The organism is Sandarakinorhabdus sp., assembly GCF_051860625.1.
Taxonomy (GTDB): Bacteria; Pseudomonadota; Alphaproteobacteria; order Sphingomonadales; family Sphingomonadaceae; genus Sandarakinorhabdus.
Genome location: NZ_JBHYDQ010000012.1, coordinates 56394 through 110586 on the forward strand (window position 1 = coordinate 56394; position 54193 = coordinate 110586).

Here is a 54193-nt window from a genome sequence, read left to right on the forward strand (position 1 = left end):
GCCGGCCGCTGCTGCACTGCCGGTGGCAGAACTGGTGATCGGTGGCGTCCTGCTGCTTGGCCTGACCGTTGCCTTGCCGCCGCTGGCACCGCTCGTCGCCGCCCTGCTGCTGCTGGTCTTCGCTGGCGCAATGGCGATCAACATCCAGCGCGGCCGCCGCCACATTGATTGCGGTTGTGGCCATGCCGGGCTGCGCCAGCAACTGGGCTGGGGTCAAGTTGCGCGCAATGTCGTGCTGGCCGCCGCGCTGCTACCGCTGGTTTCGGTCGGCAGCGCGCCGCTGTTAGCTGGGACTGATTTGGCGGTGGCGGTGGCCGCCGGCATCGCGCTCTATCTGTTGCTGTTGCTGTTCACCACGCTGAACGCCGTGGCCGGGCTAGCCCCCGGCAGGGCGCGCGGCTGATCTTCAAGAGGTCCCGAACCCCATGTCCACCCTGTTGATCATCAACGAAGCGTTGCAATGGATTGTGCTGATTGCGCTGGGCGTTGCCGGCCTCGCGCTCGCCCGTCAGGTCGGCGTGCTGCATGTTCGCGTCGCGCCGGCTGGTGCGCTCGATGCCAATCGCGGCCCGGCGGTGGGTGATGTCGCGCCAGCGCTCAGCGTCACCACGCTGGATGGCCGGCCCTACACGGTGGGCGGCGACGCTACGTCTGGCTTGCGGCTGCTGATGTTCGTCTCTGCGCAATGCCCGATGTGCAAATCGCTGATCCCGGTCGCCAAGAGCTTTGCCGCGGCGGAACGCATCAGCCTGGTGTTCGTCGGCGATGATACGCCGGCGGTCCAGAAAGCCATGGTCGCCGCACAAGATCTGGCTGCCTATCCGTTCGTCAACAGCGACGAGGTCGGCCGATTGTTCGAGGTCGACAAGCTGCCGCACGCGGTGCTGATGGATGGCGCCGGCAAGATCCTTGCCAAGGGCCTGGTCAACAGCCGCGAGCATCTCGAAAGCCTGATCGTCAGCCATGAAATGGGCGTGACGCATGTGCAGGATTATATTGCCGGCCTGAAGCCGGCCACAAACACCGCCAAGCCGCACGCCGCGGCCACTGCGGCTTGATTGGCGCAAAGGGGGACCTGAGATGAGCAAGTTCAACATGGATGCGCTGGGCGAAAAGCTGCTGCGCAAATTCGCCGGCAGCACCTCGCGCCGTTCCTTCATCACCAAGCTGGGCGCCACCATCGTCGCCGCGCCAGTGTTCCCACTGCTTCCCGTGAGCCGCGCCAACGCCGCCGGCAAGGACCGGTCGCCGGAAGCGAAAACCGCCTTCGCCCGCAACGCGCAAACCAAGGACGACACCAAGTGCAATTATTGGCGTTATTGCGCCATCGATGGATCACTGTGCACCTGCTGCGGCGGCACGGCTGCAAGCTGCCCGGCCGGCACCGAGCCGTCGCCGGTGTCGTGGGTGGGCACCTGCATCAATCCGGATGACGGCAACGCCTATCTGATCGCCTATCGCGATTGCTGCGGCAAATCCGGCTGCGGCCAGTGCGGCTGCGACAACACAGATCGCGAAACCCAGCTGTACATGCCGCAGCTCAACAACAACGTGATCTGGTGCTTTGGCACCAGCAGCATGGAATATCACTGCTCCACCGCCGTGCTGATCGGGAAGGCGCAGTAATGCAGTTCGGGCGGTGTCTGGCGCTGGCGGCAGTGGCGATCTTCGCCGTTTCCGCCGCGCCGCCATCGCCAGATGCGATGGTGCCGGCCTTTGCCAATCCGCCGCCCAAGGGCACGCCGTTTCAATATCCGGCGGAAATGACCCAGGCGCAGTCCGACTATGTCGAACATTGCGGCGGTTGCCACGGTATCCACGGCTATGCCGCGCCGGCCGATCTGCCGACCATCGGCGGCCGTGTCGGCTGGTTCATGTGCCTGCCGGAAGGCCGCAAGTATCTGGTGCGCCTGCCTAACATCGCGCGGTCACGCATCACCGATAATGAACAACTGGCGGATTTGTTGAACTTCATGGTCTTCGGCCTCGGCGGCGGCACCGCGCCGGCTGGCGCCAAGCCGTTCACGGCCGATGAAGTGGCCAGAGAACGCGCTTCGCCTTTCACGTCGGTCTCCCTGATCCAGACCCGCAAGCTGATCGTGGAAAAACTGATCAAGGGTTGCGGCGCCCCGGCATCGCTGCGGCTGATGTATCCCGGTGAGGTCAAGCCCACCAAGACCACCACCCGCAGCGGCTTTGGCACCAAGGCCGATTAACTCCCCCCTTCCCGTCACAATGCTGTAACCTTACCGTCACACGCAGCCGATAGGGCAAGGTCGCGCTTCGAATCCGGCTTGGATTCCCGGCACGGCCGATGGAGTGTGTGGGGGTGCAGAAGCTGATCGCCAACCAGAGCAAGATGCCTGTTCAGGCTCGCGCGCTCGCCTTCGCCGAAGTGATCGGCTGGGGCGGCGCCGGCATCCTGCTGGCGCGCGCGCTGTGGCTGACGGTAACGCCGGCCGGGCCGCTGGGCACGCAGCCAATTGCCGCCGCCGCAACCGCTTCGCCGATGGTGCTCGCGGCAAGCGACCCCTTCTTCCCGCAGAGCGCCACTGCACCCGATGCAGTGTCTTCGCTCGATCTGGCGCTGGTTGGCACCCGTGTCGATGCCGCAAGCGCGCGCGGATCGGCGATCATCGCAACGCCGGATGGTCGCCAGCAGAGTTTTGCCGTGGGTGACGAGATCATGCCGGGTGTGAAGTTGGTCGCGGTAGAATTCGAATCGGTGACGCTCGATCGCGGCGGCGTGCGGGAGACTCTCTATATCGATCAGTCGCCGGTTGCCGCCGATGGCGTGATCTCGCCAGGCGCAGCCACCCCGCCACTGCCCGCTGCCCCACAAGTGATGGCGCCGCCGCCGCCCAGCCCGGAGCGCAAGTGAAATGATGCGCCGTTTCTTGTCCGCGCTGTTGGCCGCACACCTCATCGCCGCCCCCGCCTTCGCCCAGCAGACGGTCAATCTGCGCGATGCCGATGTCCGCGCCTATATTCAGGATGTCGCGCGAGCTACCGGGCGCAGTTTCATCATCGATCCGCGCGTGCAGGGCAAGGTGACGGTGGTGTCCGAACGGCCGCTCGATCAGGCCGGCTATTTCGAACTGTTCCTGTCCACGCTGCGCGCCAATGGCCTGGTTGTCACCCCGGCGGCAGGCGGTGCTTTTCGCGTTGCGCCGGCCGATGGCGCTGCCACCCAGCCGTCGGGCGGCACTGGGCGCGACCGGTTTGAAACCACGGTCCTTAATTTCAGCTATATCGATGCCGCCAGCGCCGTCGAAACGCTGCGGCCGCTGGTCAGCCGCGAAGGCCAGGTAACCGCCAATCGCGCCGGCAATGCCGTTATCGTCGCCGATTATGCCGACAATGTCGCCCGCGTGCGCGCGCTTGCCCGGCAAATCGATCAGGATCGCGCCGCCGTGCGTGTAATCGAACTGAAACACGCCGGTGCCCGCGAAATCGCCACCAGCCTGTCCCAGATTGCGCAAGGCAGCGCGGAAGGCCGCGGCTGGCAGGTCGCGCCAGTCGATGCCAGCAACAGCCTGGTGTTGCGCGGCGACCCCAACACGCTGGCCAAGCTGGCGCGCATCATTGCTGATCTCGACACGGCTGCCGCCGCCGGCGCCGATGTACGGGTGATTTTCCTCAATCACGCCGATGCAGAAAAACTGGTGCCGGTGCTGCAACAGCTCGTCGGTCAGCCGGTCAGCCCGGCCAGCCAGTCGGCGCCGCTGGCACAGCCGATGCAGAGCGCGTTCGGCGGGGCAATGGCGCAAAACAGCGCCAGCCCGCAGCAGACCCAACAAAATACCGCGCCGCAACCGACGCCCACCACCGGCGGCAGCCTGGGCACCAGCGGCTTCGTGCCCGGCGCCACCATCGGCCGCGGCCAGGCGGTGATCGCGCGCTACGAAGGCGCCAACGCGCTGGTCATCGCCGCACCCGCCGATGTGCAGCGCCGCTTGGGCGAGGTGATCCGCCAATTGGATGTACGCCGCGAACAGGTGCTTGTCGAAGCCGTGATCGTCGAGATCAGCGACATCGCCGCACAGCGCCTTGGTGTGCAATTCCTGCTGTCGGGTACAGGAGGCAGCAACATCCCCTTCTCGGTCACCAACTACAGCAATGCCGCGCCCAACCTGCTGTCAGTCGCCGGCGCCATCGCGTCGGAAAATCGCTACGGTCGCGATGACGCCACCTCGGTGGCGCTGCGCAATGCCGCGGTGAACAGCCTGCTCAGCACCAATGGTGGCCAGTTCGGCTTTGGCGGCAATCTCGGCAGCGGCGCGGTGTTCGGCTTTGTCGTCAACGCGGTGAAGGCGGATACCGCATCCAACGTGCTCTCCACCCCATCGGTGATGGCGCTGGACAACCAGCAGGCGCATATCCTCGTTGGCCAGAATGTGCCGCTTGCCACCGGCCAGGCGCTATCCAACAATTTCGACAATGCCTTCCGCACCGTACAGCGCCAGGACATCGGCATCGTGCTCGACGTGCGGCCGCAGATCAACGCCGGCAACACCATCAAGCTGGCCCTCCGGCAAGAAGTCAGCAGTATCGCATCCGCCGTGGTGACCGACAATGTGCCCGACATCATCCTGAACAAGCGCGAGATCAGCACCACCGTGACCGTGGATGACGGCCAGATCATCGCGCTGGGCGGCCTGATCGACGAGAATGAACGCCGCGCCATCGAGAAGGTGCCGCTGCTCGGCGACATTCCGGTGCTTGGCAATCTGTTCCGTTCCCGATCGCGCAACCGCACCAAGACCAATCTGATGGTGTTCATCCGCCCGACCATCATCCGCAATGCCGAAGACGCCCAGCGCATTGCCGGGGACCGTTACGACTATGTCCGCACCGAACAGGCCACCCGCGAAGGCAGCGCCGCCACCAGCCTTGATGCGCTGGTGCGCGATTATCTGAAGACGACCCCGCCGGGTTTGCCGCCTGCACCGGTACCGCCACAATGACCGCGCCCACCCTCACTTACGGCTTCGCGCGCACGCAGGGCTGCATCGTCACGGCCTTGGGCGAAACGGCCGAGGTCGCCCGCCGCGCCGGCAGCAGCCCGGCCGCACTCACCGAAGTCCGCCGCCTTGCCGGCCGGCCGCTCAGCATCCGTGACGTCTCCGCCCCGGAATTCGATCGCCTGCTGCAAAACCATTATGCCAACAGCAGCTACGCCGGCGGCGCCGATGATCTCGCCGGCCTGGGTGATGATCTGCCGTCGGCCGAAGATCTGCTGGCCAGCGACGACGAAGCCCCCGCCATCCGCCTGATCAACGGGCTGATCGCGGAAGCCGCCCGCCTGAAGGCGTCGGACATTCACATCGAACCATTCGAATCCGGCCTGCTCGTGCGCATGCGCCTCGACGGCGAACTGCGCGAGCTCCACCGCCTGCCGCCCAATGTGGCGCCACTGCTGGCCAGCCGCATCAAAGTCATGGCCCGCCTCGACATCGCCGAGCGCCGCCTGCCGCAGGACGGCCGCATGGAACTCGCCCTGGGCGGCAAGCGCCTCGATGTGCGCGTCTCCACCCTGCCGGCGCGCGGGGGAGAGCGCGTCGTGCTGCGCCTGCTCGACAAGGACAATGCCGGCATCGATCTCGTCGGCCTCGGCATGCCGGCGCCCATCGACGCCAGCTTGCGCGCCGCTCTGGCCGAGCCCAATGGCCTCGTCCTCGTCACCGGCCCCACCGGCAGCGGCAAGACCACCACGCTCTATGCCGGGCTCAAACTGCTCAACGACGGTCGCCGCAACATCCTGACCGTGGAAGATCCAGTCGAGTATGCCGTCGATGGCATCGGCCAGACCCAGGTCAATGCCCGCGTCGGCCTCAGCTTCGCCGCCGGCCTGCGCGCCATCCTGCGGCAAGACCCTGACGTGGTGATGGTCGGCGAAATCCGCGATGGCGAAACCGCGGCCATCGCCGTGCAGGCCGCGCTCACCGGCCACCTGGTGCTGTCGTCGCTGCACACAAACGACGCCGCCAGCGCCATCACCCGGCTGCGTGATTTCGGCGTGGAGCCATTCCTGCTTGCCGCCACGCTGCGCGCCGTCGTCGCCCAGCGCCTCGTGCGCCGCCTGTGCCCGGCCTGCCGCACCGCCCACCCGGCCGATGCCGCGCAAGCCGTCGCCCTCGGCCTCAACCCCGGCGACACCATCTGGCACGCCGATGGCTGCGGCGCCTGCAACCACTCGGGCTGGCAAGGCCGTGTCGGCCTGTTCGAAATCATCCGCATGACCGACGGGCTCGCCACCCGCATCCACACCGGCGCCAGCGCGGTGGAGCTGGCCGAAGCAGCGGGTAGCCCCGGCCTCACCGCCATCGCCCGCCAGGCCGTGATAGATGGACTCACCAGCCCGGCCGAAGCGCTGCGCGTAATGGGCATGCCGGAACTGGAACCAGCCCCCATGGAGTCGGCAGATGGCTGACTGGCGCTACGAAGCGCTCGATATCGCCGGCCGCCCGCGCGCCGGGCGCCTCGCCGCGCCCACCCAGGAATCCGCTCGCGCCGATCTGCTCGAACGCAAATTGTTCGCCACCAAGCTGGAACCCGCCACCGCCGTTGCGACCCCCACCGAAACCCGCATCAGCGGCAAGTTGAAGCCCTCTGCGCTCGTGCTTTTCACCCGTCAACTCGCCACGCTGGCCAGCGTCGCGCCCTTGGAAGAAGCCCTGCGCACCATCGTGCGCCAAACTGAATCCGAACACAGCAAGGCGGTCCTCGCAAGTGTCCACGGCGCCGTCGTCGAAGGCCGTCGCCTCTCTGATGCGATGACGCTGGCCCCCGGCAGCTTCCCGCCGATCTACCGCGCCATGGTCGCCGCAGGTGAAGGCGCCGGCACGCTGCCAGCCGTGCTCGAACGACTCGCCAATTTGCTGGAACGCCAGGCCGAACTGAAAGGTCGCGTGACCTCGGCGCTGGCCTACCCCGCAGCACTCGCCATCGTCGCCACGCTGGCGGTGGCGGCGCTGATGGCCTTCGTCGTCCCCACCATCGCGCGCCAGTTCGCCGACATCGGCCAGACCCTGCCGCTGCTCACCCGCATCGTCATGGCGCTCAGCAGCGGCCTGGCCAATTTCTGGTGGCTCATCATGATCGTCATTGCCGGCGCCGCCGCGCTATTCACCCGCGCACTCCAGGATGCCGAATTTCGCCTGCGCTTCGATGCCTGGCTGCTGCGCCTGCCCATGGTCGGCCGGCTGCTGCGCGATCTATCCGCTGCAAGGCTGGCGCGCACGCTCGCCATGATGGTCGCCAGCCGGCTGCCTTTGGTCGATGGCCTGATGCTCACCCTGCCAACCATCGGCAATCACGCCATCCGCGCCCGTGTCGCCGATATGGCCAGCGACATCCGCGAGGGCGCCAGCCTGACCAGCGCCATGAAGCGCGCCGCCGTGCTGCCGCCTCTGCTGGTGGCCATGGTTGCCGGCGGCGAAAGTGCCGGGCGGCTGGATACGATGCTGGAACGCGGCGCCGAAGCGCTGGAGCGCGAATTCGATGCCGTCACCCGCACCGGCCTCGCCGTGCTGGAACCGGCGATCATCCTGGTCATGGGCGGCGCCGTGGCGATCATCGTGCTCGCGATCCTGCTGCCCATCCTGCAACTTGAAACACTGGCAGGCGCATGAGCAAGAAACGCACCCCGAACGGCTTCACCCTCATCGAGCTGATGGTGGTGATCGTCATCATCGGCATCCTCACCACGGTCGTGGTGATCAACGTGCTGCCCAATGTCGACAAGGCCGCCATCACCCGCGCTCGCGCCGACATCGCCGCGCTGGAAACCGCGCTCACCAGCTACAAGGCTGATACCATGGTGTTCCCAAGCACGTCGCAGGGCCTCGCCGCGCTGAAATCCGCCCCTACCGATCTCGGCCAGCCCGATCGCTATCGCCCCGGCGGCTACCTGACGCGCCTGCCCGACGATCCCTGGGGCCACCCCTATCAATATGCCAGCCCCGGCCGCCACGGTCTGTTCGACGTGTGGTCGATGGGGCCCGACGGCACCAGCGGCCCGGGAGGGGAGGCCGATGACATCGGCAACTGGAACCTCTGAAGCTGGCTTCACCCTCGTGGAGCTCACCGTCGCCATGCTGATCATCGGCGTGGCCAGTGCAGCGTTGATGTTGTCGCTGCCGGCGCCGGGCGGTGACGTGCGCCGCCAAGCCGACCGGCTCGCCGCCCACGCTGCCGCTGCGCGCGATCTCGCCATCAGTTGCGGCTGCGCGGTGCGCCTCGCCACCGATGTCGCCGGCTGGCAAATATTGCGACAAGCAGCAGCAGGCTGGTTTCCCGATCCGACCATGAAACCTGCCGCCCTGCCCGCCGGCATGGCGCTGCCGGTGGCCAGCGTCGATTTCGATGCCACCGGCCTCGCCACCCCGGCCCGCCTGCTGATCAGCACGGATGGCAGCGCGGCTGCGGTCACCATCGATGCTGCAGGAGGCGTCCGTGCCGGCCCGGGCTAACGGCTTCAGCCTGATCGAGGTAATGGTGGCCCTTGCCATCTTCGGCATGGCCGCCGTCGCGCTCGTGCGCCTGTCCGGCCTGTCCCTGTCCGGCGCGGTCCAGCTCGCCGATCGCCAATATGCGGCGACGGTGGCGCGCAACCAGACGCTGGAGGCCATACTCTCCCCCACCCCGCCGGCCGCCGATCAAGGCCGCGAACGCGCCGGCCAGCGCGACTGGGCCTGGCAACGCCGCGTGGTGGCCGGCCCGGTGCCAGGCACCCAACTGGTAATCGTGGACGTGCGCGGGGATGCCGGCCAGATCATCGCCAGCGACCAATTGCTGTGGAGCGGGCGGTGATGCGTTCCTTATCGTCACCCCGGCGAACACCGGGGCCCATCGCCCATGCTGTGTCGCCACGCGCGCTTTGCGGGGTATTTGCAGCAACGCCCCGAAACCAGCTCCCCAATCCCGAAGTTCGCGCGATGGGCCCCGGCATTCGCCGGGCTAATGAGATATGTGCGGCACGGCCCCAAGCGCAATCCGGCTTCACCCTCATCGAACTTCTCGTCGGCCTGTTCCTGTTCGGCGTGATGGCTGCCGCCGGCACCGTGCTGCTCAGCAGCGCCGTGCAAGCCGGGGACAGCAGCCGCACGCTGCTCAACGACGCCCAATCGCAAATCCGAATGCGCGCGCTGCTCACTGCCGACACCAGCCAGGCCGCGCCGCGCCCCTGGCGCGACGGCGAAGGCCGCAACCGCGCGGCGTTCAGTGCCAACGACGGCGCCCTCTTCACCCTCATCCGGCGCGGATGGCGCAACCCGGATGGCGCCGCCCGCGCCAGCCTGCAACGCGTCACCTGGACAATCGAAAACGGCGATCTGATCCGCCGCGCCGCCCCGATGCTGGACGGCGATGCGCCCGGCACCGAAACCATACTGGCCAGCGGGATCACCAGCGCCCGGCTGCGCTTTGCTGGCAGCGGCGGCTGGCAGGAAAACTGGGTGGGCACCACCCCGGCTGCCTTGCCGCACGCCATTGAACTGACGCTTGCCGGCGAGGACATCGGCCAGATCCGCCACATATTGCTCGTGGGGCCGGGGGGCACAGCATGACGCGACAGGTTCCCCCGGCAATCCCCCACCGCGAACAAGGCGCCGCCCTGATCAACGTGCTCGTCCTCGTCGGCGTGCTCGCCGCCTTGTCCACCAGCCTGTTTGACCGGCTGCGCCTGGCCCGCGCGCTGGAGGTCAATCGTGACGGCCGCGCGCTGCAGGAAGCCGCCGTGCTCGCTGCCGAAACCATCGCGGTGGCCAGCGTGGCGCCCGCGATCCCGCTGCCCAAGGGCGGGATGCAATTTGCAGCGCCCGGCACCGGCACCGCCGTACGCGCGGCCATCACGCCCGGCGGCAATTGCTTCAATCTGAACAGCGTCGCGCTCGGGCCACCGGGCCGCACCGTCACCCGGCCGCTTGGTGTCGAACAACTTGCCCGCTTGCTGACTGGGCTTGACGTGCCAACCGACGAAGCCGCCCGCATCGCCGCAGCAACGGCAGACTGGATCGACATCGACCAACAGCCCGGCCCCGGCGGCGCCGAAGACCCGGCCTATGCCCGCGCCGCCACACCCTATCGCACCGCGTCGACACCGCTTGCCGAAGTTTCGGAATGGCGCGCGGTCGCCGGCGTCACGCCTGCTATCTATGCCCGCGCCCGGCCCTTTATCTGCGCGCTGCCCGAAACCGAGCTGTCGCGGCCGAACATCAACAGCATGACGCCGGCCGATGCGCCAGTGCTCGCTGCCATCACCGGCGCCGCCCTGCCCACGGCGCGCGATGCCATCGCCGCGCGGCCCGCAACCGGCTGGGCCAGCCTCGGCGATTTCTGGTCGCAGCCGTTGCTCGCCGGTCGCCCGGTGGCAGCCGATGTGCTGCGCCAGCCGGAGTTGCGCGATCGCTGGATGAGCCTGACCGTCACCGGCTTCGATCCGCTACAGCCGATCGCAGCCACCGGCCTGATCGACGTCAGCCGCATGCCCGCCCGGCTGGTGGCGCGGCGCTGGGGGCCGGAAGAATGATACTCGTGCATCTGGCACCCGCGGTGCGCTGGCAGCGCTGGGGCGACGGCCGCCTGGTCGCGAGCGCGCAAGGCTGGCCGACGGCTGATCCCACCGTGCCGCTGGTGCTGGCAGTGCCCGGCGAGGATATCGCGCTGCATTGGCTCGATCTGCCCGATCTGGCGCCCGCCCAAGCCGCTGCCGCCGCGCGCCTGGCGCTGGCCGATCGGCTGGCCGAAACTGACCCACATATCGCCGTGGCACCCGGCGCCGGCCCGCGCGCGGTCGGCGTCGTCAGCCGCGCCGTGATGGCCGGCTGGCTGGCTGAACTGGCGCGGAACGGCCTTGCCGCCAGCCGCATCATTCCCGATCCGCTGCTGCTGCCGGTGCCCGCCACCGGCTGGGCTGTGGCGCGCGACGGGGCCCGCGTGCTGGCCCGCAGCGCCGACGCAGCCTTTGCGGCCGAAGCCGATCTCGCGGCCGCCCTGATCGGCAATGATCCCGTTGCAGAAGTTTCGCCCGCCTCGCCCACGCCGGACGCGCTCAATCTGTTGGTCGGCGATTTCGCCACCATCACCCGCTGGCAGGCGCCGGCTGGCCTGTGGAAACGCTGGGCGCTACTCGCTGCGGCCATCGCTGGGCTGTGGCTGGCCGGCGACGTCGCGGCGCTGGTGCAGGCCCGCGCTGCTGCCAGCGCAGCTGATGCCGAAACCCTCGCGCTGGCCCGGCCGCTACTGCCCGCTGGCGCTGACGATGAAGCCGCGGCACTGGCCGGCCTGCAAGCCGTTGCCCGCCAGCGCGGTGCCGATGGCGGGCTGGCTGCGCTGGCTGCGCCTGTCGTGCAGGCGCTCGCGCAGCGCCCCGGTGCCGGCCTCGGCAGCCTGACCTATACACCGGCTGGCGGGCTGGTCGCCGGCGTCGCCGGCGGCCCCGACGAAGCCCAGGCGCTGGCATCCGCGCTCGCCCCGAATGGCCTCGCCATCAGCATCGGAACCACCCGCGCCACGCCGGATACCAGCATCACTGACGTGACGGTGCGCCGATGATGGCCGTGTTCACCCCCTGGTGGAATGATCGCACGCCCCGGGAGCGCGTGCTGCTAGCGATCATGGCCATGCTGCTCGCTGCGGTGCTGATCTGGCTGCTGGTGCTGCGCCCGCTCGCGGTCGCGCGCGAACAGGCCATTATCGATGCCAGCGCTGCCGCCGTTCGCCGTACCGAAGCGCAAAATCTGGTCGCCGCCATCCGCGCGCGCCCCGCGGCCAATGGCGCGCCGGTCCTCGACACGCTCACTCGCCGCCTCGCCGAAGCCGGCCTGCAGCCATCCCGGCTCGAAGCCCAGGGGCCAGGCCAGGCGGTGCTGGAGATCGCCGCGGTCAACGGCCGGCTGCTGCTGGGCTGGGCCAGCGGCCTGGAAGCCATTGATGGCCTGGTGATCGACCAGCTCGAGGCCAACCGCAATCGTGACCAATCGGTGCGCGTGCGGATGACCGTGCGGCGAGCACAATGAACCGGATCTGGCCCCTCCTGACCGGCCTCGCGATCGGTGCAATCGCGCTGTTGCCCGCCCGCCTGCTGCTGCCCGCACCACCGCTGTCTGCGGCCGCCGTATCCGGCAGCATCTGGCGCGCGAGCATGGCAGACGCCGCCATCGGCAGCGCCAGATTGGGCCAGGTCGAACTCACCCTGCAACCGGCGGCCTTGTTTCAGGGGCGCCTGCAATGGCAACTCGCCGGCGCGCTGAGCGGACAACTCTTCCAAAGCGCGTCCGGCGGCGGCGGCGAGGGCCTGACCGGCACGCTCGCCGGCACCGCCCTGCCCGGCTTGCCCTTGGCCGGCATCACGTTGGCCGACACCGCCGTCACGCTCGAAGTCGACGGCCGCTGCCGCAGCGCGTCCGGGCAAGTCACTGCGACCCTTGCTGTCGCGCTCGCCGGACAGACCAGCCTTTCCGGCGCGCCGCGCTGCGAAGGCTCGGTGCTGCTGCTACCGCTGGCCAGCCCGGACGGCCGCGTGAAGCTCGACGTGCGCGTCACACCGCAAGGCTGGCAGGCCCGCCTCGCCATCGCCGGCGCAGCGCCTGCCGAAGCCTTGGCGCTGTCCGCTGCCGGCTTCGGGCGCATGAACGGTGAAACTGTGCTAAACCGGAGCGGACCATGGTGATTGCCGCCCTTATCGCCGCGCAGCTTGCCGCCACCAGCCTGCCCGCCGGCCTGACCGAACTGCCGCCGCAGCCGCTGCCAGCCGGCGAATGTGCGCTGTTCCTGTGGGATCGCGCCTCGACAAAACGCTTCGCGATGCTCGGCCGCAACCCGGCTCTGCTGCGGCTGATGATTGATGGCCAGATCAACGATCTGCCGGTTATCGCCACCGAAGGCACTGCCGTGCTGGGGTTCGCGCCCACCAGCCGCTACCGCTCCGCCACCCGCAGCTATGAAGTGCGGCTGACCATCCTGCCGGCCACGGCCGGCGGCGCGGTGGTACGTGACGGCAGCCTGACCATCACCGAATCCGACGGCAGCGCGCTGGTGCTGCCGGTCGCGGGTCTTGCCGGCTGCCCGTGATGGCTGCACGGGCTGGCAACACGCGCAAGGAATGGGCCATCGCGATTGGCGGCGGGCTGGCGATGGCCGCGGCCCTGGTCTGGCTGCTGCGCGGGCCGACGGGCGCGACTCCGGCCATCGACGCCCCCGTTGCGGCCATCATTGCCCAACCTGTGGCCACCAACGCCCCGGCACCGGCCATAATTTCTCCCATTTCAGCCCCGAATGACCTGGCTTTGGCCGGCCTGCGCTCCGGCCCGGATGGCGGCATGGCCATCATCCTGGCCGGCGGCCGGCAATATCTGCTGCGCCCTGGCCGCACACTGCCCGGCGGCCTGCGGCTGCTGCGCGTCGAAGCTGGCCGCGCCATCCTGGCCGGGCCAGCCGGGGAGCAGGTGCTGGCCTTTCCGGATGCCGCCCAACTGCCCGTTGCAGCATCGGTTCCCCCCGGCGGCGATCCAACCCCGTGGCGTCTGGCACTGGCACCGCAACGCGGGGCGAAGGGCCTGAACGGTTGGCGGTTGACCAGCCTGGCCGGGCTGCCGGCACTGGCGCGCGCGGGTGTACGGCCCGGGGATGTTTTACTGTCTGCAAATGGCGCGGAACTTGTGTCTGAAGAAAAAATAATGGAGCTGCCGTTAGAACTGGCAGCCAATGGCCAGTTGCTGCTGCGCCTTCGTCGAGATGGAAAGCTGATGGAAATCATGGTGCCCCGCTGAGGTTAGCGTTTAGATAACACTTAGCAAAGTAACGGTACCGCGTGATCTTTGTCATTATTGTGCAACAATCATGTAATCATCCTGCCACGAATCGCCTCTATCCCCGGCCTCAATTCGGGGGCGGAGACCAACGGCCACGGCCGCACCCCGAAATTTGCCAACCCAAGGGCCAAAGGGGCGTCCCATGAATCTCCAACTTCGCGCACTGCTGCTGATTGGTTCTGCAGTGGCTTTGGCCGCTTGCGATGGTGCTACCAACATTGCGTCCCCTGGTGAGGGCGTGCTGATCGTTCCGGCGCCTGCTCCGGCCCCCGCGCCGGCGCCAGCGCCAGCGCCCGCACCGACGCCAACCCCAACACCGACCCCTACTGGCCCGGCTGCCGATTGCCCCACCGGCACGGTCAACGTCGGCGTCATCAACGAACTGCGCAACTGCCAGATTTCGGGCAACATCACTGGCACGCTCAACCTGCGCAACTTGGCCGGTGTTGTCTACTCGCTGAGCGGTCGCGTTAACGTGGGTATCGATCTGGGGGCTGATCCCGCTGCGCCGCTTGCTGGCGGTCAGGCCGCCATTCTCACCATCGAACCGGGCGTCGTGATCTTCGGTTCGTCAGGCGCCGACTCGCTGGTGGTCAACCGTGGTTCGCAGATCTTTGCCGAAGGCACCTCGACGCGTCCGATCATCATGACCAGCCGTTCCAACATGGAAGGCACGGCCACCTCTTCGACGATCGGCGCGTGGGGCGGTCTCGTCATCCTCGGGCGCGCACCGATCCACACGTGTGTCGGCGCTGGTGCCACACCGGGCACGGCCAGCTGCCAGTCGGCGGTCGAAGGCCTGACCGGCGCCTTCTTCGGCGGCGGCACCCCGTCCGACAACTCGGGCCGCCTGAACTATCTGCAGGTGCGTTATCCGGGTTTCGAAGTGACACCCGGCAACGAGTTGAATGGCATCACCTTCGCTGGCGTTGGTTCGGGCACGTTCGCCCAGCATCTGCAGGTCCACAACAGCTCGGATGATGGCATCGAATGGTTCGGTGGCCGTCTCAATCAGAAGTTTATTGTTGTTACCGGCGCCGACGATGACTCGCTCGACGTCGAACTGGGCTGGCAGGGTTCGCTGCAATATGGGCTTGTGCTGCAGCGCGCCGATGGTGGTGACCGTTCGATCGAAGCTGAATCCACTGGGCGCGGTCTGCGCTTCCCGCGCGCTTGGGCCCGCATGGCCAACGTCACCTTCATCCATCGCCGCCCGGTCGATGCGCTGCTTTATCGCGGCGGTGTCGACTTCACGCTGGTCAACTCGATCATCGCCCATTCAGCGGCGAGCAACAACATCTGTCTGGATATCGACGAAGACCAGACGGTTGCTGCGGCTGACCCGGCGCTTGAAGAGCGTGGCCCGCCAGTGTTCCGTTCGGTCATCTTCGGCTGCACCGTTGCAGCGCGCGACGAGGCCGATGTTCCGGTTGCCCAGATCACACCGCTGATCACCGGCAACAACAATCTGCTGCCGCCAGTCACCCTTACCTTGGCCAACCAGTTCCTGCCGGGCAGCTTCGAAACCGGCGCTGTGGCCACCGACCCGAAAACCTTGTTCTCGGGCTCTGCCAACACGGCGATCCGCGACTTCTTCGACACCACGACCTATGTGGGTGCGTTCCGTGATGCCAACGATCGCTGGTTCACCGGCTGGACCTGTGGTCTGGGTCTCGGCACCCCGGCCTGCGAAACCCCGCCTGTTCCGATGCGGTGATCACCCTGACGGCCGGGGCGTCAAGCCCCGGCCGTTTGCCAGGCCACATTGAGTGGCGTTCCCAGGGGGTCTGACCAATGAACATGCCGAAGCCGCTGCATATCCTGCTTTCATCCACCATGCTGGCGGGCGTGGCCCTGCCTGCCTGGGCACAAACAGCTGACCAACCCGCTGCGCCGGCACCACCAGCCGCCGAAGCGCCGCCGGAAGACGAAGAAATCGAAATTTCTGTTCCAGGCGGCGGCGGCAGCGAAATCGTCGTCATCGGCCAGCGCATTCCAAACACGGTGCGCATCAGCCGCGAGGTGGTATCGATCCTGACGCAAGCCGATATCGCACGCACCGGCGAAGGCGATATCGCCGGCGCACTGAAGCGCGTGACCGGCCTGTCGGTGGTCGGCGGTCGCTACGTCTATGTGCGCGGCCTTGGTGAACGTTATTCTTTGGCGCTGCTCAACGGTCTGCCGATCCCGTCGCCGGATCCGCTACGCCGCGTGGTGCCGCTCGATCTGTTCCCGACCTCGGTGCTGGCATCGTCGGTTGTGCAGAAAAGCTATTCGGTAAATTATCCCGGCGAATTCGGCGGCGGCGTGATCAACCTTACGACGCGCGCCGTACCCAAGGAGCCGTTCTTCATCGTGAACGGCAGCATCGGCGCCAACACGGCGACAACCGGCCAGTTGGGCTATGTCTATTCCGGCGGTCGCTATGACTGGACGGGTTTCGATGATGGCACCCGCAGTTTGCCGGCCGGCCTCGCTGCCAGCCAGAACAATGCGACCCCGTTGGCAGTCGGCGCCAACTATACCTTAGGGCAGCTGCAAGACATCACAGCCTCGCTCAACAATGCGCAGACCAATCTCGTGTTCCGCAACGACAATATTCCGGTGAACTTTGCAGCCAGCATGGAAGGCGGTCGCGCCTTCGAAGTGGGCGATGCGCGCATCGGCTTCAACTTTGCTGCCGGCTTCTCACAGAATTGGCAAACCAAGGCCGGCAAGCAGCAATTGTCGGGCGGGGAGCGCATTGGCCCGGATGGCCAGCAATTTCTGGCACCTGATATCGATTTCGATTTTGCGGCCACTGAAATCCACAGCCTGTTGAACGGCCTGGTGGGCATTGGGGCCGAATTTGCCGATCACCGCATTCGTTTCACCAGCCTGTATGTGAACGATACCATCAAGGAAGCCCGTATCCAGGCCGGCACCGACGACATCAACGTGGGTGTCGACCGGCTGCTCCAACGCAACAACACAGCGCATTTCCGTCGCCAGTTGATCGATACGCAGTTGGTGGGTGAGTTCAAGTTCGGCGATTTCACGCTGGACGTGCGCGGCACCTATGCCAATTCCAAGCGGCTTTCGCCCTATGAACGCAACAATAACTATGCGTTCTCTGAGGAAGTGAATGATTTCATCAACGACCTGCGCTCACCGGGGCAGCGCAGTGACGTGGCCTTCAGCCGGCTGAACGAGAATGTATTGGGTGGCGGCATCGACCTTGGTTACCGCATCCGCGGCGGCCCCTTCCCGATCCGGCTGACCGGTGGCTATGCCTACAGCAATGCCGACCGTGAATCATCGCGTTTCGAGTATCGCTTCCAGACAAACCAGGCGTTGCCCCTGTCGGTCGCGCAACAGCGTCCGGACTTCCTGCTTTCCGATTTCAATGTCTTTACCTATGGCATCATCCTGAACACCACATCGACGGTGGCGCCAATCTATCTTGCCGAACTGACGACGCACGCCGGCTATGGCCAGATTGAACTGGAACCGACCGATGGCGTTCAGGTGGTCGCGGGCGTGCGTTACGAGAATGGCCGCCAGATCGTCACGCCGGTCGATGTGTTCAATTCGAACCCCGGTTCGGCATTCAATACGCCAACCAACATCAACCGCGGCTACTGGCTGCCGGCGGCGACCGTGACCTGGAACTTTGCGGCCGACATGCAACTGCGATTTGCCGCCTCCAAGACGATCGCTCGCCCGCAATTCCGCGAACTGGCGCCGCAGCCTTACTTCGACACCGAAAGCGATCGCTTGAGTTTCGGCAACCAGTTCCTGGTGAACAGCGAACTGATCAATGCCGAAGCGCGCTATGAATGGTATTTCGGCCGGGACGAGCGGATTGCAGTGGGCGCCTTCTACAAGGACCTCAAGAACCCGATCGACGCCATCGCCTTCGTGCAGGGCGGCACGTTCCAGAACACCTACGCCAATGCGCCGAAAGCCCGGTTGTTTGGTGCGGAAGTGGAAGCGCAGAAATATTTCTCGCTCGATCAATGGGGAGGACTGTTCGAAACGCGGCGCTTCTTCATCTCCGCCAACTATACTTATACAGACTCGCGAATTTCATCGCGCCCCGGGGACACCGCGCGCTTCCCGCTTTCGGGTGAAGTTGTACCAGCGACGGATATTTTCCGCGATGGCTTGCCGCTCACTGGCCAGTCCGATCACATCGCCAATGTGCAACTGGGTATCCAGGACGAAGGCTCCCTGTCGGAACAGACGATCCTGTTCAACTATGCCAGCAACCGCGTTGCTTTCCGTGGCCCGTCGGGCCAACCGGACATCATTGAAAAGCCGGGCATTCGGCTGGACGTGGTGCTGCGCCAGGCTATCAAGATCGGGGGCCTGAACCTTGAAGCCAAGCTGGAAGGCCGCAACCTGACCAACACCCGTTATCAGGAATTCCAGACCCTGAACGCCAGCCGCATCGATACCAACACCTATGTGCTGGGTCGCACATTCCAGGCCGGTCTATCGGCCCGGTTCTGAATCAGTTTGCAAAACACGCCGCCGGCGCTGGCAACAGCGCCGGCGGTTTTGCGTTCAGATCACCGGTTGGTAGCTGCGCGGTCGATCGCGGAACCAGGCGGTGATGATATATTTGGTCCCGCTGCGTACCGGGAGGCCGGCATGCAGCGTGTGGCTGTTGCAGCCGCCATCGACCAGACGATTGTTCCAGGCCAATAATTTGCCGGTTTCCGGCTGGAACAATTTGTTCAGATGCTGGAACCGCGTGGCGCCGCCAGCGCCCGGCTCGTTCAGATAGACCATCAGGGTCCAGGTGCGCTGGCCGCCGTCTTCGGTATGCGGGAAAAAATCGAGGCCGGTCGGCTCGAAATAATCAGTGTGCATCTGGAACTGCTGGCCTGGCGCATAACGCTGCCCCTGCAGGGTTTCGGCATGCGCCAGCGGCAGGCCGGCATAGTCCGCCAACCGGCGATAGACCGCGCCCACCAATGCGTCATCGCGCGGCAGATCGGCCGTCTCGCTGGTGCGAAAATCGGATGATGCGCCATAGGCATCAGTGATGGTCGACGGCCGGCGGTGCACATCGATCAATGCGATCAAGCCGGCGCATTCATCGGCCGACAGGAATTTCTTTTTCTGGAACAGCTCGACCCGCTTGTCGGGCAGGCGTTGCGCCCCGGCAAAATTGCTCATCGGATCATATCCTGCCATCCCGGTCCCATCCCCAGCAGCACCAGACCCATCCCAGCCAGCAGCGCACCCAAAGGCAGCCGCGTTGTGGTCGTGACCACCCGGCCGCGCACCCTGTCCCAACCGGCCAGCAGCAACCCCAGCGCCGCCGCGCCGGTAACCAGCAACGGCAGCACCCAGGCGCCGAACAGCGCGCCCAATCCAGCCAGCAATTTGGGATCACCACCGCCCAAACCGTCACGCCCGCGCAGACGCCGATAAGCATAACCGATCGACCAGAGCACGACAAAGCCCAGCGCGGCGCCCCATAATCGCCATTCCAATGCTGGAAAACCCGGCCAGGATGACGGCACCAGCAGCGCCAGCCCTATGCCTGGCAAGGTGAGCGCATCGGGGAGCCACTGGTGCTCAACATCAAGCAGGATCAGGGTGAGCAGCCACCAACCAACCACGGCCACGGTCAAAGCCACGGCCAACCCGCCTGATGGTGCCCAATGGCCGAAAACCGTTGCACCAACGGCAGCAGCAGCCACTTCGATCACCGGATGGCGCGCTGCGATGCTGCTGCCGCACTGCCGGCAGCGGCCACGCTGCATCGCGAAGGACAGCAGGGGCAGCAATTCCCAAGCCCGCAATTGCACACCGCAACCATCGCAACGCGAACGCCCAGTGATAGTCTCCCCACGTGGCCAACGCCATGTAACCAGAGCAAGGAAGCTGCCCACGAGCAACCCCAGCAGACCACCGACGCATGCCCACGAAGTGGCATCCATCAGGGCACCAAGATCTGCCGCACCGCCTGGCCGCTGGCCAGCGCATCCAGCGCGTCGTTGATCTCGGCCAACGGCCGCACGCCCGACAACAGCCGCTCCACCGGCAACCGCCCGGCCCGCCACAGCGCGATATACCGCGGGATGTCGCGCGCCGGCACCGCCGAGCCCATATAGCTGCCAATCAACATCTTGGCCTCAGCCACTGGCTGGACCGCGGGAATCGTGAAGGGATCGGCCGGATTGGGCAGGCCGACCGTCACGATGCGTCCACCGCGGGCGGCTGTGCGGAAGGCTTCGGCCAGCACCTTGCCGCTACCGACGCTTTCGATGGCCACGCGCGGCGCGCCAAGGTCGGCAAACGCCGCTGCGGCGTCTTCGGGTGCCACGGCCGCCCGCGCGCCCAGTTCCAGCGCCAGCGCGCGCTTTTCGGCCACCGGATCAATGGCGATCACCGGTTCGGCGCCGGCCGCAACCGCACCCATCAACGCTGCCAGACCAACCCCGCCCAAGCCCCAGACGGCTACGCTCTCGCCGGGGCGCACCACAGCCGAATTGAACACTGCACCAACGCCCGTCAGCACCGCGCAGCCAAACAAGGCAGCGATTTCGGCCGGGATGTCATCGTCGATCACCACACAGCTGCGTTCATCGATCACGGCATGGCTGGCAAAGGCCGACAGGCCGAGATGGTGGTGCACATGCGCGCCGCATTCCGACAGGCGAAAGCCACCGCCGAGCAGCTCGCCCTTGCCATTGGCCGCAGCGCCATTGGGGCACAGCCAGGATTCGCCGCTATGGCAGGCGGTGCAGTGCCCACACGCCGGCAGGAAGGCCATCACCACGCGCGCACCCGGCCCCAACCGGGTACCAGGCCCGGCCACCTCGACGCGCGCCACCGCTTCATGGCCCAGCGCCATCGGCAGCGGACGCGGGCGATCGGCGTTCACCACCGAAAGATCGCTGTGGCACAGGCCTGCCGCTTCGATGCGGACCAGCAATTCGCCAGGGCCGGGCGGCGCAAGTTCGAGGGTTGCCAGCCGCAACGGCCGCGACGTGGCATAGGGGCGGACGGCGCCCATGGCGTCGAGCACGGCAGCGGTGGTCTGGGTCATTACCTATCCCTATCGGTCAATACCGCAGCCGCCAATGTCGCACGGGCCAGTGCAGCGGTCGAATCGATCAGCGGCACCGTCACATCGGCCTGACGCAAGAGCAAAGGCACTTCGGTGCAGGCAGCAATGATTACTTCAGCACCAGCGGCCACCAACTGCGCCGCAGAACCAGCCAATGCCGCACGTGTGGCATCGCTGCGGTCGCCAGCCTTGATTGCGTTCACGGCCGGCTGCACCACCGCCAGATCGCCGGCGAGCACCGACACCGGGCTGGCGCGACCATAAAGATCAAGTGCCAGGGTGGCCCCCACCGCCAACACGCCAATGGCGCGCGGGCGGTGCGCCAACGCTTCGGCCAATGCGGCGTCAATCATCGACACGAAGGGCACACCAGCATTGATCGCCTCCGCCCAGCCATGGGCCGCATTGCACGGCATTGCCAAAATCTGCGCGCCCTGCTCGACCAGCCCCTGCGCCATTGCGGCCAACACCGGGCCGGGCGACGGGCCTTCGCCGCGCGCTGCCGCATTGCGATCCGGCACATGCGGATTGCTGTCGATCAGCACGCGCGGATGATCGATGTCACTACCCGCTGCCACGCCGGCGACCAGGCGCGCGAGGAAATCCGCCGTCGCCGCCGGGCCCATGCCACCGATCATGCCAATGGTGCGGAATGCCGGCATCAGTTCAAGGCAGGATCGCGCAACACCTGGCCAAAGGCCGACAGGCTGGGTGAACCGCCGGTGTGCAGGAACAGCACGCGTTCGTTGGTGCCAATGCGGCCATCACGCACCAAGCCGATCAGCCCGGCCATCGCCTTGCCGCTGTACACCGGATCGAGCAGCACGCCCTCTTGCGCTGCCAGCAGCCGCACCGCCGCCACCATTTCCCGGGTTGGCAGGGAATAGCCGGGGCCAACCCATTCATCCAGGCAGACAATATCGGCGGCAACCGGCTGCGGGGTACCGATCAGATCGGCCGTGGCCTGCGCCAGCTTCAGCACATTGGCTTCCTGTTCGGCGCGCGCGCGGCGCACGTTTATACCCGTTACCGGAATGCCGGCATTCAAAGCCACCAGACCGGCGATCAGGCCGCTGTGGGTGCCAGCACTGCCCGATGCCACCACGATGCGATCGAACGCGACGCCCATGTCGAACGCCTGATCCATGATTTCCTGCGCGCACGCCGCATAGCCGAGTGCGCCCAGCGGCGACGATCCGCCACCCACGATCACATAAGGCCGCCCGCCCGCCGCCGTCACCGCCGCCGCATCAGCGGCCATTTCGGCGGCCAGATCGGCGCCGGCCTTGACCATGCGCACGCTGCTGGCACCCATCAGATCGAACAGCAGATTGTTGCCAAGGGCATCCGCCGCATAGCTGCCCGGCACCCGTTCCTCGATCACCAGCCGGCACTGCAGGCCTTCCCTGGCCGCCACCGCGAGAGTCAGCCGGCAATGATTGCTCTGCGGCGCCCCCACCGTGATCAGCGTGTCAGCACCCTTGGCCAGCGCATCGGCCACCAGAAATTCCAGCTTGCGCGTCTTGTTGCCGCCGCCGGCGAGGCCGAGCAGATCGTCGCGCTTGATCCACAATTCCGCCCCGCCCAGCGCTACCGACAGGCGCGGGATCCGTTCGAGCGGCGTGAAGCCGGGGGTGTAACGACGGCGGGGGAAACGAGCGAGGTTCATACCGAGCGCAATGGCGCAACGATGATGCCAAGAAAAGCAAAATGGTGCCCGGGGGCGGCACAGCACTATTGATTTAGATGGGTTTTCTATGCCCAACATTCACTCAACCGCCTGAAATATAACAGCCGCGATGCTTAAGTAAGCATTGCTTTGCCCAACGATACCCAGCTATGAAAGGTGGATATTTGGGTGGATGGAAAAATGCGGGCAACGAACAGATTATCTGCTGCTGGCATCAAGGCTGCAAAGGCTGGCAAACACTGCGACGGCGGCGGGCTGTGGCTGGTGAAGCGGGATAATGGCGGCGCGCAATGGGTGCTACGCACGACTGTTTACGGCAGACGGCGTGAAATGGGCCTGGGCGGCTATCCGTCGCTGGGCTTGGCCGAAGCCCGCAAGCAAGCTGATCGGTGGCGGGCTGTAGCAGCGGCGGGCCGTGATCCGGTGAAGGAACGCGAAGCCGAAGCCCGGGCAGCGCGGCGGGAGGATATCAGCTTGGCCGTGATTACGGCTGATGCTTTTGAAGCGCGCAAAGCCGAATTGAAAGGCGACGGCAAGGCGGGGCGCTGGCTGTCCCCCCTTTCTGTTCACGTCCTGCCCAAGCTGGGCAAGGTGCCGGTTACTGATATCGACCAGCGCGATATCCGCGACGTGCTGGCCCCGATCTGGCACACGAAGGCCGAAGCCGCACGCAAGGCTGCCAACCGAATTGCGATTGTCCTGAAACACGCTGCGGCACTCGGGCTGGAAGTGGACTTGCAGGCGGTGGAAAAAGCCCGGGCGCTGCTGGGCAAGACACGCCACAAGCCGGAACATATCCCGGCAATGCCCTGGGCCGATGTGCCCGGCTTCTATGCCAGCCTTGCAGAACCGACACTGACACACCTTGCGCTGCGGCTGCTGATCTTAACCGGAGTGCGATCGGGGCCACTGCGGCATCTGCGCTTGGAACAAATCGAAGGCGATGTTTGGACGATCCCCGGCGACGGCATGAAGGGCCGCAAAGGCGCAACCGATGCTTTTCGGGTGCCGCTGTCTGCCGAAGCCTTGCGCGTGATCGATTTGGCGAAACCGTTTGCCCGTGACGGCTGGCTTTTTCCGTCCGTTCGCAAAGGGGTGATATCCGACGCCACAATGTCCCGCCTGATGGAGCGGCGCGGCATGGCAGAACGCCCGCACGGTTTCCGTTCAAGCCTTCGCGTGTGGCTGGCCGAAGCTACCGATGCACCCCATGAACAAGCCGAAGCGATGCTGGCGCATACGGTGGATGGTTCTGTTGTGAGGGCCTATCGGCGCACTGACTTTCTTGAACAACGCCACGTGCTGATTGAACGCTGGGCCGATCATGTGACGGGTGGCAGCGGTGCGGTTGTGCGGCTGGTGGCGGCTGCAAAATGACTGTGCCCCCCGCCGACAAAACCGACAAAACGGACAAAACCCCTGTTGCGACACTCGCGAAGGTGGCTGCAGAGAAACAATACTGGGAGCGTGTCACCCGAGAGATATTGGAAGCTATGCGTGCCTTGCCGCTGCGCGAATTTGAGCCGGGTGAAATTACGCTGGAACAACATGCTTTCAGCCTTTCCAACACGGCGGGCTTCGCGCTGGTGAACCGTCTTGCCATGGCAAACAGAACCCGAAAGAAAGACGGCATCAAGAAAGAGGCAGAAGCGATAAGGGATGCGGCTGCAAAGCTGCATCAGCTACTGCAACAAACGCACGGCGACACATTGGCGGCGTTGGAGCAAGCAGCGGTGACTGATCCCCAGCCGAACGCTTTGCACCCTTTGCAAGTGGCTGATACCGTCCGGGCATTGGCCAATCTGGCGCACGTCGCTTTTTTGGACGCCCCTTCGCAGCGCGCGCAACCTGGCAGCAAAAACAAGCAGGCCGCTGCACAGGTCGCGGATATGGCTTTGCGATCATTTGAGCAACTAACAGGCCGCCGGGCAGCCCGCACGTGGGATGCTTACAAAGATGTGGATGGCGGGCCGTTCGTTGACTTTCTCGCTGCTGTGTTCCGCGCGCTGGGAATGAAAGATAGCGCACCCTCACAAGCGAAAGAAGCCATCTCAAGACGCGCTGGAGACAACCCCCCCGAAAAATAGGGTTTGGCTCCATTATTCTACTCGGTCCGATTAAGCGACGTTGCACCGTCCCAAGCAAAGAAAGGACGGACGGTGCAAACGTATCTCACGATGAAAGAACTGGGCAAGAAGCTGGGTGGGCGCTCGCGCTCTTCCATTGCAAGCGATCTGGCCGCTGGGCGGCTCCCGAAGCCCATCAAGCTGGGCCGGCGCGTCTATTGGCCGTCTGATGTGGTGGACGCCCATCTGGCCGCAATGCGCGAACAGGCCGCCTGATCGATGGGCGGGCAAAAGAAAGCCCCGGTGCGCAGGACGGCGCAACCGGGGCAGGCGGGCAGTGTGTTGGTAGCATACGACACGCGGAACGGCAACGCTTGTGCTGTGCGGCTGGCGAAACTGCGCGGGCTGGGATTGGCCGGCGCAACAGCCTTCACGCTGGCGGCGCTTATCTGGGGAGGCGGCACCGATGGGTGATCTATCCCCTGACATTGGCGTGAAGCTGGGCCGGCTGGTGCCGATGCTGTCATCCCCGGTTGCCGGCGAAGTGGTGGCGACTGTCGCCGCGATTGGGCGCACGCTCGATCGGGCCGGCATGGATTGGCACGATCTGGCCAAAGGCCTGATGGCATCGGCCCAGTCGCAACCGCGACATGAACCGCCACCGTGGCAGCGCGGGCCGGCTGGTGATGGCTTTGCAGCAGGCAACGCACCGCTGCGCGCGATGGCTGACTGGCTCGATAAATACGCTTTGGAGCGGCTGACAGACAGGCAGCGCGACTTCGTGGCGAACGTGCGGCACCTGTTGGCATCTGGGCGGCGACTGACGTCGGCACAGAAGCAATATCTGGCCGATCTGCACACGCGGCATGGAGGCGAACATGCATGATGCACACGCTCTGGCTTTGCGGCTGGGCGGGCGCTGGCATGGCAGCTACGGCACCGCGCCATGCCCAGTTTGCCAGTCTGATCGTCGCCGCGATCAAGGCGCGCTGACGCTGGCCGATGGCGCGTCTGGTCTGCTGCTGCACTGCAAGAAAGCCGGTTGTGGCTTCCGTGACATTCTGGCGGCGGCAGGCATCCGCCCCGGCAGCTATCGCCTGCCTGATCCGGCGATCACAGCCCGGCGCGCAGCCGAACGCCGCGCCGATGCTGCCAAACGGGAACGCCAAGCCCGCGCGCTTTGGACGGACGCGCAGCCGATCGGCGGCACCCTGGCCGAAACCTATCTGCGCAGCCGGGGCATCACCTGTCTGTTGCCGGCAACCCTGCGCTTCCATCCCGCCTGTTGGCATGGCCCAGCCGCTATTCGCCTGCCGGCGATGGTGGCGCTGGTGGAAGGCGGCGACGGCTTTGCTGTGCATCGCACGTGGCTTCGTGATGACGGCAGCGGCAAGGCTGCGGTGGAACCCGCGAAGGCCATGCTGGGCGCGGTTGCCGGTGGCGCTGTGCGGCTTTCTGGCGGCGGCAGTCGGCAGGTGGTGGGTGAAGGCATAGAAAGCTGTCTGTCGCTGCTGTGCGGGCTTCTGACGGGGCCGGCGACGGTCTGGGCTGCGCTGTCCACATCGGGCCTGCGCGGGCTTCGCCTGCCGCCGCAACCGGGCCGGCTGACGATTGCCGGTGATGGTGATGAACCGGGCCGCGCTGCCGCCCTGGCACTGGCCGATCGGGCGCACGCGCTGCGGTGGACGGTGGCCACGATCGATCCCGGCGACGGTGCAGACTTCAATGACATTTTGAACCGAAAGGACGCGGCATGATGCACGCGCAAGAAACCCCCTTTGAACCTGTTTGGCCGGAACCGGCTTCACGCTTTCTGCGCGCCAGTGTGCCGCCTGCCCCCCGTTTGCCGCTGGCGGAAACCTTGGGGCCGGGCCTGTCTCGGTGGGTGGTGGAAGCTGCCGACGCAAAAGGCGCACCCCCTGATTACGTGCTGGGCGGGCTGCTGTCCGTTGCCGGCGCGACAATCGGCAATGCCCGATGGGTGCGGGTGTGGGACGGCTGGGAGGAACCGCCAATCGTTTGGACAATGTGTGTCGGGCTGCCTAGTGCTGGCAAAAGCCCCGCCTTGGATGCTGTGATTCAGCCGCTGCGCAAGCTGGAGCGCCCGCTGCGTGCGAAAGCCAAAGACGATCTGGCCGCATGGAAGGAACGGGCAGAAGTCGCGGCGCTGGCCGAAAAGGAATGGAAGGCATCAGTCACTGCTGCAATCAAGGCCGGCGACACGCACCCGGTAAGGCCGGCGAACTGTGAGGCGGGGCAGAAGCCACATGAACCGCGCTTGATCGTCACTGACTGCACAATCGAAGCCCTGGCCGTGATAATTGATCGGCAGCCGCGCGGCCCACTGCAATGCCGTGATGAAATTGCGGGCTGGCTGGAAGGGATGTCGCGTTACAGTGCCGGCAGCGATCGTCCGTTCTGGCTGGAAGCTTGGGGCGGGCGCGGCTTCACAGTGGAACGGATAGGCCGCGAACCCCTGACCATCGATCGGCTTACGGTTGGCGTGGTTGGTAGCATCCAACCCGATCGGCTTAAGTCGCTGCTGTTCAAAGCCGATGATGACGGGCTGCTGGCGCGGTTCATGCCGATCTGGCCGAACCCGGTGGCGCTGAAACGCCCCGGCAGGTGGACCGATGAAGCCCTGCTGGAAAGGACGCTGGAAAGGCTGTTAAAGCTCGATCTGATGACTGATGAACACGGCGGGCATAAGCCGATGTTTGTCCCCCTGACGGCTGACGCGCAGGCGCTGATGGATGACTTCCGGCTGGCCGTGCGGGGCTGGGAAGACGAAGCGGAAGGGCTGCTGCTGTCATTCATCGGCAAGCTCCCGGGGCTTGCCGCGCGGTTGTCGCTGGTGCTGGCCTGTCTCGACTGGGCGGCGGAAGACGGTCAACTTCCGCACGAAGTGGACGCCGATCACTTCAAGCGCGCTGCTGAACTGGTGGGCAACTATGTGTTGCCGATGGCGCGGCGCGCATATGCCGATGCTGCCGTGCCGCAGGCCGAACGATCGGCGCGGCGGCTGGTGGCGACGATCCGCAAAATGGGCTGGGAAAGCTTCACGACACGGCAGGCGATGAAGCTGGAACGGGCCGGGCTGGCAACCGCTGCCGAACTTGATCCCGCGCTGTCGCTGCTGGAAGACGCTGATTGCATCCGATCGGTGGAACAACCCGCAAAGCCACAAGGCGGCAGGCCGTCGCGCCTGTTCATTGTCAACCCGGCTCTGCTGGCCAAGGGATGACGGCAACGAAGCCGGCAAGGCTCGATCGAACCCGCGCAACGGGTTTTGTCGGGTTTTGCCGGTTTTGTCTTTTGTGCGCTGAAACTCCCTATCGGTGCTGGTGCATCTCCGGTGTGTCGCTTCATGAACGTATCCAGCACAGCTTCAACTTGCGATTGGTAGAAAACTCGATCAGCTTGCTTATCGGGCATTGGACGGAGCAAACTGATGGGATGGTTCAGCAAACTTCTGGGTTCAACCGCTGCGCCAGAAGAAAAGGCAAAGCCGCAGCCCAACAAAGCCCCGGTCTTTCTGCGCGGTGATGGGAATTTTAGCCAAGATGTAGTCGGAGAATAATTTTATCAAAAAGCACTGGGCGCAATATGCGGTGGCAAAAAGGAAGCCGGTCACTCTATTGATTGCGAAGCGACTCTAAAGCCGGAACCAAACAACCGGCATGATCGGAACGCGGTCGCTGTAGTAATCAGGCGCTCGACTGTGGGCTATCTCGACCGATCAGCGGCGGTTCGTTTTCAAAAACAAGTGAACGAATTGGGCGCATCAGGTGCATCAGTAAAGTGCAAGGCAATGATAGTGGGTGGATGGCTTCGATCTGATGCAAAGGATGACGACCCTGAAGGCCATTATGGCGTCAAACTGGATTTGGTCTGGCCGCTCCAACTGACGTATGCGGCGGGTGGTGGCCGGCGATCGGCTACGCAACGGGGGGACCGGAATCTCTGCGGCTTTTCAAATCGGAAACCGTGACGGCTCCAAACTTCGCCCATCCACAATTGAAACTTCGACCCTGGCACTTCGCGCGCGCGACGCGCGCGCGTGAGGCGTGTTGCAATAGCAATACACATTGAGCCGGAAAAACTGTGTTTGCTATATCTCGGCGGGAATCCCCCGGTTTCCGGCTTCTTGCGTCCAAAGAAAAAGCGGCCCCCCGGTGCCCAGCCGCAGAGGCTGCCAATTGCTGCCTATCAAAGGGCAAAAGGTGGATATTTGGGGGGATGCGAAAACACGCCCCTTGGCATTTTACTTGTGTTTTCAACAAATTAGCAAAAATAAATGGTGCCCGGGGGCGGATTTGAACCACCGACACGGGGATTTTCAATCCCCTGCTCTACCCCTGAGCTACCCGGGCCCACGATGCGCGCGGCAGCTAAGCCAGCGTGGGAGGACGGCAATTAGCCAGCCTCTTCGCCGTTGTCCAGCGCCGACACGTCAGAAAGTTCATCCTCGCCGGTCTTGCCGGGGATGACATAGGCATCAGACAGCCAGGCGTTGAGGTCGCGGCTGCGGCAGCCTTCCGAGCAGAAGGGCCGGAACGGCGCCGCTGCTGGCTGCTTGCGGCAATAGACACATGGCCTTGACCCCGAATCAGCCTTGCTGGACATGGGCGATGTCTCCTCTTTGCAGGGCCACGCGGCCGCCGGTCAGCCGGGCCAGTTCAGCGGTCAATGCCGGCCGCGCGCTCAGCCAATCATGCACCGCGGCCGGCCCGGTGATCGTCACCGCGCCGGTCAGGCGCATGGCGCGGCGCAGCAGTTCCAGCGCGGCGAAACCCGGCCGCCGCGCCTCCTCCAGCAGCGACAGCCGCCCGCGCGGCCGAATGATCTGCACCAGGCCAAAACCGTTCATCGCGGTCTTTTCAAACGGCGCCGGCAGATGTTCGGCCAGCAGCGCATCGACCGCCGCCCGTGCTGCCCGGCCGCCCAGCGAAGGGAAATCCACCACCAGAGGCCCGCCGATGCCATGGCGGCGGATGGTTGCAGCAACCGCGTGCGCTGCAGCTGCAGCGAGTCGGCCCGGATCGCCGGCGCCATCGACATCGATCACCAGCATCCCCGGCGTCGGCGCCATCAACAGGCGGCCGCCGGGAAAATCGACCACGCCGGTGATTGCCTCCTCCATCACGGCATCCCAGCCGGCTTCGGCCAACAGATCGGGCCCAAACGGCGAAATCATTTCATGGTCGGGAAACAGGTCGATCAGCCAAGGCGCCGCTTGCGCCGGGCCTTCATGCGCCACCAACCGCGCCTGCTTGTCCCGCGCGCCATCGCTGCGGGCTTCGCGAACCACTTTGGCCAGCCGCGACTGGCCCTGATGCCAATCCGCTGGCACCGGTGCCAACAGCGCTTCTTCGCCGGCCGCCTGCACCACGGCTTGCCCAGCCTCGCGCCGCACCAGCCGCGTTGTCGCAATCAGACCCCACGGCAACGCCACATCGCTGCGGCGCAGATGCGCCTCGAACACCGTATCCCCCGCCAGCACCAGTGCGCGTGTCGCGCCGGGGGCGGTCTCGATCAAGGTGGTCACGGCCGCCAACCACTTGCCGCCAGCAGCAACCGCGTTTCGTTCAGCGGCAGGCCGACGACGCCTGAAAAACTCCCCGCCAGGCTTCGCACAAAGGCTTCGGCGGCACCCTGGATGGCATAGCCGCCGGCCTTGCCCTGCCAATCACCGCGCGCGATCAGCCAATCGATATCCGCCACCGTCAACCGCTGAAATGTCACCACCGATTCGCTCAGCCGTTCGCGCAGTTGCCCGCCGGCATCGATTACCGCCACCGCCGTCAGCACCCGGTGCCTGCGGCCCGAAAGCAGCGCCAAGCAGGCCCGCGCCGTGGCATCGTCTTCGGCCTTTGGCAGGATGCGGCGACCCACGGCGACCACCGTGTCCGCTGCCAGCACGATGTGGCCGGCATGGCGCGGCGCCACCGCCAGCGCTTTGTCCCGCGCCAGCCGAGGTGCGTGATCGCGCGGCAGTTCGGTCCTGCCCGGCGTTTCGTCGATATCGGCGGGATCAACGCTCGTCGGCACCAGCCCCAGCCGGGCCAGCAGATCGAGCCGGCGCGGGCTGGCTGATGCCAGCACCAGCTTGATAGTCACTGCCAGGATCAATCCTCCGGCGCGATGGTGACGCGCAGGCCATCCAGCGCGGCCGTGAACGGGATCTGGCACGACAGCCGGCTGTTCGGTTGATTGTGATCCGACGAATCGAGCAGATCGGCCTCATCGGCATTGGTCGGGCCGACCCGCGCCATGTCGGCATCGGCGACATGGACATGGCAGGTGGCGCAGGAACAACAGCCGCCACACAGCGCCAGCAATTCGTCGATGCCGGCGTCCTTGATGATCTCCATCACGGTCATGCCGGCTTGTGCGGGCAGCACGCGCTCTTCGCCGCTGCGGGTGGTAATCGTGATGCTGGCCATGGCAACCTTCTTTGGCAAATGGGGAACCCGTGCCCCTGTAGCGGGCAGGCGCGCTTGCCGCTAGGGGAAGGAGAAAGGGGAGAGAATATGCGTATCGCACATCAATTCGCGCCGCCGATGTCGGCAATGCTGGCTGGCCTGCCCGGCGTGACCGCGGCCAGCCACGTGCCGCAGGACAGCCGTTGGGACCTGCCGACCGATGTCGATGTGCTGTTCGTGCTGCATGGCGAAGGCGATGATCGCGCGCGGGCCATGGCAGCGCCGCGGCCGGCGGGTTGGCCGGGCGAAGTGAAGCTCGTGCAACTGGCAAGCGCCGGCGCGGATGACTATCCGGACTGGTTGTTCGAAGCACCCGCCGTAGCCAGCGCATCGGGCACCACAGCCATTCCGATCGCCGAATATGCGCTGGCGGTGATGCTGGCCCATGCCAAGCAACTGGCCACCGTTACCCTGAAACCCGGTGACGCATGGCCGGAACGCAACAACTTTGTCGGCCAGCCGCTGGCCACGCTGCACGGCCGCACGCTGGGGTTGGTTGGGCTGGGCAATATCGCAACCCAGGTGGCGCATTATGGCCACGCCTTCGGCATGACCATCATCGCCTCACGCGGCAGCAACGCACCTTCGCCAGAACCGTGGATCAAAGTGGTGCCGCTGGACGAAGTGGTGGCGCGCGCCGATCATCTGGTGCTGGCCGCGCCGATCACGCCGGAAACCCAGCATCTGCTGAACGCGGACCGGCTGGCGCGCATGCAACCGCAGGCCCATATCGTCAATGTCGGGCGCGGCGGCCTGATCGATCAGGATGCGCTGCTGGCCGAACTGGACAAGGGCCGGCTGTGGGCCAGCCTGGACGTCACCGATCCCGAGCCACTGCCGCCCGGCCATCCGTTGCAGGCCCACGCCCGTTGCCGCATCACCCCGCATGTGTCGTGGAGCAACCCCGACATCAACCGGCGCATCATGGAGCGGCTGATGGAGAATATCCGGCGCGTGGCTGCCGGCGAGCCGTTGCTGGGGGCGCTGTAGAGCGCAATGTCAATTTTTGACATTGGCCGCCTCTCATGGTATTTAATACCTGAAAGGTACTGATCATGGCGGCGATGAACGTCTCGCTTTCCCCTGAACTGGACCGCTTCGTCCGGGAGTCGGTGACCGAAGGTCGCTACCAATCTTCGAGCGAAGTCGTTCGCGAGGCGCTCCGCCTGCTGCAGGATCGCCAACGCCTCGACAGATTGAAGTTAGAGGCCTTGCGTGCCGAAATCCAGCGCGGTCTGGATAGCGGGCCAGCCAGCCTGTTCGACGTGGCAGCCATTAAGGCCCAAGCACGAGCACAATACGAACGCGAGTTCCAAAGCAAGACTGAAGGCTGATGCCTGTCCGGCTGAGACCGGCTGCAGAGAAAGACTTGCTCGACATCTGGCGGCATGTCGCAGCGGACAACCCGGACGCAGCGGATAGACTTCTCGATCGCTTTGATGCGGCCTTGCAAATGTTGGCGGACAATCCATTTGCAGGCTCGCCGCGGCCTGAGCTCGGGCAAGCGCTGCGCTCGTTTGTGGTCGGCCGTTATGTGCTGTTTCATGCTGTGGTTTCAGACGGAATCGAGCTTGTCCGGGTCATCCACGGCGCCAGAGACATTGGCGCATTGTCATTTGGCGATTGATCAGAATGGCAGCACCCGGCCCTTCTTGCTGAACTTCATATAGCCTGCATTGAGGCCGAGGCGGGCGCCGACGCCCAGCTTGATCGGCACGATCACGATATTGTCGCTCTGCATGTAATTGGCGGTGAAGCCACCGATCAGATAGGCCTTGCCCTCTGCAGCCGGGAACCGCTGAAACAATTCCTCGGTGTCGTTGAGATTATAAACCAGCGCGAACACCTTTGATCCGTCGCCGCCGAAATCAAAGCCGACCGATGGCCCCGTCCAATGCACCTTGCGCTCACCTTCGATCTTGTGATGCAGCGTGCCGCTGCCGTACCGCACGCCGATAACGATGGCGCCGCTCACCTCGCGGCCGACGATATAGGCGTTGGGCTGGCCGCGATCCTTGAAGGTCTTGCGCACGATCTCCGCCAGCCCCTCGGCACCCTTGCCGAACACGTCCTCAGCGGCGCCCAGCACATCGTCTTCGGCATAAACCGGCTCAGACGTGGGCGGCGGTGCGGGTTCGGCTGGCGGCGGCGAAGCAGCGGCTTGCTGCGCTACAGCCGGTGCACCCATGGCCAGCACGACCGCCGCCAACAGCAATTTAGCCTGAATCCGTGAACGCGTTGTCATGTGATGCTCCGAAAAAGTTGCCGCTGGGTGCCTGTGCCGACGTTAACCGGGCGTTACCCGAACTGCGGCGCGAATTCGTGGTTCCGCTTGTAGCGCCAGCGGCTTGCCTGTGCTAGCCGCACGCCCATCGACGAATCTTCACAATAGCCTCGGGAAATTTTTGCAATGCGCATCGCCATGATCGGCTCAGGTTATGTCGGACTCGTGTCGGGGGCCTGCTTTGCGGATTTCGGCCACACTGTGGTCTGTGTGGACAAGGACCCGTCGAAGATCGAGCGGCTGAACAACAATATCATGCCGATCTATGAGCCGGGGCTCGACACGCTGGTGGCCAGCAACGTCAAGGCCGGCCGGCTGAGCTTCACCACCGATCTGGCCGCCGGCATCGAAGGCGCCGAAGCCGTGTTCATAGCGGTCGGCACGCCATCGCGACGCGGCGATGGCCATGCCGACCTTTCGTACGTCTATGCCGCTGCCCGCGAAATTGCGCAATCGATCAAGTCCTATGTGGTGGTCGTCAACAAATCCACCGTACCGGTCGGCACTGGTGACGAGGTGGAGCGCATCATCCGCGAAGAACGCCCGGATGCCGATTTCGCGGTGGCATCCAACCCGGAATTCCTGCGCGAAGGCGCTGCCATCGGCGATTTCAAGCGGCCGGACCGAATCGTGGTTGGTACCGAGGATGATCGCGCCCGCGAAGTGATGACCGAATTGTATCGTCCGCTGTTCATCAACCAGTCGCCGCTGCTGTTCATGGGCCGCCGCTCGGCCGAAGTGACCAAATATGCCGCCAACGCCTTCTTGGCCACCAAGATCACCTTTATCAACGAAATGGCTGATCTGTGCGAGGCGGTAGGCAGCAATGTGCAGGATGTGGCGCGCGGCATCGGCATGGACGGCCGCATCGGCAGCAAGTTCCTGCACGCCGGCCCCGGCTATGGTGGCAGTTGTTTCCCCAAGGACACGATGGCGTTGATCAAGACCGCGCAGGATTATAATTCTCCGGTGCGCATCGTCGAAACCGTGGCGGCAGTGAACGAGGAGCGCAAGCGCCGCATGGCCCAGAAGGTGATCCGCCTGGCCGGCGGTGATGTGGCCGGCAAGACGGTGGCGATCATCGGCCTGACCTTCAAGCCGAACACCGACGACATGCGCGATGCGCCGTCGATCGCCATCATCGATGAGCTGCAGAAGGCCGGCGCCACCATTCGCGCCCATGACCCGGAAGGCACCGAACAGGCGCAACTGGTGCTGAAGGATGTCGCCTATTTCGACACGCCCTACGAAGCGTTGGAAGGCGCTGATGTGGCCGCCATCGTGACCGAATGGGAAGCCTTCCGCGCCCTCGATCTCGCTCGCATCAAGAGCCTGATGAAGACCCCGGCCATTGCCGACCTGCGCAACATCTATCGCCCCAGCGAAATGGCAAAGCATGGGTTCGCCTATCTTGCGGTTGGGCGGTAATCCTGTTGCCAAGTCCCGCCCGGCTTGGCTATAGCCGCCGTCTCGCTCGGAGTCGTGGGTGAGTGGCTGAAACCAGTAGTTTGCTAAACTGCCGATCTGGGTAACTGGATCCGAGGGTTCGAATCCCTCCGACTCCGCCAAAGCCGCCTGGCCGCCAACGCCAGGCCACGCTGATGGGAATGACGATGCGAGCGATGACTGAGGCACCCGTGCTGTCGATCATCACCCCGCTGTACAATCGGGAATGGTGCATCGCCGATTGCATCGCCAGCATTGGACTGGCGGGCCACGCGGCCGAGCTGATCATCGCTGATGATGGATCGAAGGACCAATCGGTGGCCCGCGCGCGCGCGGCGGCCGAGGCGCTGGGTATCACCGATCAGGTCATCATCCACAGCCAAGCCAACGCCGGCCCCGGTGCGGCCCGCAACCGCGCCGCCGCGCTGGCCAGCGGGCGCTGGCTGGTGTGCCTGGACAGCGATGATCTGTGGCTGCCGTGGACGCTGCCAACCCTGATCACGGCGCTGCAAAACGCGCCGGAAATGGCAAAATTGGGCTTTGCACAAGGCCGCAACTTCGCCAGCGTCGCTGAACTGGCCGCACTGACGCCCGCTGCGCCCGACATCCATATCGAGCCCAGCTTCGTCGCGGCCACCCGCCGCCACCGCGCCATGCGATTCGGCGCCTGCAACGCCATGATCCGCCGCGATGAATTTGACCGGCTGGGCGGCTTCCCGGCCGATCTGCGCTGCAGCGAGGACAGCGATCTGTTCCTGCGCGTCGAGGGCCAGACGCTGGTGATCGCGGCGCCGGTGCTGGTTGCCTTGCGCCGGGCCGGCCATGACAGCCTGACCGGCAATGTCGGCCAGGTGCTGGCCGGCGTCGATTGGCTGCTGCGCCATGATGAGGGCAATCGTTACGCCGGCAGCGCCGATGATCGCCGCAGCTTCATGGCCAGCGCGGCGGCCTATGGCATCCGCGTCGCCTTTGCCGGGGGTCATCCGCGCCAGGCCTATCGCCGTTACCTCGCCAGCATGGGCCGGCTGGCCGATGCCCACACCCGCGGGCATTTGCTGCGCCTGCCACTGACGCCGTTGCTGCACCTGATCAAGCCCACGGTGCACCCGTTTCGCCTCACACCGCCGCCCGGAACACAGCCCCGCGGTTGACTAAGCTTGCCCCCCCGGTAAGGGGTGCTGCGCCGCAGCAGCAACGGTCATCCAGGGGGCAAGACTATGACGCGCATCCAACTGAGAGGCCTGCCCAGCCTGGACAATTATGGCACTGCGATGATGGGGCTGGTCACCATCGCCGGCCTGGCTAAGCGCATCCCCGGCCCGGTGCAGTTCGACGTGGTACTGCACAAGGAAACCGACATTGCCGAAATCCTGCGCGAGACCGGCATCGACAATGGCCCCGACTCCGGGCGCGTGCGCATCGAACGCGCCAATATCGCCAAGCGCCCCCGCCTCGCCACGCCGGCCGGCCTGCTGCTGCGCCTGCGCGAATTGATCGGCAGCAAGGCCAAGCGCGATTTCGATCTGCTGGTGGTGCTCGGCGGCGATGACATTTCCGAATATTATCGGCCCAACATCTGGCGCTACATCGCGCTCTATTGGGTGCGCGCCCGCTCGGCGCCGGTGGCGCTGCTCGCCCAGACCATCGGTCCGTTTGCCCTGCTGCCCAACCGGCTGGCGGCGCGTTTCCTGATGCCGGCGCTGCGCATCGTGCCACGCGATCGCTGGACCACGCGCTATCTGGCCGACGAATTCGGCCTGAAGCGCAATGTCGTCCAGGGCAGCGACCTGGCCTATGCCGACCTGCCGCTGCAGCACGACACGGCCATCGCGGCCGAGACGTTGACCCGATATGGTCTGGAAGCCGACACCTACGCCACTGTCGTCGTGTCCGGCATGCAGAAGGATGGTTATTACACCAGGGATGCCGCGGCCTATTATCAGCGCTGGTCCGAAATCGTGCAGGCGTTGCTGGCGCTGCCGGCGATGGCGGGCAAACGCATCTGCCTGTTGGCCCACACGTTCGGCATCTACGGCGATGAAGGGGTCAACATCGCCCGCGTGCTCGATCTCCTGCCACCTGAAGCCCGTGCGCGGGTCGTGCCCGTCACCGATCGCATCCTCGCCACCCGCGCCCGCTTCGTGCTGGGCGGCGGCCTGTTCACCGTGACCGGGCGCATGCATCCGGCGGTGTCCACCTTCCAGATGGGCAAGCCGGCGATCACGCTGGCCTACAGCAAGAAATATGAAGGCGTGATCGGTACCATGCTGGGCCGATCCGATCTGATCATCGATGCCAACCACCCCGAACTCTGGGCGGGGCGCGCCATCGTCGATCTGGTCGCCGACAAGGCCGCCGATGCGCTCGCCCGCCACGATGCGCTATGCGCCGAAATCCGCGCCGCGATTGCCGAACAAAAGGTCATGGTCGCCGCCAGCCTGGATGATCTGGCCGCGCTGGTGCGCTGATTCAGGAGCCGGCGTTCCCGCCGCCTCCGCCGCCGCCACGATTGCCCTTGATGGCGCCGATGATGGTCGGCCCCAGCACCCGGCGCACGATGTTCTTCACGCGCGAACCGGGGTTCTGGTGGATGCTCTGCATGGCCTTCAGCGCGATGCTTTCGTCCGCCTCCTCGGTGAAGGCCTCGAAAATCATCGGCTTGTCGGTCAGGCCCGGCGTCACGAAGCGCTCGATGCAGGCGGCGGCCTCGTCCTTGCTGGCCGCGCTGAGATATTCAAAGCCGAGATTGGTCGCGTAGTCGCGCACCAGCGTCCGCGATTGCTGGCCGAAATGCCCGCGCGCCGCCACAAAACGATCGGCGCCATCCTGGAACGTCGCGGCATGGTGGTTGTAATTCTTGAACTCGGTGCCGGTGCCGTTGTTGACCAGCAGGATACGCAGATTGCGGCCGACATGGCGGTTGCCCAGCACATTCAGATCATAGAAAAACGCCAGATCGCCGGTGACAAGAAACTGCAGCTTGTCCGGATCGGCCAGTGACCCGCCCAGCAGCGCCGACGTGCAGCCATCGATGCCGAAGCCGCCGACGTTGGAGAAAGACGATACACCCGCCGGAATATCGAAGAAATTCCACGAGCGCAGGCTGTTGAGGATGGCAAAATGGATGGATGCCGGGCTGGGCAGCCGCGGCGCCATCTGCTGCGCCAGCCAGATATTCGACAAGGGCAGTTCCGGCACCCGGCCGCGCATGTCGGCCAGATAGGTGCGGCACTGATCGACGTAAGCCGTACCGGGGGCGGTGCCGCCGGCGGCCCTGGTGGCGGCGTAGTGTTTGAAGAAAACTTGTTCCGGCATTTCGAACACATGGCGCAGCCGGCGATAGAGATCGCGGATCTCGCCATCCTCGCTCACCCGCCACACCGCGGTGCCGTTCAGCGCCATGCTGGCATAATCGCCGGTGATCTCGCCAATGTGGATCAGCACATCGGGGTGATAGGCGGCACGTTCGAACATATGCTGCGCTGCGCCCAACGCGAACACCAGGCGGTTCTTGCCCCGATAGCCGCTGGTGTGATCGCAGAACACCGGCGCATCAAACGCCAGCGCGAACTGCTCCAGCGCGGCGGTTTCGGCCGGGCTCCAGCGCTTGTGCGACCCCACCGCCACCGCCACCCGGCCATTCAACGCCGGAAATTCGCCGGCCGGCGTGATGCGGTTGATCAGGCGATAGTTGGGAATGGTCTCGACATCATAGGGCTTGGCATAGGTGGTCTGCAGATTGATGTGCGCCGGGCCGCCGCCATGGCGAAACAGCTCCAGCACCGCCTTGTTGACCGCGATCTCGCATTCCCACAGATCCTCGTCATCCTTGACGATCGGCAACGTCACGCTGAGCTTTGCAACGTCATTCTGGATGGTGCTGCGATCCACCACCTGGGCGATATGATGCCCGATCTTGGCGACATTCTGGGTCGAGGTGATCGCCAGGATCGGCAGCTTGCGGTAAAAGGCTTCGGTCAGGCCGGAGGCATAGTTGCGCGACGCGGTGGCGCCCGTGCAGCTCATCACCACGGCCTCGCCGGTCTCCGCTGCCAACCCGCAGGCCATGTAGGCGGCCGAGCGTTCATCGACCGAAGAGAATACCTTGAACCAGGGATCATCCTGCACGCTGCATACGAACGATGTGTTGGCGCTGCCCGGCGAGGCGATGACATAGCGGATATTGTGCGCCTTCAGCACACGGATGATCACCTGGACATTCTTCTCGCGCGTGTAGCGTGTAACCATGGGCAATTCCTTCCCGATCCCGTCAGGCGTATCGGGTCTTGATATAGCTCAGTTTCTGCTTGAATCCCGGTATTTGCCAAATCGGCGTATGCTCGCCTGACAAGTTATCCATACGGGCTTCGTCCCAGCCGGTGATACGATCGAAGCGCGGCGCATCCAGAAAGCGGTTCAGGCACTCGCGCAGGGACTCCAAAGGATCAGCCGGTTGCGCCATGGCATGAAACCGTGAAATCTTGCTGACATCGAACACCCGATCAAACATCCGATCCTGGGTGATCTGATATTTGTTGCGCTGCAATTGCAGAAAGGGCTGAAAATCCACACTGGCCACCGCCGGCGCCCGGCCTAGCCGCTGCCCGACGACCGCGGCATAGGTTTCTGCGATCTCGAACCAGGTGCAGGCGTAAGTGCCAGTGATGTGAAAGACTTCACCCAGCGCCGCCGGCTTGCCCAGCAACGCAGCCATGGCCTGTGCCACTGCATCGCCCGAAGTCATGGTGGTCAGGCGCTGCCCAACGGCATCACACAACATGATGCTGCGCCCGTGCATGGCGCGAAACAGCCAGTTTTCCTTTTCATAGGCTGCCAGTTGCAGGCGGCCGGGGCCGTAGGTGATGTACGGGCGCACGATGGTCCAGTTCGTGCCCGCCGCCATGACCACATCTTCCTGCCGCGCCTTCGACAGCGCATATTCGTCGGTGGCGAGATAGTCCTGATCGGTGCAGATATCGAGCAACCGCGGCGACTCCTCGGTCATGGCGCCGGCAGCCGCAGCATAAACCCGGGCGGAGCTGAGATAGACATATTGGTCGGTGGCTGTCAGCAGCATGCCGACGCGGCTGCGAAACATGTCCGTCGAATAGACCATGAAATCGACGATTGCCGACCATTTTTGCTGGTTCAGCAGTGGCTGCAGGAACGCGTCGGACTTCGCATCGCCCATGACATAACGCACAGGGCCCGCCTGCCCCTGCCGGGATCGCGACGTCACGACCATATCATGGCCTTGATCACCGAGGATGCGGACCAACGCGGCCCCCATCGCGCCGGTTCCGCCAAGAACGAGGATCGTCATTGTTTTCGTCAAGCTCGCTTGGACTGGCAATGTAGCCGGGCTTACAGCACAAACCGCCCGTGGTTGCCAATCATTCCCCGCCGGCAGCAGCCGGTTTCGGTCCGGCCTTGCTGCGCACGGCCCGCACCCGTGCCACCAGCGTGCGCACCATCGTGCGATCAACCAGCCAGATCGCCGCCGCGAATATCACGCCGCCAACCGGCACCAGCACCAGCAGCCGCACCAGTTCGGAAGCTAGCTCTGCCAGCCACAGCCGGTCGACTGCCAGCACCGCGGCACCCATCAGGAACGAAGCCAGCAACGGCCGCCAAAAACACAGCAACAGGTCGCGCACCCGGCATTCCAGTTCGCGCGACAGAAAATAGGCCCCTAGCGGCAGGGCCGCGATCACATAGGCCAGGCGCCCCAGCACGATTGCCATCAAGCCATAGGGCACCAGCAGCCAGAGCAGCAGCGAATTGGTGATCAACGCCCCGATGCTCCACCTGAGCATGTAGCCGGCCCGGCCCTTCGACGCGAAAACCGCCTGGTTCAGCTCGCCCATGCTGGTCATCAGCGCTGTGATCGAGGCAATGGCGACCACATCACCCGCCCCGATCCACTGCGGCCCCAGCAGCACCCGTGTGGCCGGTGCCGACACCGCCGACAGCCCGAAGCATACTGGCCCCAGCACCAGCATCACCGCGTGCAGCGAACTCATGTGCGCGGCCAGGATGCGGCTGTTCTCGGTCTGGATGCTGGCCAGGATCGGAAAGGTGACACGGCGGACGTTGGCAACGATCATGCGCAGTGGCGTGCCGACCACCTGCTGCGCCACCGCCAGCACCCCCAGATCAGCCGCCGACAATCGTGCGCCCACGATCGGCCGATCGATGTTGCCAGCCAGAAACTGCACCATGCCGGCCAGCGTCAGCGACCCGCCCAGGCCCAGCAGCGGCCGCACGGCAGCAAAGCTGAACTGCAGGCCAGGCACATAGCGCGCGGCCCGCAGGTTCATCAGGCTGGGCACCGCCGCCATCGCCAGTTGCTGCGCCACCAGCGCCAGCACGCCTTCACCCGCCAACGCCAGCGCGATGGCCACGACAGCCCCCACAACTGCCGCGGTGATTTCTGCCAAGGCAATCTTGTTGAACTGAAATCCACGCTCGAGCTGTGACAGCGGCACGCCGCGGAAGCTGTTGAGCAGGAACACCCAGGCCGATTGGCGCAGCGGGCTGGCGAGATTGGGTTCGTTGAACAATCGTGCCAGCGGCTCGGAAAAGGCAATGGTGGCCAGCGTCAGCACCAGCCCCAGCGCCACCGACAGCCAGAAAATACTGTCTTCCTCCAGCACGCTCGGCTGTTGGCGAACCACGAGCGCGGCGCGGATGCCGCTGTCTCCCAGGATCTGGGCAAAGCTGACGAAGAAGAAAATCAGCGCGAACAGCCCGAATTCGCTCGGCGCCAGATAGCGGGACAGCACCACCACGGTGCCCAGGCCGACCAGCGCACGCGCGCTGCGCGACAATATCTGGGTAACGACGCCCGGAATGGCGTGACGGCCAAGCCCGCCCGCCGGACCGCCGGGACGCTTGCTCATCGGCGCTGCACCACGTCGGCGCCGGGGCCGCAGCGCCAGCCGCAGGCCGTCGGTTTGGGCCGGCGATCGTGTCGGCCTGCTGCGCGCGTCGTCGTTGTGCTCATGTCTCGCGTCCCTAGCCGACGCCCCCAACAGCGGCAACCGGGCGATCATCCATTATCGTTGCGGTTTGTGCGTGCTAAACGGCCGGTGATGATCGCCGATCTGGCTGTTTTGGGCGCGCTGTTCGCCAGTGCCGTGCTGGCCGGATCGATCCTGCCGGCGCAATCGGAATTGGTGCTGGCTGCGCTGATTCGCACCGCTGGCCAGCCGGTATGGCTGCTGGTGGCGGTGGCGACCGCCGGCAATGTGCTCGGCGCCGTGCTCAACTATTGGGTGGGCCGTTCGGCGGAGCGATTTCGGCACCGGCGCTGGTTTCCGCTGACCGATGCAGGCTGGCAGCGCGCCGCCCGGCTGTTCAACCGCCATGGCGTGTGGACCTTGCTGTTCAGTTGGGTGCCGATCATCGGTGATGGCTTCACTGTCATCGCCGGCGCCGCCCGCACACAATTCTGGCTGTTCGCCCTGCTCGTCAGCTTGGGCAAGGGTGGGCGCTATGCCGTGCTGGCTGCCGCCATGGCCTAGCCATTCAGCCAGCGATTGAGCTGGCTCGCCGGATTGGCAAGTACATCCGGCCCCTGCTCCACCACCCGCCCAGCCACCATGAACGCCGCCGCATCGGCGATGCCCGCTGCATCATCCAGATCATGAGTAACGATGATCATCGGCGCCGCGCTCACGCTGCGCAGCCGCGCCACCAGCGCCACCAGCGCGCGCCGCACCGGGCGATCGACGGCGGCAAATGGCTCATCAAGCAGCAACACCGCCGGATCGCGCGCCAGTGCGCGGGCCAGCGCCACCCGCATCTGCTCCCCACCGGAAAGCTGCTGCGGCCGCCGCTGCAACACAGCGCCCTCCAGTTGCACCGCCGCCAGCAAGGCTCGCGCGGCATCTTCATCGCGCCGCGCTTGCGCGATCATCACATTGCGCAAGCCATCCAGATGCGGAAACAGCCCGCCACCTTGCAACACCAGCCCCACCCGCCGCCGCCACGCCGGCACGCTGCGCCGGTCATCCAGCCAGGTCTCATTATCCACCGCCACCCGGCCCTGCGCCGGCACCAGCCCGGCAATCGCCTTCAGCAAGGTCGTCTTGCCCGCCCCTGATGGCCCGACCAGCGCAAGCGTCTGCCCCGGCGGTACCTGCAGCGCCGCGTCCACCGCCAGCGGCCCGGCCTGCGTGAGCGTGGCGGACAGCCCCTCAGCCACGTTTCCGCCCCAGCAGGAACAACATCAGCACCGCCGTCAGGCTCACTCCGGCCAGCAGCAACGCCAGCCGCGCCGCGCCGGCCATGTCGAACGCTTGCACCCGATCATAAATCGCCAGACTTAGCGTCGCCGTCTCGCCCGGAATCGCCCCGCCCACCATCAGCACCACGCCAAATTCGCCCAGCGTGTGCGCGAACACCAGCACCGCGCCGGTCGCCAGCCCCGGCCAGGCCAGCGGCAGTTCCACGCCTGCAAACGCTCGGAAGGGCGACAGGCCACAGCTCGCGGCGGCGCTGCGCAGTTCATCGCCGACGCCGCGAAACGCCTGCACCGCCGGCTGCACGGCCAGCGGCAGATTGACCAGAACTGATGCCACCAGGATGCCGGCAAAGCTGAACACCAGCCGGCCACTGGTCAGCGCCGCCCACGCCTGGCCGATCGGCGTCTCCGGGCCCATGCCGATGAGCAACGCCAGCCCGACGACCGTTGGCGGCAACAACAGCGGCAGCAAGATTAGCGCCTCCAGCAAAGGCTTGCCGCGCCAGCTCGTGGTAGCCAGCCAATGCCCAAGCAGCACCGCAATTGGCAGCAGCAACGCGACGGTTGCCCCTGCCAGCGCCAGCGACAGCCTTAGCGCCGCCCAATCGGCCTCGATCATGGTAGCCCGAAACCGGCCGCCGCCAGCGCCGCGCGGCCCTGCGGTCCGGTGAGGCGGGCCGCGAAATCGCGCGCCAATGCATCAGCACGCGGCATCAGCACCAGATTTTGCACCAGCGGCGCATGCAGTGTCGGCGGCACCGGCACCACAATCAGCTTGCCACCCGCCAGCTTCGCCAGCGGCAGCGCCACCAGCCCGGCATCGGCCGCACCACTGGTCACAAAGGCCAGCGCCTGCGCGACATTATCCCCCAGCACCAATTTCGAACGCGCGGCCGAACCGGCACCCAGGCTGGCCAGCACTCCCTCTGCCGCTATGCCGTAAGGCGCGTGCGCCGGATTGGCGATGGCCAGGTGGCGCACACGGCCGCTCGCCAGAGCCGTCCGCAAATCCGCCAAATCTCGCAAACCCACGCCTGGCCGCACCACGAGCGCCAGCCGCGCCAGCGCATAGGGCCGCGCGCGGGCGCCCGGCACCGCCTTCACAACCCGCTGCGCCGTCGTGCTATCTGCCAGCAGCAGCAGATCGAACGGCGCGCCGTTCATCGCCTGCTGCGCCAGCTTGCCCGATGATCCGAACACCATGGTAATGCGTTGCCCGGTGGCGGCTTCGTGCGCCGTCGCCAGCGCCGGCAGCGTGGCACGCAGATCAGCTGCGGCTGCCACAGTGGTCGCCTGGCCCGCCAGCGGCCAGAGCATCATCACCAAAAGCAGCCAGCGCAGCATCATCGCGCCGTCATGCCAGCGCCAGGCACCCTGTGCAACGCGGGTGCAACCCGCACTCAAACCGGCTAAGGCCGCGCCATGCAGCGCCCCGATCCTGTCGAACCCTTCCACGCCATCGCCCTGTCGCGCCTCGCCCGCCAACTGGAAGCCGAGGGTCGCAGCATCATCCACATGGAGTTCGGCCAGCCTTCCACTGGCGCCCCCGCCGCCGCCATCGCCCGCGCCCAACATGTGCTGGCCACCGATCCCGGCAGCTATTGGGAATCGGAGCCGTTGAAGGCCCGCATCGCGCAGCTTTATGCCGACCGCCACGGTGTTTCGGTGGCGCCCGAACGCATCGTCCTCACCTGCGGTGCCTCGCCGGCCCTCGTGCTCGCGCTCAGCTCCGCCTTCCGGCCCGGCGATGTCATCGCCATGGCCCGCCCCGGCTATGTCGCCTATCGCAACAATGTTCGCGCGCTGGGCATGACGCCCCACGAAATCGCCTGCGGGCCAGACAGCCGCTATCAGATCACCGCCGCGCACCTTGCCGCGCTCGATCCGGCGCCGGCTGGCGTGATCATCGCCAGCCCGGCCAACCCCACCGGCACCATCATCCCCGCAGATGAGCTCGCCGCCATCGCCACGGTCTGCAGCGAACGCGGCATCCGCATCGTGTCGGATGAAATCTACCGCGGCCTGTCCTTCGTCGGCCCGGTGGCGAGCGCGCTGGAATTTGCGCCCGATGCGCTGGTGGTGAATGGCTTCTCCAAATATTTCAGCATGGTCGGCTGGCGGTTGGGCTGGCTGGTGGCGCCGGACGATCTGGTTGGCGCGGCGCGGGCCCGCATGGGCAGCCTGTTCCTCACCGCACCCTATTTGTCCCAACATGCCGGGCTGGTGGCGATGGACTGCGCGCCCGAACTGGAAACCCATGTCGCGCGCTATGCTGCCAACCGCGCGCTGATGCTGGCCGCCCTGCCGGCCATGGGCCTGACCAGGATCGCCCCGCCCGATGGTGCCTTCTACATTTGGGCCGATGTCGGCCACCTGACCAACGATGCGATGGCGCTGGCCGAACAATTGCTGCGCGATACCGGTGTGGCGACGGCGCCGGGTTATGATTTCGATCCGGTCGATGGCCACCGCTTCCTGCGTTTCAGCTTTGCGGTCTCCACGCCGCTGGTCGAAGAAGCCCTGGCCCGCATCACGCCGTGGTTCCAGGCGCGCCTGTAAGGCTATTCCGCCGCGACCACCCGCCGCCCGACATGGGCGCGGAAAAACAGGATCGCCGTCAAGCCCACGAAGAATAACGACAGCACGAACGGTGCCCCCGGCGCATAGACCGGCGCGCCGCCGCCCGAAAACCAGCCGAACGTGTTGGTCATCAACGGCGGCCCCACGATCGCCGACAGGCTCTGGATCGACGCCACCGCGCCTTGCAGTTCACCCTGTTCCGATGGCCCCATTTCCGCCGACATCAGGCCCTGCAGGCACGGGAATACCAGCCCCTGGCAGCAGGACACCGCAATGCCGAGGTAAACCATCCAGCCGGCATCGGCCATCGCATAGGTTGTGTAGCCCGCGACCGCCGAGATCAGCCCGAAGATGATGATGCGCCGCTGGCCAAAGCGCGGGATCAACCGCCGGCTGAGCACGCCCTGCACCAGCGCGCCGGACACGCCGACGGCGGCCAGGCTCCAGCCCACCTGTTCGGGCGTCCAGCCATAGCGAAGCTGGCCGTGATAGGACCAGATCGAATAGAGCGACTGGTAGGAAATCGTCCACACCAGCACGGTGGCGGCCAGCATCAGCACCACCGGGTGCGCCGATTTCAACCAGATCAGCGCGCCAACCGGATTGGCCCGCCGCCATTCGAACGGCCGCCGGCGCGCCGGCGGCAGCGATTCCGGCAGCACAAAATAGCCATAGATGAAATTCCCTGCCGCCAGCGCCGCCGACAGCAGGAACGGCACTTCAGACCCATATTTGGCCACGATCCCGCCCAGCGCCGGCCCGATGATGAAACCGAAGCCGAACGCCATGCCGATCAGGCCAAAATTCGCAGCGCGCTTTTCCGGCGCGGAAACATCGGCGATATAGGCATAGGCCGTGGGGAAGGACGCACCAGTAATGCCGGCCACTACCCGCGCCGCCACCAGCCACGACAAGGTGGGCGCATACGCCATCACCAGATAATCCAGGCTGAACGCGGCCAGGCTGGCCAACAGCACCGGGCGCCGGCCGAATCGGTCCGACAGGCCGCCGATCACCGGTCCCATCACGAACTGTACACTGGCATAAAGAAACGCGATCCAGCCCGACACTTGCGCGGCGCTGCCCAAACCGCGGCCAGTCAGCTTCATGATGAGCTCCGGAAACACCGGGATCACGATGCCAAAGCCGATCGCATCGATCAGCACGGTCACAAAGATGAAGGCCAGCGCGCGGTTCACGCGGCGGCAATGCGCAAGGGTCGATCCATGGCGATGGGTTAGCGGCTTTTGTCGCCCCCGCCTATCCGAACGTCGCCGGGGTTGCGCCGGTGCGGCAAAATATGCTTGGGTTTCGGGCGAAGGAATTAGCCTGTGTCCGTGCTTTCAATGCTCTTCACCTGGTGGAATGGCCCCGGCCTCACGACGCGCATCTTCACTGCGCGCCACGGCGTCGAGGTTGGCCGTGATGAACAAGGCAATATCTATTACCGTAAGGGCGAAGGCAAAACCGAGCGGCGATGGGTGATCTACAATGGCGAACCAGAAGCCAGCCGCATCCCGCCAGATTGGTATCTGTGGATGCACCGCACAGTGAACGATCCGCCTACCGCCAAACCGATGGTGTCGCGCAGTTGGGAACGCGGCTGGACGCCGAACGCCACCGGCACCAAGCTGGCGCACCGCCCCAAGGGCGCATTGATCGCTGGCGGTCAGCGCGCCGCAAGCACGGGCGACTATCGCGCTTGGACCCCGGACGCCTGATGGCGCCGCAGCCATGGCCAGCACCCTCAAAGACAATCTGATCGAAGCCATCATCGGCTTCGTCGTCGTCGTGCTGGCGGTCGGCTTCGTCGGCTTTGCCTTCGTGCGCACCGGCGCGGGTGGCGGCCAGGATGGCGTCACCCTGCTGGCGCGCTTTCCGAACATCGGCGGCGTCACGCTTGGCACCGATGTGAAGGTCGCCGGCGTCAGAGTCGGGAAGGTGGCGGCGCTGGAGCTGGATCCCGTCAGCTATCAAGCGGTGATCCGGCTCAATGTTGATCGCGGCCTCAATTTGCCGATCGATTCGTCGGCCGCCATCAGCTCCGAAGGTCTGCTCGGCGGCAATTACATCGCGCTGACGCCGGGCGGCGACAGCGCGATGCTGAAGGATGGCGAGGAAATCATCGAAACATCCGGCGCCCCCGATCTGCTGGGCCTTATCGGCAGCGTGGTGAACCGTTCGGGCGGGGATGCGCCACCGGCTGCGGAAGGCAACAGCGATGCGCCTGCGCAATAATCTGCTGTTGGCAGCAATCTGCGCCAGTCCAGCCGCCGCCCAGCCAACCCCGGTCGCCCCACCCACCGCAACCCCCGTCAATGAACGCGTGCTGGTCATCGGTGCGCTCGCCAAACGCACCGGCAAGACGCAGTTCTTCACCCTTAAGCCCAATCAATATGTGGATTTCGCCGGGATCCGCATCATCGCCCGCACCTGCGAAACCACCCCGCCCTGGGAATCGCCCACATTGTCAGGCGCCTTTCTGCAGGTGAATGAACAATTGCGCGGCCAGCCGGGGCGCCGCGTGTTTTCAGGCTGGCTCTATGCCGAAACGCCGAGCCTGAACGTGATGGAGCATCCGCGTTACGACGTCTGGCTCAAAAGCTGCACGATGCGCTTCCCGGATGGCCCGAAACCGACTTCTCCAGCGCCCAAGTCATCACCAGCAAAGAAATCCGCCGAACCGGAAACCGCTGCCGCCAATTGAGTGCGATAATCGCGCGCCGTGATCTCGATGGCGCCGAATCCGGCGAGATGGCTGGTCAGAAACTGCGTGTCGAGCAACCGGAACCCGCCCAGCCGCAGCCGCGCCACCAGTGCGGCCAAACAGCATTTGCTGGCATCGCGCACATGGGTGAACATTGATTCGCCGAAAAACGCCGCGCCCAGCCGCACGCCATAGAGCCCCCCAGCCAACGCGCCTTCGGGGGTCCACGCCTCCACCGAATGCGCATCGCCGCGGGCGTACAGGGCCAGATAGGCTTCGGCAATCAACGGGTTGATCCATGTCTCGCTGCGCCCCGGCGCCGGCTGCGCACAGGCTGCGAGTACATCGGCAAAGGCATGATCGACGGTGAAACGGAAATTCTGCTGTTTCAGCGTCTTGGCGAGGCTGCGTGGCAGATGGAAACCATCCAGTGGCAGCACCCCGCGCCGGCGCGGCTCCACCCAGAACACCTCGGGGGAATCGGCGCGCTCGGCCATCGGGAACACGCCGCTGGCATAGGCGCGCAGCAGCATGTCGGGATCGAGGCGGTTGGCGATCGGCCGGCTCACAACGAACAGTCTGCTCCGGTCACGCCGCCAGCGCCAGATCGAATATGATCAGCCGTCGGCCGCAGCCGCAGCCTTCGCTGCCAGCCAGCGCTCCAGCCACTTGATCGAATAGTCACCTGAGCGGAAATCCGCATCCTCGATCAACGCCTGGTGCAGCGGGATGGTCGTCTTCGGCCCGTGGATGACGAATTCCTCCAGCGCCCGCCGCAACCGCATCAGGCATTCGTCACGCGTCGCGCCGTAAACGATCAGCTTGGCGATGAGCGAATCATAATATGGCGGGATGCGATACCCATCGTAAAGCGCAGAATCGACCCGCACATGCAGGCCACCGGGCTGATGGAAATCGGTCACACGGCCGGGCGACGGCGCGAACGTCGCCGGGTCTTCGGCGTTGATTCGACACTCGATGGCATGGCCTTCGAACCTTATCTCGTCCTGGGTTACCGACAGCGGCAGGCCCGACGCAACGCGGATCTGTTCGCGGACCAGGTCCATGCCGGTGATGGCTTCGGTGACGGGATGCTCGACCTGCAGGCGGGTGTTCATTTCGATGAAGAAGAACTCACCATTCTCCCACAGGAATTCGATGGTGCCGGCGCCGCGATATTTCAGCTTGGAAATCGCTTGCCGCACGACTTCGCCCATGCGCGCACGTTCGGCTGCGCTCAAAGCGGGCGATGGCGCTTCTTCCAGCACCTTCTGGTGGCGGCGCTGCAGCGAACAATCGCGTTCGCCCAGATGGATGGCGCCGCCGTGGCCATCGCCAAAAATCTGGAATTCGATATGGCGCGGTTCCGAAAGATACTTCTCGATATAGACGGTGTCGTCGCCGAAGGCCGCCTTGGCCTCGGATTTCGCTTGGGAAATCAGGCCCGGCAGGCTGGCGGCGTCGGGGATCACCTTCATGCCGCGGCCGCCACCGCCCGATGCGGCTTTCACCAGCACCGGGTAACCGATGGTTTCGGCCACCGCCAAGGCCTCTTCCATCGTATTGATCGGGCCATCGCTGCCCGGCACCAGCGGCAGGCCCAGCATCGCAGCCGTGCGCTTGGCCTCCACCTTGTCGCCCATCTTGCGGATATGTTCCGGGTCCGGGCCGATCCAGGTGATGCGATGTTCCTGCACGATCTCGGCAAAACGCGCGTTTTCGCTGAGGAAACCGTAGCCCGGATGAATGGCATCGGCTTGCGCAATCTCGGCTGCCGAAATGATCGCCGGGATGTTCAGATAGCTGTCGGTCGCCGACGGCGGCCCGATGCAGATAGCTTCATCAGCAAGCCGCACGTGCATGGCATCGGCATCGGCGGTGCTGTGCACGGCCACGGTGCGAATGCCCATTTCCCGGCAGGCACGGTGTACGCGCAGCGCGATTTCGCCGCGATTGGCGATCAAAACCTTCTTGAACACCGACATCACTCGATGATCAGCAGTGGCTGGTCATATTCCACCGGCTGTTCCGATTTCACCATGATCGATCGCACGGTGCCAGCACGTGGCGCCAGAATCGGGTTCATCACCTTCATGGCTTCGATGATCAGCAGCGTGTCGCCCACCTTCACGGTGGCGCCTTCGGCCACGAAAGCCGACGCGCCGGGTTCCGGCGTCAGATAGGCCGTGCCAACGATCGGCGATTTCACCACGCCGGGATGATTGCGCAGATCATCACCCGCTGAAGATGCCGGAGCAGCAGGTGCCGCAGCCGCCTGCGGCGGCGCCGGCCAGCCGCCGGCCGGCGGTGCCGGTGCGTAGTTGGGCGCAGCCGCCGTCATGGTAACAGGCGCAGCAGCGCGAACCACGCGGATTACCCGCTCGCCATCCTGCACTTCGATTTCGGTCAGGTTGTTGGCATCGAGCAGCTCGGCCAGTTCGCGCACCAGGCCGGTGTCGACAACGATTCCTTTATCTTCAGGCATGATAATCCCGTCTGTTGCCCCAAAAACCCAAAGTTCATTGCCGCAAAGCCGCCGCCGCGTCCAGCGCCAGCGCATAGGACTGCGCGCCAAAGCCGGAAATGCTGCCCTTTGCGGCCCGCGCCACGAAGCTGACGTGGCGGAATTCTTCGCGCGCGTGCGGATTGGACAGATGCACTTCGATCACCGGCACCGTGATTCCCTTGATGGCATCATGAATGGCAATCGACGTGTGGGTGAGCGCGCCGGCATTCAGCAGCACCGCCAAAGCGCCGCGCGCGCCAGCCTCCTGCAACCAGTCCACCAGATGGCCTTCGTGATTGGACTGGCGAATATCCACCTCGATCCCCAGCCGCTGTGCCTGCTCTTCCAGGCTGGCGGCGATGTCATCAAGGGTCATGTGGCCATAGATGTGCGGCTCACGAAGCCCAAGCAAGTTGAGGTTGGGGCCGTTCAGCACCATCACAAGGCAAGGTTCGGGCGGTTGGTCAGGCATGACCCACACACAGCACGGCGGCCGGCCACGTGCAAGCCAGCGGGTTGCCCACCCTGCCCGATTGCGCAATGGTCTGCCGTCACAACCGACAGGCCACATCAATGAAGATCATCATCGGCAACCGCACCTACAGCAGTTGGTCCATGCGCGGCTGGCTTGCCGCCCGGCAGTCGCTGCTGCCATTCGTGACCGAATTGCGGGTGATGGACTCGCCCGAATGGATTTCGGGTGAGGCCAAAACCGACATGCCATCGGGCAAGGTGCCAGTGCTGTGGGACCATGGCGAAGCAGTATGGGATTCGCTGGCCATCATAATGTATCTGGCCGACAAGGCCGGGCACGACCGTTTCTGGCCGCGTGAGCCCAAGGCCCGTGCGCTGGCCTATGCGATGTGCGCCGAAATGCACAGCGGCTTTGCTCCGTTGCGCAGCCATTGTCCGATGAACCTGCAATATCATTTCCCGGATTTCGTCGCCCCGGCCGACGTGAGGGCCGATGTCCGCCGATTGGAGGTACTGTGGGAGGAAGCGCTCAGCCGCTTTGGCGCGGAAACCGGTGAGCCGTGGTTGTTCGGCCGTTTTGGCGCTGCCGACATCATGTTCGCACCGACCTGCACCCGCATCGAGACCTATCACCTGCCGGTCAGCGCAACGGTGCGGACCTATATCGATCATGTGCTGGCGCATCCGTTCATGGTCGAATGGCGTGACGAGGCGATGGCCGAGGATTATCCGTTCACAAGATACCCAATCCCCGGTGGAGTGCGCCGCTGATGACCACCGCTGCGGCTGGCAAGCCCACTCCCCCCGCCAAATCGTCCGCAAACATCGCCCGCGCCACGCTGGGCGCCGCGCTGCTGGTGTTGCTGGCCGGGCCGTTGCACCGCTTTGAAGTGCTGGGCTGGCTGCCGGCGCTCGGCCTGTTCGCCATGGGTGCGGTCCTGGCTGGCATTGGCGCCATCTGGTGCCTCGTGCAGTTGCTGCGTCGGCGCGGCGGCACCATCACCGTGGTCGCGGCGGCCGTGGGCTTTGCAGCGCTCGCCGTGCTGGTGTCGCTGATCGTGGCCGGCGGCGACAAGCCGCCGATCAATGATATCAGCACCGACACCGGCAATCCGCCAGCGTTCGTGGCCATCGATGCCAGCGTACGCGGAGAGGATGTCAACCCGATTGGCTACAACCCGGCCTTTGCGCCGCAACAGGCGCGCGCCTATCCCGAAATCCGGCCGCTTGATCTGCCGGTGCCGCCTGATCAAGCGTTCGAACTGGCGCTGGCGGCGTGCAACAAGGATTGGCAGATCATCACCGCCAATCGCACCGCCGGCCGCATCGAGGCAGTGGAGCGTAGCGGCTGGTGGGGCTATCGCGACGATGTGGTGATCCGTGTGACCGCAGCCCCGGCCGGTGCCAGGATCGACGTGCGCTCCAAATCCCGTGTCGGCGAAGGCGATTTCGGCGCCAACGCGCGGCGCATCGCCGCCTATCTTGACCGACTGGCGGTGTTGATGCGCAAAGCGGGGACATGACCGATCCGATTGCGCTCACCCAGGCCCTGATCCGCTGCCCCAGCGTCACGCCCGCCGATGAAGGCGCGCTTGACGTGCTGGAAGCGGCGCTGACCGGCCTCGGCTTCACCTGCACCCGTCTGCCCTTCGGCCACCCGCCCGATGGCCCGGTCGAAAATTTGTTCGCCACAATGTCCGGCAATCCAGGACCGCATTTCGCCTTCGCCGGCCACAGCGACGTGGTGCCGGCCGGTGATCTTGCCGGCTGGAGCGAGGACCCGTTCGCCGGCGATATCAAGGATGGCTTCATTGTCGGCCGCGGCGCCGCGGATATGAAGGGCGCGCTGGCTGCGATGGTGGCCGCCTGCGCCCGCCACCTGGCCAAGGGGCCTTTGGTGGGCCGCATCAGCCTGATCATCACCGGCGATGAAGAAGGCCCCGCCACCTTCGGCACCGCGCCGATGCTCGATTGGCTGGAGGCCAATAATCTGGTGCCCGATATGTGCCTGGTCGGCGAACCGACATCGCAGGCCAAGCTCGGCGACATGATGAAGATCGGCCGGCGCGGCAGCCTGAACGCCTGGATCACGGTGAATGGCGCGCAGGGCCATGTCGCCTATCCGCACCGCGCCGCCAATCCGATCACGCCGTTGGTCGCAATCCTCGCCGATCTGAAGGCGCGCCTGCTGGACGAAGGCAATGCATGGTTTCAGCCGTCCAATCTGGAAATCACCGACATTAATGTGGGCAACCCGGCGACCAACCTGATCCCGGCCCAGGCCCGCGCCCGGTTGAACATCCGCTTCAACAACGAGCATAACGGCGCCGCGCTATCTGACTGGATTCGCGCCACCGTCGCTGCCCATGCTGCCTCGGCCCATGTCGACATCGCCATCTCAGGCGAAGCCTTTCTGACTGAACCAGGCCCGCTTTCCAGCCTGGTCGCCAGCGCCATCCAGGCCGTGACCGGGCAATCGCCAGACCTTTCCACCACCGGCGGCACCAGCGACGCCCGCTTTATCCGCCGTCTCTGCCCCGTCGTCGAATTCGGCCTGCCAGGCCAAAGCATGCACAAGGTGGATGAACATGCCGCCATGGCTGATGTGGAGGGGCTGGCAGCGATTTATGAAGCCGTGCTGGGGCAGGCGCTGGCCTAGCCCCGCCCCTCACCGTAACGCGCTTCCAGGAACTTGCCCTGCACCCGCAGACCATCGCGATCCGATTCGGCTAGCTGCGCCGAAGCGCGCGCCAGTTCGGCCTCCACCGTCTTCAGGCCATCGACCACCGTGGCTTCCGGCGTGCGCCCATCATGCTCGACCAGA

At 65.2% G+C, this 54193-nt stretch carries 62 protein-coding genes, 2 tRNA genes and 1 pseudogene (2 of these 65 only partly in view); 42 read left to right on the forward strand and 23 right to left on the reverse strand.

Annotated elements, in window-relative coordinates:
* The 20 genes from ACTIEZ_RS11890 to ACTIEZ_RS11985 all read left to right on the forward strand — a co-directional run.
* A protein-coding gene (locus ACTIEZ_RS11890; protein ID WP_439546892.1) for a MauE/DoxX family redox-associated membrane protein crosses the window boundary here: on the forward strand, positions 1-403 show its 3' portion. The gene continues 152 nt to the left of window position 1, outside the view; the window shows 403 of its 555 coding nt (coding positions 153-555); its start codon lies beyond the left edge, outside the window; the stop codon is at positions 401-403.
* A gap of 22 nt (positions 404-425) precedes the next feature.
* On the forward strand, positions 426-1058 hold the full coding sequence (locus ACTIEZ_RS11895; RefSeq protein WP_439546893.1) for a thioredoxin-like domain-containing protein: 633 nt from the start codon (positions 426-428) through the stop codon (positions 1056-1058).
* Between the two features lie 22 nt (positions 1059-1080).
* The gene (mauA, locus tag ACTIEZ_RS11900) at positions 1081-1626 is read left to right on the forward strand and encodes a methylamine dehydrogenase (amicyanin) small subunit (RefSeq protein ID WP_439546894.1); all 546 of its coding nucleotides are present in this window, start codon (positions 1081-1083) and stop codon (positions 1624-1626) included.
* Complete coding sequence (locus ACTIEZ_RS11905) at positions 1626-2216, forward strand: c-type cytochrome (protein ID WP_439546895.1); 591 nt, start codon at positions 1626-1628, stop codon at positions 2214-2216. Before mauA ends, ACTIEZ_RS11905 begins: the two co-directional genes overlap by 1 nt.
* A 113-nt stretch (positions 2217-2329) precedes the next feature.
* Entirely contained in the window at positions 2330-2881 is a 552-nt protein-coding gene (locus tag ACTIEZ_RS11910) for a type II secretion system protein N (RefSeq protein ID WP_439546896.1), read from the forward strand.
* Position 2882: 1 nt separating this feature from the next.
* Positions 2883-4967: a type II secretion system secretin GspD gene (gene gspD, locus ACTIEZ_RS11915; protein WP_439546897.1), complete on the forward strand. Its 2085-nt coding sequence runs from the start codon at positions 2883-2885 to the stop codon at positions 4965-4967.
* On the forward strand, positions 4964-6433 hold the full coding sequence (locus tag ACTIEZ_RS11920; RefSeq protein ID WP_439546898.1) for a GspE/PulE family protein: 1470 nt from the start codon (positions 4964-4966) through the stop codon (positions 6431-6433). Before gspD ends, ACTIEZ_RS11920 begins: the two co-directional genes overlap by 4 nt.
* A complete protein-coding gene (gspF, locus tag ACTIEZ_RS11925) occupies positions 6426-7634 on the forward strand; it encodes a type II secretion system inner membrane protein GspF (protein ID WP_439546899.1) in 1209 nt (402 codons plus the stop codon). The genes ACTIEZ_RS11920 and gspF overlap by 8 nt, the downstream gene beginning before the upstream one ends.
* Complete coding sequence (gene gspG, locus ACTIEZ_RS11930) at positions 7631-8062, forward strand: type II secretion system major pseudopilin GspG (protein ID WP_439546900.1); 432 nt, start codon at positions 7631-7633, stop codon at positions 8060-8062. The genes gspF and gspG overlap by 4 nt, the downstream gene beginning before the upstream one ends.
* Entirely contained in the window at positions 8037-8474 is a 438-nt protein-coding gene (locus tag ACTIEZ_RS11935; protein ID WP_439546901.1) for a GspH/FimT family pseudopilin, read from the forward strand. The genes gspG and ACTIEZ_RS11935 overlap by 26 nt, the downstream gene beginning before the upstream one ends.
* Positions 8458-8814: a type II secretion system minor pseudopilin GspI gene (gene gspI, locus ACTIEZ_RS11940; RefSeq protein WP_439546902.1), complete on the forward strand. Its 357-nt coding sequence runs from the start codon at positions 8458-8460 to the stop codon at positions 8812-8814. Before ACTIEZ_RS11935 ends, gspI begins: the two co-directional genes overlap by 17 nt.
* Before the next feature lie 125 nt (positions 8815-8939).
* Complete coding sequence (gene gspJ, locus ACTIEZ_RS11945; RefSeq protein ID WP_439546903.1) at positions 8940-9569, forward strand: type II secretion system minor pseudopilin GspJ; 630 nt, start codon at positions 8940-8942, stop codon at positions 9567-9569.
* Complete coding sequence (gene gspK, locus ACTIEZ_RS11950) at positions 9566-10531, forward strand: type II secretion system minor pseudopilin GspK (RefSeq protein WP_439546904.1); 966 nt, start codon at positions 9566-9568, stop codon at positions 10529-10531. The genes gspJ and gspK overlap by 4 nt, the downstream gene beginning before the upstream one ends.
* Positions 10528-11556 carry a type II secretion system protein GspL gene (gene gspL / locus ACTIEZ_RS11955; protein ID WP_439546905.1) on the forward strand — a complete coding sequence of 343 codons (1029 nt, stop codon included), beginning with the start codon at positions 10528-10530 and terminating at the stop codon, positions 11554-11556. The genes gspK and gspL overlap by 4 nt, the downstream gene beginning before the upstream one ends.
* Positions 11553-12020, forward strand: coding sequence for a type II secretion system protein GspM (gene gspM, locus ACTIEZ_RS11960; RefSeq protein ID WP_439546906.1), 468 nt, complete (start codon positions 11553-11555; stop codon positions 12018-12020). The genes gspL and gspM overlap by 4 nt, the downstream gene beginning before the upstream one ends.
* Positions 12017-12673: a type II secretion system protein N gene (gspN, locus tag ACTIEZ_RS11965; RefSeq protein WP_439546907.1), complete on the forward strand. Its 657-nt coding sequence runs from the start codon at positions 12017-12019 to the stop codon at positions 12671-12673. Before gspM ends, gspN begins: the two co-directional genes overlap by 4 nt.
* Entirely contained in the window at positions 12667-13074 is a 408-nt protein-coding gene (locus ACTIEZ_RS11970) for a hypothetical protein (RefSeq protein ID WP_439546908.1), read from the forward strand. Before gspN ends, ACTIEZ_RS11970 begins: the two co-directional genes overlap by 7 nt.
* Positions 13074-13772, forward strand: coding sequence for a hypothetical protein (locus ACTIEZ_RS11975; protein WP_439546909.1), 699 nt, complete (start codon positions 13074-13076; stop codon positions 13770-13772). The genes ACTIEZ_RS11970 and ACTIEZ_RS11975 overlap by 1 nt, the downstream gene beginning before the upstream one ends.
* A 184-nt stretch (positions 13773-13956) precedes the next feature.
* The gene (locus ACTIEZ_RS11980; protein WP_439546910.1) at positions 13957-15531 is read left to right on the forward strand and encodes a hypothetical protein; all 1575 of its coding nucleotides are present in this window, start codon (positions 13957-13959) and stop codon (positions 15529-15531) included.
* Positions 15532-15614: 83 nt separating this feature from the next.
* Positions 15615-18308, forward strand: a complete 2694-nt coding sequence (locus ACTIEZ_RS11985; protein ID WP_439546911.1) for a TonB-dependent receptor domain-containing protein — start codon at positions 15615-15617, stop codon at positions 18306-18308.
* A gap of 54 nt (positions 18309-18362) precedes the next feature.
* Here ACTIEZ_RS11985 and ACTIEZ_RS11990 read toward each other — a convergent pair whose 3' ends face one another.
* Genes ACTIEZ_RS11990 through ACTIEZ_RS12010 form a run of 5 tightly spaced genes read right to left on the reverse strand, consistent with a single transcriptional unit; the run spans position 18363 to position 22552 of the window.
* Complete coding sequence (locus ACTIEZ_RS11990; protein WP_439546912.1) at positions 18363-18980, reverse strand: prolyl hydroxylase family protein; 618 nt, start codon at positions 18978-18980, stop codon at positions 18363-18365.
* Positions 18977-19750: a prepilin peptidase gene (locus ACTIEZ_RS11995; protein ID WP_439546913.1), complete on the reverse strand. Its 774-nt coding sequence runs from the start codon at positions 19748-19750 to the stop codon at positions 18977-18979. The genes ACTIEZ_RS11990 and ACTIEZ_RS11995 overlap by 4 nt, the downstream gene beginning before the upstream one ends.
* Positions 19750-20862 carry a zinc-binding dehydrogenase gene (locus ACTIEZ_RS12000; RefSeq protein WP_439546914.1) on the reverse strand — a complete coding sequence of 371 codons (1113 nt, stop codon included), beginning with the start codon at positions 20860-20862 and terminating at the stop codon, positions 19750-19752. Before ACTIEZ_RS12000 ends, ACTIEZ_RS11995 begins: the two co-directional genes overlap by 1 nt.
* Positions 20862-21521, reverse strand: a complete 660-nt coding sequence (locus ACTIEZ_RS12005; RefSeq protein ID WP_439546915.1) for an aspartate/glutamate racemase family protein — start codon at positions 21519-21521, stop codon at positions 20862-20864. Before ACTIEZ_RS12005 ends, ACTIEZ_RS12000 begins: the two co-directional genes overlap by 1 nt.
* Before the next feature lie 23 nt (positions 21522-21544).
* Positions 21545-22552, reverse strand: coding sequence for a D-cysteine desulfhydrase (locus tag ACTIEZ_RS12010; RefSeq protein ID WP_439546916.1), 1008 nt, complete (start codon positions 22550-22552; stop codon positions 21545-21547).
* 201 nt (positions 22553-22753) lie between these two features.
* Here ACTIEZ_RS12010 and ACTIEZ_RS12015 point away from each other — a divergent pair, with 201 nt between their 5' ends.
* The 7 genes from ACTIEZ_RS12015 (at position 22754) to ACTIEZ_RS12045 (ending at position 28630) form a co-directional block, all read left to right on the forward strand.
* A complete protein-coding gene (locus tag ACTIEZ_RS12015) occupies positions 22754-23950 on the forward strand; it encodes a tyrosine-type recombinase/integrase (protein WP_439546917.1) in 1197 nt (398 codons plus the stop codon).
* On the forward strand, positions 23947-24660 hold the full coding sequence (locus ACTIEZ_RS12020; protein ID WP_439546918.1) for a hypothetical protein: 714 nt from the start codon (positions 23947-23949) through the stop codon (positions 24658-24660). The genes ACTIEZ_RS12015 and ACTIEZ_RS12020 overlap by 4 nt, the downstream gene beginning before the upstream one ends.
* 90 nt (positions 24661-24750) lie before the next feature.
* Positions 24751-24915, forward strand: a complete 165-nt coding sequence (locus ACTIEZ_RS12025) for a helix-turn-helix transcriptional regulator (protein ID WP_439546919.1) — start codon at positions 24751-24753, stop codon at positions 24913-24915.
* Positions 24916-25105: 190 nt separating this feature from the next.
* Complete coding sequence (locus ACTIEZ_RS12030) at positions 25106-25525, forward strand: hypothetical protein (protein ID WP_439546920.1); 420 nt, start codon at positions 25106-25108, stop codon at positions 25523-25525.
* The gene (locus ACTIEZ_RS12035; RefSeq protein ID WP_439546921.1) at positions 25518-26396 is read left to right on the forward strand and encodes a DUF7146 domain-containing protein; all 879 of its coding nucleotides are present in this window, start codon (positions 25518-25520) and stop codon (positions 26394-26396) included. Before ACTIEZ_RS12030 ends, ACTIEZ_RS12035 begins: the two co-directional genes overlap by 8 nt.
* The gene (locus tag ACTIEZ_RS12040) at positions 26396-27883 is read left to right on the forward strand and encodes a YfjI family protein (protein WP_439546960.1); all 1488 of its coding nucleotides are present in this window, start codon (positions 26396-26398) and stop codon (positions 27881-27883) included. Before ACTIEZ_RS12035 ends, ACTIEZ_RS12040 begins: the two co-directional genes overlap by 1 nt.
* 393 nt (positions 27884-28276) lie before the next feature.
* A complete protein-coding gene (locus ACTIEZ_RS12045) occupies positions 28277-28630 on the forward strand; it encodes an HIRAN domain-containing protein (RefSeq protein WP_439546961.1) in 354 nt (117 codons plus the stop codon).
* Between the two features lie 307 nt (positions 28631-28937).
* Here ACTIEZ_RS12045 and ACTIEZ_RS12050 read toward each other — a convergent pair.
* The 5 genes from ACTIEZ_RS12050 to ACTIEZ_RS12070 form a co-directional block, all read right to left on the reverse strand.
* Positions 28938-29012: transfer RNA gene (locus ACTIEZ_RS12050), tRNA-Phe, on the reverse strand.
* 43 nt (positions 29013-29055) lie between these two features.
* Complete coding sequence (yacG, locus tag ACTIEZ_RS12055) at positions 29056-29265, reverse strand: DNA gyrase inhibitor YacG (RefSeq protein WP_439546922.1); 210 nt, start codon at positions 29263-29265, stop codon at positions 29056-29058.
* A complete protein-coding gene (locus tag ACTIEZ_RS12060; protein ID WP_439546923.1) occupies positions 29249-30187 on the reverse strand; it encodes a ribonuclease in 939 nt (312 codons plus the stop codon). The genes yacG and ACTIEZ_RS12060 overlap by 17 nt, the downstream gene beginning before the upstream one ends.
* Positions 30184-30753 carry a Maf family protein gene (locus tag ACTIEZ_RS12065; protein WP_439546962.1) on the reverse strand — a complete coding sequence of 190 codons (570 nt, stop codon included), beginning with the start codon at positions 30751-30753 and terminating at the stop codon, positions 30184-30186. Before ACTIEZ_RS12065 ends, ACTIEZ_RS12060 begins: the two co-directional genes overlap by 4 nt.
* A 14-nt stretch (positions 30754-30767) precedes the next feature.
* Positions 30768-31085 (reverse strand): 2Fe-2S iron-sulfur cluster-binding protein, encoded by a 318-nt coding sequence (locus ACTIEZ_RS12070; protein ID WP_439546924.1) that lies wholly within the window; start codon positions 31083-31085, stop codon positions 30768-30770.
* Positions 31086-31172: 87 nt separating this feature from the next.
* On the opposite strand from ACTIEZ_RS12070, the gene ACTIEZ_RS12075 reads away from it, so the two are divergent.
* From ACTIEZ_RS12075 to ACTIEZ_RS12085, 3 genes are all read left to right on the forward strand, one after another.
* Entirely contained in the window at positions 31173-32114 is a 942-nt protein-coding gene (locus ACTIEZ_RS12075; RefSeq protein ID WP_439546925.1) for an NAD(P)-dependent oxidoreductase, read from the forward strand.
* 65 nt (positions 32115-32179) lie between these two features.
* Positions 32180-32458, forward strand: a complete 279-nt coding sequence (locus ACTIEZ_RS12080) for a type II toxin-antitoxin system ParD family antitoxin (protein WP_439546926.1) — start codon at positions 32180-32182, stop codon at positions 32456-32458.
* Complete coding sequence (locus ACTIEZ_RS12085; protein WP_439546927.1) at positions 32458-32751, forward strand: type II toxin-antitoxin system RelE/ParE family toxin; 294 nt, start codon at positions 32458-32460, stop codon at positions 32749-32751. Before ACTIEZ_RS12080 ends, ACTIEZ_RS12085 begins: the two co-directional genes overlap by 1 nt.
* On the opposite strand, the gene ACTIEZ_RS12090 is transcribed toward ACTIEZ_RS12085, so the two are convergent.
* Complete coding sequence (locus tag ACTIEZ_RS12090; RefSeq protein WP_439546928.1) at positions 32752-33369, reverse strand: DUF1134 domain-containing protein; 618 nt, start codon at positions 33367-33369, stop codon at positions 32752-32754.
* Between the two features lie 165 nt (positions 33370-33534).
* Here ACTIEZ_RS12090 and ACTIEZ_RS12095 point away from each other — a divergent pair, with 165 nt between their 5' ends.
* The 4 genes from ACTIEZ_RS12095 to ACTIEZ_RS12110 all read left to right on the forward strand — a co-directional run bounded on the left by ACTIEZ_RS12095 (position 33535) and on the right by ACTIEZ_RS12110 (position 37322).
* Positions 33535-34836, forward strand: coding sequence for a UDP-glucose dehydrogenase family protein (locus tag ACTIEZ_RS12095; RefSeq protein WP_439546929.1), 1302 nt, complete (start codon positions 33535-33537; stop codon positions 34834-34836).
* 48 nt (positions 34837-34884) lie between these two features.
* Positions 34885-34976: transfer RNA gene (locus ACTIEZ_RS12100), tRNA-Ser, on the forward strand.
* A 54-nt stretch (positions 34977-35030) separates the two neighbouring features.
* Positions 35031-36005 (forward strand): glycosyltransferase family 2 protein, encoded by a 975-nt coding sequence (locus ACTIEZ_RS12105; protein ID WP_439546930.1) that lies wholly within the window; start codon positions 35031-35033, stop codon positions 36003-36005.
* 66 nt (positions 36006-36071) lie between these two features.
* Entirely contained in the window at positions 36072-37322 is a 1251-nt protein-coding gene (locus ACTIEZ_RS12110) for a polysaccharide pyruvyl transferase family protein (RefSeq protein WP_439546931.1), read from the forward strand.
* A gap of 1 nt (position 37323) precedes the next feature.
* On the opposite strand, the gene ACTIEZ_RS12115 is transcribed toward ACTIEZ_RS12110, so the two are convergent.
* The 3 genes from ACTIEZ_RS12115 to ACTIEZ_RS12125 form a co-directional block, all read right to left on the reverse strand.
* Positions 37324-39102, reverse strand: coding sequence for a thiamine pyrophosphate-binding protein (locus ACTIEZ_RS12115; protein ID WP_439546932.1), 1779 nt, complete (start codon positions 39100-39102; stop codon positions 37324-37326).
* A gap of 22 nt (positions 39103-39124) precedes the next feature.
* Entirely contained in the window at positions 39125-40177 is a 1053-nt protein-coding gene (locus ACTIEZ_RS12120; RefSeq protein ID WP_439546933.1) for a sugar nucleotide-binding protein, read from the reverse strand.
* Between the two features lie 70 nt (positions 40178-40247).
* A complete protein-coding gene (locus tag ACTIEZ_RS12125; protein ID WP_439546934.1) occupies positions 40248-41756 on the reverse strand; it encodes a lipopolysaccharide biosynthesis protein in 1509 nt (502 codons plus the stop codon).
* 192 nt (positions 41757-41948) lie between these two features.
* On the opposite strand from ACTIEZ_RS12125, the gene ACTIEZ_RS12130 reads away from it, so the two are divergent.
* The gene (locus tag ACTIEZ_RS12130; RefSeq protein ID WP_439546935.1) at positions 41949-42380 is read left to right on the forward strand and encodes a YqaA family protein; all 432 of its coding nucleotides are present in this window, start codon (positions 41949-41951) and stop codon (positions 42378-42380) included.
* On the opposite strand, the gene ACTIEZ_RS12135 is transcribed toward ACTIEZ_RS12130, so the two are convergent.
* The 3 genes from ACTIEZ_RS12135 to modA are packed head-to-tail and all read right to left on the reverse strand — an operon-like array spanning position 42377 to position 44449.
* On the reverse strand, positions 42377-43063 hold the full coding sequence (locus tag ACTIEZ_RS12135; protein ID WP_439546936.1) for an ATP-binding cassette domain-containing protein: 687 nt from the start codon (positions 43061-43063) through the stop codon (positions 42377-42379). The two genes, ACTIEZ_RS12130 and ACTIEZ_RS12135, sit on opposite strands and share 4 nt — an antisense overlap.
* Positions 43056-43721 (reverse strand): molybdate ABC transporter permease subunit, encoded by a 666-nt coding sequence (gene modB, locus ACTIEZ_RS12140; protein ID WP_439546937.1) that lies wholly within the window; start codon positions 43719-43721, stop codon positions 43056-43058. Before modB ends, ACTIEZ_RS12135 begins: the two co-directional genes overlap by 8 nt.
* A complete protein-coding gene (modA, locus tag ACTIEZ_RS12145; RefSeq protein ID WP_439546938.1) occupies positions 43718-44449 on the reverse strand; it encodes a molybdate ABC transporter substrate-binding protein in 732 nt (243 codons plus the stop codon). The genes modB and modA overlap by 4 nt, the downstream gene beginning before the upstream one ends.
* A 75-nt stretch (positions 44450-44524) precedes the next feature.
* Between modA and ACTIEZ_RS12150 the strand changes: the two genes are divergently transcribed.
* Positions 44525-45661, forward strand: coding sequence for a pyridoxal phosphate-dependent aminotransferase (locus ACTIEZ_RS12150; RefSeq protein ID WP_439546939.1), 1137 nt, complete (start codon positions 44525-44527; stop codon positions 45659-45661).
* Positions 45662-45663: 2 nt separating this feature from the next.
* Here ACTIEZ_RS12150 and ACTIEZ_RS12155 read toward each other — a convergent pair whose 3' ends face one another.
* Positions 45664-46881 (reverse strand): TCR/Tet family MFS transporter, encoded by a 1218-nt coding sequence (locus ACTIEZ_RS12155; RefSeq protein WP_439546940.1) that lies wholly within the window; start codon positions 46879-46881, stop codon positions 45664-45666.
* Between the two features lie 132 nt (positions 46882-47013).
* Here ACTIEZ_RS12155 and ACTIEZ_RS12160 point away from each other — a divergent pair, with 132 nt between their 5' ends.
* The 3 genes and pseudogenes from ACTIEZ_RS12160 to ACTIEZ_RS12170 all read left to right on the forward strand — a co-directional run.
* On the forward strand, positions 47014-47403 hold the full coding sequence (locus ACTIEZ_RS12160) for an NADH:ubiquinone oxidoreductase subunit NDUFA12 (RefSeq protein WP_439546941.1): 390 nt from the start codon (positions 47014-47016) through the stop codon (positions 47401-47403).
* Between the two features lie 13 nt (positions 47404-47416).
* Positions 47417-47920 carry an outer membrane lipid asymmetry maintenance protein MlaD gene (gene mlaD / locus ACTIEZ_RS12165; RefSeq protein WP_439546942.1) on the forward strand — a complete coding sequence of 168 codons (504 nt, stop codon included), beginning with the start codon at positions 47417-47419 and terminating at the stop codon, positions 47918-47920.
* Positions 47904-48230, forward strand: a pseudogene (locus ACTIEZ_RS12170) (DUF2155 domain-containing protein); the annotation flags it as partial. The gene mlaD and the pseudogene ACTIEZ_RS12170, both read left to right, overlap by 17 nt.
* Before the next feature lie 35 nt (positions 48231-48265).
* Here the strand turns inward: ACTIEZ_RS12170 and aat are convergent.
* From aat to aroQ, 4 genes are all read right to left on the reverse strand, one after another.
* Entirely contained in the window at positions 48266-48922 is a 657-nt protein-coding gene (gene aat, locus ACTIEZ_RS12175; protein WP_439546963.1) for a leucyl/phenylalanyl-tRNA--protein transferase, read from the reverse strand.
* Positions 48923-49006: 84 nt separating this feature from the next.
* Entirely contained in the window at positions 49007-50374 is a 1368-nt protein-coding gene (gene accC, locus ACTIEZ_RS12180) for an acetyl-CoA carboxylase biotin carboxylase subunit (protein ID WP_439546943.1), read from the reverse strand.
* The gene (gene accB, locus ACTIEZ_RS12185) at positions 50374-50874 is read right to left on the reverse strand and encodes an acetyl-CoA carboxylase biotin carboxyl carrier protein (RefSeq protein WP_439546944.1); all 501 of its coding nucleotides are present in this window, start codon (positions 50872-50874) and stop codon (positions 50374-50376) included. Before accB ends, accC begins: the two co-directional genes overlap by 1 nt.
* A gap of 34 nt (positions 50875-50908) precedes the next feature.
* Complete coding sequence (gene aroQ / locus ACTIEZ_RS12190) at positions 50909-51367, reverse strand: type II 3-dehydroquinate dehydratase (protein ID WP_439546945.1); 459 nt, start codon at positions 51365-51367, stop codon at positions 50909-50911.
* Positions 51368-51468: 101 nt separating this feature from the next.
* Here aroQ and ACTIEZ_RS12195 point away from each other — a divergent pair, with 101 nt between their 5' ends.
* Genes ACTIEZ_RS12195 through dapE form a run of 3 tightly spaced genes read left to right on the forward strand, consistent with a single transcriptional unit; the run spans position 51469 to position 54028 of the window.
* Positions 51469-52140: a glutathione S-transferase gene (locus ACTIEZ_RS12195; RefSeq protein ID WP_439546946.1), complete on the forward strand. Its 672-nt coding sequence runs from the start codon at positions 51469-51471 to the stop codon at positions 52138-52140.
* Positions 52140-52892, forward strand: coding sequence for a DUF1499 domain-containing protein (locus ACTIEZ_RS12200; protein WP_439546947.1), 753 nt, complete (start codon positions 52140-52142; stop codon positions 52890-52892). Before ACTIEZ_RS12195 ends, ACTIEZ_RS12200 begins: the two co-directional genes overlap by 1 nt.
* Complete coding sequence (dapE, locus tag ACTIEZ_RS12205) at positions 52889-54028, forward strand: succinyl-diaminopimelate desuccinylase (RefSeq protein ID WP_439546948.1); 1140 nt, start codon at positions 52889-52891, stop codon at positions 54026-54028. Before ACTIEZ_RS12200 ends, dapE begins: the two co-directional genes overlap by 4 nt.
* On the opposite strand, the gene ACTIEZ_RS12210 is transcribed toward dapE, so the two are convergent.
* A protein-coding gene (locus ACTIEZ_RS12210; protein WP_439546949.1) for a hypothetical protein crosses the window boundary here: on the reverse strand, positions 54025-54193 show its final stretch. Its footprint extends 554 nt past the window's final position; 169 of the gene's 723 nt are visible here — the last part of the coding sequence; the start codon falls outside the window, past its right edge; the stop codon is at positions 54025-54027. The genes dapE and ACTIEZ_RS12210 overlap by 4 nt on opposite strands.

Bases quoted from the DNA above. Each gene is read 5' to 3' on its own strand.
- ACTIEZ_RS12200 (WP_439546947.1), top strand. From the start codon at position 52,140: ATGACCACCGCTGCGGCTGGCAAGCCCACTCCCCCCGCCAAATCGTCC.
- yacG (WP_439546922.1), bottom strand. From the start codon at position 29,265: ATGTCCAGCAAGGCTGATTCGGGGTCAAGGCCATGTGTCTATTGCCGC.
- ACTIEZ_RS11970 (WP_439546908.1), top strand. From the start codon at position 12,667: ATGGTGATTGCCGCCCTTATCGCCGCGCAGCTTGCCGCCACCAGCCTG.
- ACTIEZ_RS12105 (WP_439546930.1), top strand. From the start codon at position 35,031: ATGACTGAGGCACCCGTGCTGTCGATCATCACCCCGCTGTACAATCGG.
- gspG (WP_439546900.1), top strand. From the start codon at position 7,631: ATGAGCAAGAAACGCACCCCGAACGGCTTCACCCTCATCGAGCTGATG.
- ACTIEZ_RS12040 (WP_439546960.1), top strand. From the start codon at position 26,396: ATGCACGCGCAAGAAACCCCCTTTGAACCTGTTTGGCCGGAACCGGCT.
- ACTIEZ_RS12005 (WP_439546915.1), bottom strand. From the start codon at position 21,521: ATGATCGGTGGCATGGGCCCGGCGGCGACGGCGGATTTCCTCGCGCGC.
- gspL (WP_439546905.1), top strand. From the start codon at position 10,528: ATGATACTCGTGCATCTGGCACCCGCGGTGCGCTGGCAGCGCTGGGGC.
- ACTIEZ_RS11995 (WP_439546913.1), bottom strand. From the start codon at position 19,750: ATGGATGCCACTTCGTGGGCATGCGTCGGTGGTCTGCTGGGGTTGCTC.
- ACTIEZ_RS11920 (WP_439546898.1), top strand. From the start codon at position 4,964: ATGACCGCGCCCACCCTCACTTACGGCTTCGCGCGCACGCAGGGCTGC.
- gspJ (WP_439546903.1), top strand. From the start codon at position 8,940: ATGGGCCCCGGCATTCGCCGGGCTAATGAGATATGTGCGGCACGGCCC.
- gspN (WP_439546907.1), top strand. From the start codon at position 12,017: ATGAACCGGATCTGGCCCCTCCTGACCGGCCTCGCGATCGGTGCAATC.
- ACTIEZ_RS12085 (WP_439546927.1), top strand. From the start codon at position 32,458: ATGCCTGTCCGGCTGAGACCGGCTGCAGAGAAAGACTTGCTCGACATC.
- ACTIEZ_RS12030 (WP_439546920.1), top strand. From the start codon at position 25,106: ATGGGTGATCTATCCCCTGACATTGGCGTGAAGCTGGGCCGGCTGGTG.
- gspM (WP_439546906.1), top strand. From the start codon at position 11,553: ATGATGGCCGTGTTCACCCCCTGGTGGAATGATCGCACGCCCCGGGAG.
- ACTIEZ_RS12020 (WP_439546918.1), top strand. From the start codon at position 23,947: ATGACTGTGCCCCCCGCCGACAAAACCGACAAAACGGACAAAACCCCT.
- ACTIEZ_RS12035 (WP_439546921.1), top strand. From the start codon at position 25,518: ATGCATGATGCACACGCTCTGGCTTTGCGGCTGGGCGGGCGCTGGCAT.
- mlaD (WP_439546942.1), top strand. From the start codon at position 47,417: ATGGCCAGCACCCTCAAAGACAATCTGATCGAAGCCATCATCGGCTTC.
- ACTIEZ_RS11905 (WP_439546895.1), top strand. From the start codon at position 1,626: ATGCAGTTCGGGCGGTGTCTGGCGCTGGCGGCAGTGGCGATCTTCGCC.
- aat (WP_439546963.1), bottom strand. From the start codon at position 48,922: ATGCTGCTGCGCGCCTATGCCAGCGGCGTGTTCCCGATGGCCGAGCGC.
- ACTIEZ_RS12095 (WP_439546929.1), top strand. From the start codon at position 33,535: ATGCGCATCGCCATGATCGGCTCAGGTTATGTCGGACTCGTGTCGGGG.
- ACTIEZ_RS12125 (WP_439546934.1), bottom strand. From the start codon at position 41,756: ATGAGCAAGCGTCCCGGCGGTCCGGCGGGCGGGCTTGGCCGTCACGCC.
- ACTIEZ_RS11935 (WP_439546901.1), top strand. From the start codon at position 8,037: ATGACATCGGCAACTGGAACCTCTGAAGCTGGCTTCACCCTCGTGGAG.
- ACTIEZ_RS12195 (WP_439546946.1), top strand. From the start codon at position 51,469: ATGAAGATCATCATCGGCAACCGCACCTACAGCAGTTGGTCCATGCGC.
- ACTIEZ_RS11990 (WP_439546912.1), bottom strand. From the start codon at position 18,980: ATGAGCAATTTTGCCGGGGCGCAACGCCTGCCCGACAAGCGGGTCGAG.
- ACTIEZ_RS12090 (WP_439546928.1), bottom strand. From the start codon at position 33,369: ATGACAACGCGTTCACGGATTCAGGCTAAATTGCTGTTGGCGGCGGTC.
- ACTIEZ_RS11975 (WP_439546909.1), top strand. From the start codon at position 13,074: ATGGCTGCACGGGCTGGCAACACGCGCAAGGAATGGGCCATCGCGATT.
- ACTIEZ_RS12080 (WP_439546926.1), top strand. From the start codon at position 32,180: ATGGCGGCGATGAACGTCTCGCTTTCCCCTGAACTGGACCGCTTCGTC.
- ACTIEZ_RS12025 (WP_439546919.1), top strand. From the start codon at position 24,751: ATGAAAGAACTGGGCAAGAAGCTGGGTGGGCGCTCGCGCTCTTCCATT.
- ACTIEZ_RS12000 (WP_439546914.1), bottom strand. From the start codon at position 20,862: ATGACCCAGACCACCGCTGCCGTGCTCGACGCCATGGGCGCCGTCCGC.
- accB (WP_439546944.1), bottom strand. From the start codon at position 50,874: ATGCCTGAAGATAAAGGAATCGTTGTCGACACCGGCCTGGTGCGCGAA.
- ACTIEZ_RS12150 (WP_439546939.1), top strand. From the start codon at position 44,525: ATGCAGCGCCCCGATCCTGTCGAACCCTTCCACGCCATCGCCCTGTCG.
- gspD (WP_439546897.1), top strand. From the start codon at position 2,883: ATGATGCGCCGTTTCTTGTCCGCGCTGTTGGCCGCACACCTCATCGCC.
- ACTIEZ_RS12015 (WP_439546917.1), top strand. From the start codon at position 22,754: ATGCGGGCAACGAACAGATTATCTGCTGCTGGCATCAAGGCTGCAAAG.
- ACTIEZ_RS12010 (WP_439546916.1), bottom strand. From the start codon at position 22,552: ATGAACCTCGCTCGTTTCCCCCGCCGTCGTTACACCCCCGGCTTCACG.
- dapE (WP_439546948.1), top strand. From the start codon at position 52,889: ATGACCGATCCGATTGCGCTCACCCAGGCCCTGATCCGCTGCCCCAGC.
- ACTIEZ_RS12110 (WP_439546931.1), top strand. From the start codon at position 36,072: ATGACGCGCATCCAACTGAGAGGCCTGCCCAGCCTGGACAATTATGGC.
- accC (WP_439546943.1), bottom strand. From the start codon at position 50,374: ATGTCGGTGTTCAAGAAGGTTTTGATCGCCAATCGCGGCGAAATCGCG.
- ACTIEZ_RS12130 (WP_439546935.1), top strand. From the start codon at position 41,949: ATGATCGCCGATCTGGCTGTTTTGGGCGCGCTGTTCGCCAGTGCCGTG.
- ACTIEZ_RS12070 (WP_439546924.1), bottom strand. From the start codon at position 31,085: ATGGCCAGCATCACGATTACCACCCGCAGCGGCGAAGAGCGCGTGCTG.
- modA (WP_439546938.1), bottom strand. From the start codon at position 44,449: ATGATGCTGCGCTGGCTGCTTTTGGTGATGATGCTCTGGCCGCTGGCG.
- ACTIEZ_RS12115 (WP_439546932.1), bottom strand. From the start codon at position 39,102: ATGGTTACACGCTACACGCGCGAGAAGAATGTCCAGGTGATCATCCGT.
- gspK (WP_439546904.1), top strand. From the start codon at position 9,566: ATGACGCGACAGGTTCCCCCGGCAATCCCCCACCGCGAACAAGGCGCC.
- ACTIEZ_RS11895 (WP_439546893.1), top strand. From the start codon at position 426: ATGTCCACCCTGTTGATCATCAACGAAGCGTTGCAATGGATTGTGCTG.
- ACTIEZ_RS12120 (WP_439546933.1), bottom strand. From the start codon at position 40,177: ATGACGATCCTCGTTCTTGGCGGAACCGGCGCGATGGGGGCCGCGTTG.
- modB (WP_439546937.1), bottom strand. From the start codon at position 43,721: ATGATCGAGGCCGATTGGGCGGCGCTAAGGCTGTCGCTGGCGCTGGCA.
- gspF (WP_439546899.1), top strand. From the start codon at position 6,426: ATGGCTGACTGGCGCTACGAAGCGCTCGATATCGCCGGCCGCCCGCGC.
- aroQ (WP_439546945.1), bottom strand. From the start codon at position 51,367: ATGCCTGACCAACCGCCCGAACCTTGCCTTGTGATGGTGCTGAACGGC.
- ACTIEZ_RS12075 (WP_439546925.1), top strand. From the start codon at position 31,173: ATGCGTATCGCACATCAATTCGCGCCGCCGATGTCGGCAATGCTGGCT.
- ACTIEZ_RS11985 (WP_439546911.1), top strand. From the start codon at position 15,615: ATGCCGAAGCCGCTGCATATCCTGCTTTCATCCACCATGCTGGCGGGC.
- ACTIEZ_RS11980 (WP_439546910.1), top strand. From the start codon at position 13,957: ATGAATCTCCAACTTCGCGCACTGCTGCTGATTGGTTCTGCAGTGGCT.
- mauA (WP_439546894.1), top strand. From the start codon at position 1,081: ATGAGCAAGTTCAACATGGATGCGCTGGGCGAAAAGCTGCTGCGCAAA.